The sequence below is a fragment of the Brevundimonas sp. SL161 genome (assembly GCF_049896985.1).
Lineage (GTDB): Bacteria > Pseudomonadota > Alphaproteobacteria > Caulobacterales > Caulobacteraceae > Brevundimonas.
Map to the genome: position 1 here is coordinate 1 of NZ_JAFCVJ010000004.1, position 54568 is coordinate 54568.

Annotated in this window: 55 protein-coding genes and 1 pseudogene (1 of these 56 cut by a window edge); 37 read left to right on the forward strand and 19 right to left on the reverse strand. The window is 67.5% G+C overall.

What is annotated here, in order from left to right; translation table 11 throughout:
- The 4 genes from ACP7AU_RS04740 to ACP7AU_RS04755 all read right to left on the reverse strand — a co-directional run.
- Positions 1–809, reverse strand: an 809-nt coding sequence (locus ACP7AU_RS04740; RefSeq protein WP_426050668.1) for a PQQ-dependent sugar dehydrogenase, incomplete at its 3' end; no start/stop codon positions are given.
- Positions 806–1240 carry a DUF2231 domain-containing protein gene (locus ACP7AU_RS04745; RefSeq protein ID WP_426050669.1) on the reverse strand — a complete coding sequence of 145 codons (435 nt, stop codon included), beginning with the start codon at positions 1238–1240 and terminating at the stop codon, positions 806–808. The genes ACP7AU_RS04740 and ACP7AU_RS04745, both read right to left, overlap by 4 nt.
- A 258-nt stretch (positions 1241–1498) precedes the next feature.
- Positions 1499–2809 carry a DUF2254 domain-containing protein gene (locus ACP7AU_RS04750; RefSeq protein WP_426050670.1) on the reverse strand — a complete coding sequence of 437 codons (1311 nt, stop codon included), beginning with the start codon at positions 2807–2809 and terminating at the stop codon, positions 1499–1501.
- Positions 2806–3351, reverse strand: a complete 546-nt coding sequence (locus ACP7AU_RS04755) for an aspartyl protease family protein (protein ID WP_426050671.1) — start codon at positions 3349–3351, stop codon at positions 2806–2808. The genes ACP7AU_RS04750 and ACP7AU_RS04755 overlap by 4 nt, the downstream gene beginning before the upstream one ends.
- Positions 3352–3568: 217 nt before the next feature.
- Here ACP7AU_RS04755 and ACP7AU_RS04760 point away from each other — a divergent pair, with 217 nt between their 5' ends.
- Positions 3569–5458 (forward strand): BCCT family transporter, encoded by a 1890-nt coding sequence (locus ACP7AU_RS04760; protein WP_426050672.1) that lies wholly within the window; start codon positions 3569–3571, stop codon positions 5456–5458.
- 73 nt (positions 5459–5531) lie between these two features.
- Positions 5532–5912 carry a DUF1622 domain-containing protein gene (locus tag ACP7AU_RS04765; RefSeq protein ID WP_426050673.1) on the forward strand — a complete coding sequence of 127 codons (381 nt, stop codon included), beginning with the start codon at positions 5532–5534 and terminating at the stop codon, positions 5910–5912.
- Positions 5913–5986: 74 nt separating this feature from the next.
- Here the strand turns inward: ACP7AU_RS04765 and ACP7AU_RS04770 are convergent, their stop codons facing one another.
- Genes ACP7AU_RS04770 through ACP7AU_RS04780 form a run of 3 tightly spaced genes read right to left on the reverse strand, consistent with a single transcriptional unit; the run spans position 5987 to position 8254 of the window.
- Positions 5987–7021 (reverse strand): mechanosensitive ion channel family protein, encoded by a 1035-nt coding sequence (locus ACP7AU_RS04770; protein ID WP_426050674.1) that lies wholly within the window; start codon positions 7019–7021, stop codon positions 5987–5989.
- A gap of 37 nt (positions 7022–7058) precedes the next feature.
- Positions 7059–7550: a response regulator gene (locus ACP7AU_RS04775; protein WP_426050675.1), complete on the reverse strand. Its 492-nt coding sequence runs from the start codon at positions 7548–7550 to the stop codon at positions 7059–7061.
- Complete coding sequence (locus ACP7AU_RS04780) at positions 7529–8254, reverse strand: hypothetical protein (protein ID WP_426050676.1); 726 nt, start codon at positions 8252–8254, stop codon at positions 7529–7531. The genes ACP7AU_RS04775 and ACP7AU_RS04780 overlap by 22 nt, the downstream gene beginning before the upstream one ends.
- A gap of 64 nt (positions 8255–8318) precedes the next feature.
- Between ACP7AU_RS04780 and ACP7AU_RS04785 the strand changes: the two genes are divergently transcribed.
- Together ACP7AU_RS04785 and ACP7AU_RS04790 are read left to right on the forward strand one after the other, a co-directional pair.
- Positions 8319–8804 (forward strand): MarR family winged helix-turn-helix transcriptional regulator, encoded by a 486-nt coding sequence (locus ACP7AU_RS04785; RefSeq protein WP_426050677.1) that lies wholly within the window; start codon positions 8319–8321, stop codon positions 8802–8804.
- Between the two features lie 225 nt (positions 8805–9029).
- Entirely contained in the window at positions 9030–9800 is a 771-nt protein-coding gene (locus tag ACP7AU_RS04790; RefSeq protein WP_426050678.1) for an alpha/beta hydrolase family protein, read from the forward strand.
- Between the two features lie 340 nt (positions 9801–10140).
- On the opposite strand, the gene ACP7AU_RS04795 is transcribed toward ACP7AU_RS04790, so the two are convergent.
- Entirely contained in the window at positions 10141–11781 is a 1641-nt protein-coding gene (locus ACP7AU_RS04795; RefSeq protein ID WP_426050679.1) for a M28 family peptidase, read from the reverse strand.
- 151 nt (positions 11782–11932) lie between these two features.
- Here ACP7AU_RS04795 and ACP7AU_RS04800 point away from each other — a divergent pair, with 151 nt between their 5' ends.
- From ACP7AU_RS04800 to ACP7AU_RS04815, 4 genes are read left to right on the forward strand one after another with little or no spacing between them, the layout of a single operon-like run.
- Complete coding sequence (locus tag ACP7AU_RS04800; RefSeq protein WP_426050680.1) at positions 11933–12394, forward strand: DUF4126 domain-containing protein; 462 nt, start codon at positions 11933–11935, stop codon at positions 12392–12394.
- Between the two features lie 12 nt (positions 12395–12406).
- Positions 12407–13780: an FAD-containing oxidoreductase gene (locus ACP7AU_RS04805; protein WP_426050681.1), complete on the forward strand. Its 1374-nt coding sequence runs from the start codon at positions 12407–12409 to the stop codon at positions 13778–13780.
- A complete protein-coding gene (locus tag ACP7AU_RS04810; RefSeq protein ID WP_426039557.1) occupies positions 13777–13929 on the forward strand; it encodes a hypothetical protein in 153 nt (50 codons plus the stop codon). Before ACP7AU_RS04805 ends, ACP7AU_RS04810 begins: the two co-directional genes overlap by 4 nt.
- A 58-nt stretch (positions 13930–13987) precedes the next feature.
- The gene (locus tag ACP7AU_RS04815; protein WP_426050682.1) at positions 13988–15160 is read left to right on the forward strand and encodes an aspartyl/asparaginyl beta-hydroxylase domain-containing protein; all 1173 of its coding nucleotides are present in this window, start codon (positions 13988–13990) and stop codon (positions 15158–15160) included.
- A 4-nt stretch (positions 15161–15164) separates the two neighbouring features.
- On the opposite strand, the gene ACP7AU_RS04820 is transcribed toward ACP7AU_RS04815, so the two are convergent.
- Genes ACP7AU_RS04820 through ACP7AU_RS04830 form a run of 3 tightly spaced genes read right to left on the reverse strand, consistent with a single transcriptional unit; the run spans position 15165 to position 19555 of the window.
- Positions 15165–16709 (reverse strand): class I SAM-dependent methyltransferase, encoded by a 1545-nt coding sequence (locus ACP7AU_RS04820; protein ID WP_426050683.1) that lies wholly within the window; start codon positions 16707–16709, stop codon positions 15165–15167.
- A gap of 46 nt (positions 16710–16755) precedes the next feature.
- Positions 16756–17139: a hypothetical protein gene (locus tag ACP7AU_RS04825; protein ID WP_426050684.1), complete on the reverse strand. Its 384-nt coding sequence runs from the start codon at positions 17137–17139 to the stop codon at positions 16756–16758.
- 31 nt (positions 17140–17170) lie between these two features.
- A complete protein-coding gene (locus ACP7AU_RS04830) occupies positions 17171–19555 on the reverse strand; it encodes a caspase family protein (protein WP_426050685.1) in 2385 nt (794 codons plus the stop codon).
- Between the two features lie 233 nt (positions 19556–19788).
- Between ACP7AU_RS04830 and ACP7AU_RS04835 the strand changes: the two genes are divergently transcribed.
- Both ACP7AU_RS04835 and ACP7AU_RS04840 read left to right on the forward strand, forming a co-directional pair.
- Positions 19789–21933 (forward strand): DEAD/DEAH box helicase, encoded by a 2145-nt coding sequence (locus ACP7AU_RS04835; protein ID WP_426050686.1) that lies wholly within the window; start codon positions 19789–19791, stop codon positions 21931–21933.
- Between the two features lie 110 nt (positions 21934–22043).
- Complete coding sequence (locus ACP7AU_RS04840; protein WP_426050687.1) at positions 22044–23132, forward strand: ABC transporter ATP-binding protein; 1089 nt, start codon at positions 22044–22046, stop codon at positions 23130–23132.
- A gap of 9 nt (positions 23133–23141) precedes the next feature.
- Here the strand turns inward: ACP7AU_RS04840 and cysS are convergent, their stop codons facing one another.
- Positions 23142–24551 (reverse strand): cysteine--tRNA ligase, encoded by a 1410-nt coding sequence (gene cysS / locus ACP7AU_RS04845; protein WP_426050688.1) that lies wholly within the window; start codon positions 24549–24551, stop codon positions 23142–23144.
- 156 nt (positions 24552–24707) lie between these two features.
- Here cysS and folE point away from each other — a divergent pair, with 156 nt between their 5' ends.
- The 15 genes from folE to ACP7AU_RS04920 all read left to right on the forward strand — a co-directional run bounded on the left by folE (position 24708) and on the right by ACP7AU_RS04920 (position 36165).
- Positions 24708–25322 (forward strand): GTP cyclohydrolase I FolE, encoded by a 615-nt coding sequence (gene folE, locus ACP7AU_RS04850; RefSeq protein ID WP_303694410.1) that lies wholly within the window; start codon positions 24708–24710, stop codon positions 25320–25322.
- 274 nt (positions 25323–25596) lie between these two features.
- Positions 25597–26037 (forward strand): biopolymer transporter ExbD, encoded by a 441-nt coding sequence (locus tag ACP7AU_RS04855; protein ID WP_426039590.1) that lies wholly within the window; start codon positions 25597–25599, stop codon positions 26035–26037.
- Positions 26038–26238: 201 nt separating this feature from the next.
- Positions 26239–27072 (forward strand): aldo/keto reductase, encoded by an 834-nt coding sequence (locus tag ACP7AU_RS04860; protein WP_426050689.1) that lies wholly within the window; start codon positions 26239–26241, stop codon positions 27070–27072.
- 39 nt (positions 27073–27111) lie between these two features.
- On the forward strand, positions 27112–27360 hold the full coding sequence (locus ACP7AU_RS04865) for a helix-turn-helix domain-containing protein (RefSeq protein ID WP_426050690.1): 249 nt from the start codon (positions 27112–27114) through the stop codon (positions 27358–27360).
- On the forward strand, positions 27360–28025 hold the full coding sequence (locus ACP7AU_RS04870) for a Pr6Pr family membrane protein (RefSeq protein WP_426050691.1): 666 nt from the start codon (positions 27360–27362) through the stop codon (positions 28023–28025). The genes ACP7AU_RS04865 and ACP7AU_RS04870 overlap by 1 nt, the downstream gene beginning before the upstream one ends.
- 34 nt (positions 28026–28059) lie before the next feature.
- On the forward strand, positions 28060–29589 hold the full coding sequence (locus ACP7AU_RS04875) for a UbiD family decarboxylase (protein ID WP_426050692.1): 1530 nt from the start codon (positions 28060–28062) through the stop codon (positions 29587–29589).
- Positions 29590–29881: 292 nt separating this feature from the next.
- On the forward strand, positions 29882–30217 hold the full coding sequence (locus tag ACP7AU_RS04880; RefSeq protein ID WP_303694401.1) for a hypothetical protein: 336 nt from the start codon (positions 29882–29884) through the stop codon (positions 30215–30217).
- Between the two features lie 68 nt (positions 30218–30285).
- Positions 30286–30906, forward strand: a complete 621-nt coding sequence (locus tag ACP7AU_RS04885) for a hypothetical protein (RefSeq protein WP_426050693.1) — start codon at positions 30286–30288, stop codon at positions 30904–30906.
- A gap of 40 nt (positions 30907–30946) precedes the next feature.
- Entirely contained in the window at positions 30947–32770 is a 1824-nt protein-coding gene (locus ACP7AU_RS04890; protein ID WP_426050694.1) for a M14 family metallopeptidase, read from the forward strand.
- 5 nt (positions 32771–32775) lie between these two features.
- Positions 32776–33189, forward strand: coding sequence for an MAPEG family protein (locus ACP7AU_RS04895; protein WP_426050695.1), 414 nt, complete (start codon positions 32776–32778; stop codon positions 33187–33189).
- Between the two features lie 39 nt (positions 33190–33228).
- The gene (locus ACP7AU_RS04900) at positions 33229–34575 is read left to right on the forward strand and encodes a TldD/PmbA family protein (RefSeq protein WP_426050696.1); all 1347 of its coding nucleotides are present in this window, start codon (positions 33229–33231) and stop codon (positions 34573–34575) included.
- Positions 34572–35366, forward strand: coding sequence for a 3'(2'),5'-bisphosphate nucleotidase CysQ (locus ACP7AU_RS04905; RefSeq protein ID WP_426039573.1), 795 nt, complete (start codon positions 34572–34574; stop codon positions 35364–35366). The genes ACP7AU_RS04900 and ACP7AU_RS04905 overlap by 4 nt, the downstream gene beginning before the upstream one ends.
- 26 nt (positions 35367–35392) lie before the next feature.
- Positions 35393–35632: a DUF4170 domain-containing protein gene (locus tag ACP7AU_RS04910; RefSeq protein WP_426039574.1), complete on the forward strand. Its 240-nt coding sequence runs from the start codon at positions 35393–35395 to the stop codon at positions 35630–35632.
- A gap of 75 nt (positions 35633–35707) precedes the next feature.
- Positions 35708–35956, forward strand: a complete 249-nt coding sequence (locus ACP7AU_RS04915; RefSeq protein ID WP_426050697.1) for a hypothetical protein — start codon at positions 35708–35710, stop codon at positions 35954–35956.
- Positions 35953–36165, forward strand: a complete 213-nt coding sequence (locus ACP7AU_RS04920) for a hypothetical protein (RefSeq protein ID WP_426039576.1) — start codon at positions 35953–35955, stop codon at positions 36163–36165. Before ACP7AU_RS04915 ends, ACP7AU_RS04920 begins: the two co-directional genes overlap by 4 nt.
- Positions 36166–36181: 16 nt before the next feature.
- Here the strand turns inward: ACP7AU_RS04920 and ACP7AU_RS04925 are convergent, their stop codons facing one another.
- Positions 36182–36847: a fused DSP-PTPase phosphatase/NAD kinase-like protein gene (locus ACP7AU_RS04925; protein ID WP_426050792.1), complete on the reverse strand. Its 666-nt coding sequence runs from the start codon at positions 36845–36847 to the stop codon at positions 36182–36184.
- 95 nt (positions 36848–36942) lie between these two features.
- Here ACP7AU_RS04925 and ACP7AU_RS04930 point away from each other — a divergent pair, with 95 nt between their 5' ends.
- The 5 genes and pseudogenes from ACP7AU_RS04930 to lpxK all read left to right on the forward strand — a co-directional run.
- On the forward strand, positions 36943–37512 hold the full coding sequence (locus ACP7AU_RS04930) for a hypothetical protein (protein WP_426050698.1): 570 nt from the start codon (positions 36943–36945) through the stop codon (positions 37510–37512).
- A 39-nt stretch (positions 37513–37551) separates the two neighbouring features.
- Entirely contained in the window at positions 37552–39381 is a 1830-nt protein-coding gene (locus ACP7AU_RS04935; RefSeq protein ID WP_426050699.1) for an ABC transporter ATP-binding protein, read from the forward strand.
- Position 39382: 1 nt separating this feature from the next.
- Positions 39383–40069 carry a lysophospholipid acyltransferase family protein gene (locus ACP7AU_RS04940; RefSeq protein WP_426050700.1) on the forward strand — a complete coding sequence of 229 codons (687 nt, stop codon included), beginning with the start codon at positions 39383–39385 and terminating at the stop codon, positions 40067–40069.
- Positions 40066–41358, forward strand: coding sequence for a 3-deoxy-D-manno-octulosonic acid transferase (locus tag ACP7AU_RS04945; protein ID WP_426050701.1), 1293 nt, complete (start codon positions 40066–40068; stop codon positions 41356–41358). Before ACP7AU_RS04940 ends, ACP7AU_RS04945 begins: the two co-directional genes overlap by 4 nt.
- Positions 41355–42344 (forward strand): annotated as a pseudogene (gene lpxK, locus ACP7AU_RS04950) (tetraacyldisaccharide 4'-kinase); the annotation flags it as partial. The gene ACP7AU_RS04945 and the pseudogene lpxK, both read left to right, overlap by 4 nt.
- A gap of 70 nt (positions 42345–42414) precedes the next feature.
- Here lpxK and ACP7AU_RS04955 read toward each other — a convergent pair.
- Entirely contained in the window at positions 42415–43734 is a 1320-nt protein-coding gene (locus ACP7AU_RS04955; RefSeq protein WP_426050702.1) for an amidohydrolase family protein, read from the reverse strand.
- 127 nt (positions 43735–43861) lie between these two features.
- Between ACP7AU_RS04955 and ACP7AU_RS04960 the strand changes: the two genes are divergently transcribed.
- On the forward strand, positions 43862–44536 hold the full coding sequence (locus ACP7AU_RS04960; RefSeq protein WP_426039582.1) for a murein L,D-transpeptidase catalytic domain-containing protein: 675 nt from the start codon (positions 43862–43864) through the stop codon (positions 44534–44536).
- Positions 44537–44539: 3 nt separating this feature from the next.
- On the opposite strand, the gene purD is transcribed toward ACP7AU_RS04960, so the two are convergent.
- The gene (gene purD / locus ACP7AU_RS04965; RefSeq protein ID WP_426050703.1) at positions 44540–45817 is read right to left on the reverse strand and encodes a phosphoribosylamine--glycine ligase; all 1278 of its coding nucleotides are present in this window, start codon (positions 45815–45817) and stop codon (positions 44540–44542) included.
- 47 nt (positions 45818–45864) lie between these two features.
- Entirely contained in the window at positions 45865–46023 is a 159-nt protein-coding gene (locus ACP7AU_RS04970) for a hypothetical protein (protein WP_426039584.1), read from the reverse strand.
- Between the two features lie 61 nt (positions 46024–46084).
- On the opposite strand from ACP7AU_RS04970, the gene xseA reads away from it, so the two are divergent.
- The 4 genes from xseA (at position 46085) to ACP7AU_RS04990 (ending at position 49550) form a co-directional block, all read left to right on the forward strand.
- A complete protein-coding gene (gene xseA / locus ACP7AU_RS04975) occupies positions 46085–47692 on the forward strand; it encodes an exodeoxyribonuclease VII large subunit (protein ID WP_426039585.1) in 1608 nt (535 codons plus the stop codon).
- A gap of 185 nt (positions 47693–47877) precedes the next feature.
- The gene (locus ACP7AU_RS04980) at positions 47878–48072 is read left to right on the forward strand and encodes a DUF2093 domain-containing protein (protein WP_303694379.1); all 195 of its coding nucleotides are present in this window, start codon (positions 47878–47880) and stop codon (positions 48070–48072) included.
- Positions 48069–48956, forward strand: coding sequence for a M23 family metallopeptidase (locus tag ACP7AU_RS04985; protein WP_426050704.1), 888 nt, complete (start codon positions 48069–48071; stop codon positions 48954–48956). Before ACP7AU_RS04980 ends, ACP7AU_RS04985 begins: the two co-directional genes overlap by 4 nt.
- Before the next feature lie 60 nt (positions 48957–49016).
- The gene (locus ACP7AU_RS04990) at positions 49017–49550 is read left to right on the forward strand and encodes a response regulator (RefSeq protein ID WP_426050705.1); all 534 of its coding nucleotides are present in this window, start codon (positions 49017–49019) and stop codon (positions 49548–49550) included.
- Positions 49551–49845: 295 nt separating this feature from the next.
- On the opposite strand, the gene ACP7AU_RS04995 is transcribed toward ACP7AU_RS04990, so the two are convergent.
- The 3 genes from ACP7AU_RS04995 to ACP7AU_RS05005 form a co-directional block, all read right to left on the reverse strand.
- Positions 49846–50442: a Crp/Fnr family transcriptional regulator gene (locus tag ACP7AU_RS04995; protein WP_426050706.1), complete on the reverse strand. Its 597-nt coding sequence runs from the start codon at positions 50440–50442 to the stop codon at positions 49846–49848.
- A 388-nt stretch (positions 50443–50830) separates the two neighbouring features.
- A complete protein-coding gene (locus tag ACP7AU_RS05000; protein ID WP_426050707.1) occupies positions 50831–51778 on the reverse strand; it encodes a lysophospholipid acyltransferase family protein in 948 nt (315 codons plus the stop codon).
- A complete protein-coding gene (locus ACP7AU_RS05005; RefSeq protein ID WP_426050708.1) occupies positions 51768–52538 on the reverse strand; it encodes an SDR family NAD(P)-dependent oxidoreductase in 771 nt (256 codons plus the stop codon). Before ACP7AU_RS05005 ends, ACP7AU_RS05000 begins: the two co-directional genes overlap by 11 nt.
- Positions 52539–52647: 109 nt before the next feature.
- Between ACP7AU_RS05005 and ACP7AU_RS05010 the strand changes: the two genes are divergently transcribed.
- Positions 52648–53922: an EAL domain-containing protein gene (locus tag ACP7AU_RS05010; RefSeq protein ID WP_426042345.1), complete on the forward strand. Its 1275-nt coding sequence runs from the start codon at positions 52648–52650 to the stop codon at positions 53920–53922.
- A 122-nt stretch (positions 53923–54044) separates the two neighbouring features.
- On the forward strand, positions 54045–54568 hold the 5' portion of the coding sequence (locus ACP7AU_RS05015) for a hypothetical protein (protein ID WP_426050709.1). Its footprint extends 208 nt past the window's final position; the window shows 524 of its 732 coding nt (coding positions 1–524); the start codon lies at positions 54045–54047; its stop codon lies beyond the right edge, outside the window.

Genomic DNA, 54568 nt, shown 5'->3' on the forward strand with positions numbered 1-54568 from the left:
ACCACAGCCCACAGGGCACCGGTGGCTGGCTCGATGGCCAGATCGGTGGGATTGCGGATGCCGCGCGCAACGGTCCGGTGGGCCCCGGTCTGGCGATCGATGGCCCAGACAACTGCGCGGTCTTCCTCGACCGCCATCCCGCGTTCGCCGGCATTGCTGTTCGAACCGATGCCGACATAGAGGGTCTGGCCGTCGGCGCTGGCCGTAAGGGACTTGGTCCAGTGATGATTGATGGCCGACGGGAGCTTGGTCAGCTCTTGCGGCGCGGCGGTAATCCGGGTCTGTCCCTCCTGATACGAAAAGCTAACCAGCGCGTCCTGATTGGCGACGTAGAGGGTCCCGTCTACGAAGGCGAGGCCGTAGGGCGCGTTCAGATTGTCGATAAAGACCGTCCTCAACTCCGCGCGGCCGTCGCCGTCCGCGTCACGCAGCAGCGAGATGCGATTGCCGCTCTCGACATCGGTATTGCCCGTCTTCTTGATGACGCCCGCGATCACGTCCTTGGGACGCAGTGGCGGCGCGTTGCCGCCGCGCCCTTCGGCTACGAGAATGTCGCCGTTCGGCAATATGATCATCTGACGGGGAATCTGCAGGTCGGTGGCCATCGCCGTGATGACGAAGCCGTCGGGAACGGTCGGGACCTGGTCGCCCCAGCCGGTAGGCTGGGAGATCTTCATGGCCGGAATCAGGGTCTCTCGCAGGGGCGGGATGTCCGGATGAGCCCCCGTCTCCTGCAGGTCCGGATCGCTTCGGCTGCAGGCCGACAGGGCCATCAGGAGGGCGGTGGCGCTGACCATGAACCGGGTCATCGGGCAACCTCCCGGCTGAAAACGTGGGTATGGGCGACGATGGCGGCGGCCAGGACGAGGAGGGTGCTGAAGATCGACAGCGTCAGGCCAAGACCACCGACCGAGCTCCAGGCGTCACGGCTGTGTTGAAACGCATTGATCAGACCGACCAGGAACAGCACCGCCAGCAGCCCGACGTAGATCGCGCTGCGCAGTTTCTCACCCGTGCGAAACCTGAGCACCAGGGAGACCAGGGCCCAGGCCAGCACAAGCCCGTTGAACACCAGAGCCGCGGCGATCAGCCAGGCGGAGAAGTTCGTCCACTGCATCTCCTCGGTCCTAAGATAGGTGATGTCGGTCACCAAGGCGCCGGGGAACAGCGCCACCGGGAAGGCGAGCAAGATCGCGTGCAAAGGATTGGGACCCGCGCCTGAAGCCGGTGTGAAACGCATCGATTTCTCCTAGTTCCGCCCGCGGCGCTGCAAACCGAACCCCCGGCTGGGCGAATGGTTCACCGGGTCGGATGTCTGCTCCGGGGTCATGTTGGGGCTCTGTGGTCCGCGGCGCGGGCGGGAGTCCCTTTCACATCGCGACGAGCGGACTTTCGGCACGGCCCAAAAGAGTCAGCAACGGCCGTCGGCGCTACGGTCTTAGAAGAGCCAGAACCCGACATTGTCTGTCCGCCGGAAAGGTGAAATTCAGACCGGCTGCTAAAGTTTGCCTCGCAGCCTTTCTGACGAAAGCGCGGCGATCGCCAGACAGGCGGAGCAGGCCGCCGAGAGCCGCTGTTTGTCCACCTCATTGACGAATCGGGCCTGCCCCTCGGCGTCGGCGATCCGGGCGTGCCGACGCAGTGCGTCCAGCCGCTCCGGAACGGTTTCCACCCCGGCCACCTCGGTCAACACCGTGACCATATGGATCAGGACCGAAGGCGATCCGCCCGCGCTCTCGCGGATCATCTCGAACATGACGTTAGTCAGGTCAGAGTAGGCGAGCGGGGGAAACCGGACACGGACCACGCCATCCCTGTCGCGCGCGCCGTCGTCGAGAGAACGGCGCGACAGACTGGTCAGCGTCGCCCCCAGGCGATTCAGGACGCTGATGGCGGTACGGGGATCGTTGATCCCTGGCGACAGGGCCCTCACCGCTACCTCCACCAGCTGGCCGATCGGAAAGGTCAGGTCCTTCGGGGATCCACCCTGGCGGCTAAGCGCGATGCAGTTGCGGATCGCCTCCTCGGCGCCCTCGACGCATCTGGAAACGCGGGCGATCGGCGTATGCGGGAAGACGAACTCGCCGGGTCTTTTCAGAAAGCGGATGACGCAGTCGTTCTCTTCGGCCCAATCGACGAGCGACTCCGTTTCGATCTGCTGCAGGTAGCCATCATCCGGCATGGAGATCTCTTCGCCCTGCTCCCAGTCGATCGCGTCCGGCCGAGCGGGCGGGTCCTGATCCAAGGTCAATCGCGCCATGCCCTTCAGGACGTCGTCGTGGACCAGGTCGATGACGGTGTCGACGTTGATGCGGCTGGCGACATGATGGATGAAATAGATCAGCAGGGCGATGCATGCGCCGGCTAGTACCAGACCGATGGTCACGCCCAGCGCTGGAACGAAGGCGGAGTCCTCCCCGCCCCGCACCGAACGCAGGACGATCAGGGCATAGCCAAAGGTGCCGAGGAAGACGCCCAAGGTCACCTGATTGCCCCGGTCGCGCATGAAGTTCCGCAGCAGGCGCGGCCCCATCTGGCTGGAGGCCAGGGTCAGGGCTGCGATGGTGATGGAGAACAGGGTGCCCGCCACGCTGATCGTCGAGGAAGCGATCGCGCCGAGCAACGTCCGCGCACCGGTATCCCCGCCGGCATAGATCCACTCATCGGGAAACCAGGACGGCAAGGCTTCCGCCGCCTGAATATCAACGGCCAGGACAGCAAGGCCGCACAGGAACAGAACGATGACGGCCGGCAGGGTCCAGAAGGCGTCGGTCAGTTCCAGAACGATCTTGCGAAGATGCGCCTTCATGTATCGCTCTGGCCTCTCGGATGAATGGACACCTGCCCTGAGGCAGAGCCTAGGCGATCACACCGGCTCACGGCGGGGGCCGAGACCGGACTAGGCGAACCGCGGTCGAACGGAGTGGTTCCCCCTCGCAGGTGCATCAGTTGCCGATGAGAGCCGCCGGAGGGATAATCAGGCCATTGCGGACCGGAAGTTCCCGCGGGCAGGGCGCGACCGGCAAGCAAGCCGCCACCGTCGCCGGACGAGAGCCCGAAGCGCTCGGCCTGTGAGGCTGTGATGACCGACAGGTTTGCGCCGGTGTCCAGCACGAACTGGCCGCTCCGACCGTTGATCGTCGCCTCGATCAGATGGTGCCCCGGATCAACCTCTCGCACCGGAACCGCCGAGAAGCCCAGCAGGCAGAGCGCGTGATCCACCGTCCCTGACTCACCCGGTCGATACTCAGGAGCGGGTCCTGCGCCCGATCCTGCGCCTTGGTCGCAGGCCGCGAGGAGGAGGAGAGCCGCAAGCCCCAGCCCCCTGGAAACGCCGGAGGGCCTGCTCACGGATGTCGCGCCGGCGACGACGAGCGCCTTACGCTCAAGCCGGTATTGCGGACAGTCATCGTGCCTCCTGCCGTCGGTGTGCTTGGGTATGGGGATCGAACCGGTTGGCGCCGCCCCGGTTCCCGAGGCTGCCGATCGAACACGGGCCGACAAGGCCGTTTCACCCCTCGCAACCTTGAGCCAATAGCCACGCTATGCATCCATGCTAAAAGCCAAGATGAACCCACGCGTGTTCTGGGGGGCGAGCCTGATCGTCGGCCTGCTGCTGGCCGTCGCCGTGGCCGCACCGGGCGAGTCCGACCGTCTGTTCCAGGCTGCCCAAGCCTGGGTTATCGGCACCTTCGGCTGGTTCTACATCCTTTCCGTAGCGGGATTCCTGCTGGTCGTTCTGGCTCTGGCGTTTGGGCCGACCGGGGCGTTGAAGCTCGGCCCGGACGACTCGGAGCCCGACTTTCCCTATGTGTCGTGGCTGGCCATGCTGTTCGCCGCCGGGATGGGCATCGGCCTGATGTATTTCGCGGTCGCCGAGCCGATCCAGCACTATGCAACCCCGCCCGAGGCCCCGCCCGGAACCTTCGACGCGGCCCGGGAGGCGATGGTCATCACCTTCACCCACTGGGGCGTGCACGCCTGGGCCATCTACGCCCTGGTTGGGCTGAGCCTGGCCTATTTCGCCCACCGCAAGGGCCTGCCGCTGACGCTGCGATCCGGCCTGGCCCCCTTGCTGGGAAAACGGATCGACGGTCCGATCGGCGACGCGGTCGACATCTTCGCCATCTGCGGCACCCTTTTCGGGATCGCCACCTCGCTGGGGCTGGGGGTTTCGCAGATCAACAGCGGCCTGAGCTATCTGACAGGCCTGCCCAATACGCCATGGATGCAGGTCGGACTGATCGCCCTGGTGATGGCGGCCGCGACCGCCTCGGTGCTAACCGGGCTGGACAAGGGCGTGCGCCGGCTGTCGGAGCTGAACCTCGTCCTCGCGGTGCTGCTGATGCTGTTCGTGCTGGCCGTGGGACCCACGGGGTTCCTGCTGAAGGCGCTGGTGCAGAATTTCGGCCTGTATCTGGACCACTTCTTCGTCCGCACCTTCAATCTCTACGCCTATGAGCCGCGCGGCTGGATGGCGAATTGGACGCTGTTCTACTGGGCCTGGTGGATCGCCTGGTCGCCGTTCGTCGGCATGTTCATCGCCCGGATCTCGCGCGGCCGCACCGTTCGGGAGTTCGTGATCGGCGTGCTGCTGGTGCCCACCGGCTTCACCTTCCTGTGGATGACAATTTTCGGCAACACCGCCATCAGCCTGGACATGGGCGCAGCGGCGGGCGCGATCTCGCAGGCCGTGACAGCGGACCTGTCGACGGCCATCTTCCAGTTCCTCGAAGAACTCCCGGGCACCGCGATCACCTCGACCCTGGTCGTCCTGCTGGTGGCGGTATTCTTCGTCACCTCGGCCGATTCAGGATCCCTGGTGATCGACACCATCGCGTCCGGCGGCGCTGATGACACGCCGCGCTGGCAGCGGGTCTACTGGTGCTCGCTGGAGGGCCTGGCCGCGGCCGTGTTGCTGCTCGCGGGCGGGCTCGGCGCCTTGCAGGCCGCGACCCTGGTGGCGGCCCTGCCCTTCGCGGTCATCATGATCCTGCTGGCCGCCGGACTGATCCGACAGATGAACGCGGACCTGACCGGCCGGGTGGTCGAAACCGAGGGCGCGCCCCTCGCCGCGCAGCTGAAGCGGATCCTGTCGCCGGCGAGCCGCCACGACATCGACCGTCAGATCGACCAGATAGGCGCGCCCGCGCTGGAGACCGTACGGGAAGGCCTGGCGGCGGAAGGACTGACGGCGACTGTCACCCGCGACGCGGGCGGGCTGTCCCTGACTGCCGCCACGGGAGGAGCACCCGCGTTCCATTACCGCTTGTGTCCGCGCGAGCGCCCGCGTCCGGTCGTCACCTCACGGGATGCGCCGGAACGGCGGCGGGCAACGGAATGGCGGCTTTCAGCCCACTCCGACGGCGTCACACGCCCGCGCGACCTGACCGGGTTCACGGCTCAGCAGATTGTCGCCGACGTGCTCGCACATCTGCAGTCCTGGCGGACAGGCTGATGCCGACGGCCCTCGATCTCGCTGCCCCCGGAGTTCTGCGATCGCCCGGAGCCGACCGGGAAGGAGCCGCGCCGTGTTGAACGGCGCTCACGCCTTCATTCAGCCATTCGCTCTCATCCTTGAACTGCTCGGCGCCGGCGTCATCGTCGGTTCCGTCGGGCTTGCGACTCTTCTTTTTGTGATCAGAGGCGCCCGAGATCGGGACTGGCGAGAGGCCTACAAGACCTATCGCGCGAACCTCGGGCGCGGGATTCTGCTCGGACTGGAGTTCCTGGTCGGCGCCGACATCATCAGCACGATCACGGCCCCGCTGACGCTGGAGACCGTCGGCCTCCTCGGTCTCGTCATCCTGATCCGCACCTTCCTGAGTTTCTCGCTCGAGACGGAGATCGAGGGGTGCTGGCCCTGGCGTCGTTCTGAGCGGCGAGACGAGAAGCGGGCGTCGGGACGTTAGCCTGCGCCATGGCAGGCTAACCAGCCGACCGCGATCGATGGGAGGGTTCCGGCCGCGGCCAGCAGACCCCCCATCTAGGGATCGACGCCTTCAATCAGATCAGAAGTGGGTTTCAGCAGGTCCCGGGCTGCGTCGTTGACGGTCGGTCCCGGCACAGGCTCCGGTCGCGACGCTCGGCGCGTGGTCTCGATATTCTTCGAGAGACCCAGAGCTCCCAGAGCATCATCACCCTCGCGACCCAGGATGCTGCGAATCCTCAAATCCGTCTGCGGGAAGGGGATTTCGATGCCCGCGGCGTCCAAAGCGTCCGCGATGGCCCAGGTATAGGCTGCGTGCATGGCGGCGGGCCGCTTGACCGCCTCCTGCGTCGGCCAGACAAGTAGCTCGAAGTTCAGGCTGCTGTCGCCGAACCCGACCAGCCAGACCTGGCTGGTGCGCACATCGGTCTCGGGCAGGGTGAACGGCGAGGCTCTCGCTGCGGCCAGCACGGCATCGCGGACCTCACCGCGATCCGCCCCATAGGCGACGGAGAATGGAATGTGGATCCTGCGGGTATCCCCCTTGAGGGTCCAGTTGGTGACCGGACCTTCGATGAGATGGGAGTTCGGAATGATGACGTTGACGTTGTCGTTCGTGCGAATCCGCGTCGCGCGCGGTCCGATCTCGGCGATGGCGCCGCGCGTTCCGCCTTCCAGTTCCACGTAGTCGCCCACTGAGACCATCCGATCGAAGATCAGGAAGATGCCCGAGACGAACTCCTTGACCACGCCCTGAAGGCCCAGGCCCACGCCGATGCCGATGGCCCCCGCGAAGACCGCGAGCGATGACAGATTGAGGCCCGCCGTGGACAGCCCGACCACGGCGCCGATGATGATCACCCCGTAGCCGGTCAGTTTTTCCAGCAGATAGAGAAGCTGGGCGCTGCGTTGCGCCCGCGACCGGACCCGTCGAATGCCCCGCGTCAGAAGCCACGAAACAACGATGGCTATCGTGAGGATGACGGCGCCGGAGGCCAGTCCGCCTACCGTGATCACGCTGCCGCCGATGTTGACGATCCTGGCGTCGTCCAGACCGCCGATGTCCGGAATCATCTCGGCACCCATGATCATGTAGCGGCTCCTGTCCGCTCCGGTTCCGCGCCGTCCATCATTCCGGTGACGCAGCCGGGGTTGCCGAAGGGCCAGCCAACGTCTGGATCGCCTCCCGGAGGGCCTTCGCACCGAAAGGCTTGAGCATCACGGCATCGGCCAGGCCGCCGAGGGCCGAGAGCGCCGTGACATCCCCCGACATGAGGATCGTCGGCACGCCCCACCGGGCCTTGAGGGAGCGCGCGAGATCGATGCCATTCGCGTCGCTCGACAGATTGATGTCGACGAGAGCGACATCGACGTCATGCAGCGCTGCGGAAACTTCAGCGGCGTCCGCGCTTTCGAATGGGCCCACCAAGCAATGGCCCGCCTCGGAGAGGATGGACATGATTCCGGCCGCCACATCCGGATCGTCCTCGACCACCATGATGGTTTGCATGTCCCCTGCATAAGCGGTCTCCGACGCCTGCTGCGGCACGAGCATCGTCCGCAGATCCAACCAGACGTCCGCTGGCTCCCGGTTGGTTGTCAGATCGAAGATCCGCGCCAAGGCCGCGAGTTCGGCCTTTTTGTCAGCGAAGAGATGGTGTGTCGGGTCGCGCAGGCCGTTCCGTCCGCATCGATCACGCGGATCGTCGCCGGCGGGAACTTCTTCACGCCCTTTAGGATGGTGTGCGGCGGCGGCACCACGGCATGGAACGTCATATAATGGTGCAGGCCGACTGGATCGATGGTCTTGTCCACGTCACCCGCCGCCAACAGGGCCGGCAGGGTCGAGGCGAAACGCAAGCGCTTGCCCTGCTCGGCCAGATACAGCGGCTTGATGCCGAACCGGTCGCGCGCGATCACGGTGCGGCCCGTGTCCCGCTCATGCAGGACGAAGGCGAACATGCCCTTGAAACGCTCGACGCAGGCCTCGCCCCAGGCCTTCCAGGCCTTGATGATCACCTCGGTGTCGCCGTCCGAGAAGAAGCGGAACCCCATGCCCTGCAGCTCTGCACGCAGTTCGGGATAGTTATAGATGCAGCCGTTGAACGCCAGGGTCACGCCCAGGTCGGCGTCCACCATCGGCTGCTGCGCCTTCTCGGACAGGTCGATGATCATCAGGCGCCGGTGCCCCAGCCCAACCGGGCCGCGCATCACGATGCCGGATCCGTCCGGTCCCCGAGGCGAGAGCGCATCGGTCATGCGTTGGACGGCGCCCGCGTCAGCCGGTCGCCCGTCGAAATTGATCTCGCCGCTCAGACCGCACATGGGTCCTCCTTGAAATGTGGAAGCAGCGTGTACAAATGGTTAGCGTACGAAAGAGTTCAACCCGATGACCGATATTTCTCCCGAACCGATGCCGGATCCGACCGCGTCCCTGGTGCGATCAGTCCGAAGGATCGCGCAGGCGATCGATGTGCGATCCCGCGAGATCGCGCGGCTGACAGGCCTGACCCTGCCCCAGCTGGTGGTGCTTCAATCGATCCGCGCCCAAGGTGAAGTCAGTACCAGTGCGATCTCTCGTGACGTCTCGATGTCACCGCCGACGGTGGTCGCAGTGCTGGATCGTTTGGAAGCGCACGGCATGGTCATCCGCTATCGTTCAACCACGGATCGCCGGATCGTACATGCCCGGTTGACGGATCAGGGACGCGAAGCCCTGACCACCGCGCCAGGCCTGCTACGCAGCGAAGCACTGCACCGCTGGTCAACATTGCCGCTGGACCAGAAGCAGGCTCTCGCGGACGCTATGGAGTTGCTGTCGGCGCTAATGACGGCCGACGCGCCCAACAGCAATCTGTCGACTGCTCAGGCATGAGCGAGCGGTAGCAAGGGCTCTGGTCGCCTGAGGACACCTCGATCGTTGGACTGACATCGCCGGGGTTGCTTGAGGCCCGCGCGCTTTTTCGCCTCACACGGGCCGCTCATGCCCGTCTGCAATCGCGTCACCGCCGTGATCATCCGCACCAGTCTAAAGCGCCTCACGGCCTGGGGGACAAGGGCGAACGCTTCCACCTAGTCCAACCCTGGTATAGCTCAGCCCATGGCTTCCACCGACTTCAACTTCATCAACGCAGCCGGCCGCAAGTTGTCCGGCGTTTTAGAGAGCGGCCAAGATCAGGTGCGCGCTTGGGCGGTGTTTGCCCACTGTTTCACCTGCGACAAGACCTCGCTGGCGGCGACGCATCTTAGCCGTGCGCTGGCCGAGCGGGGCATCGGGACACTCCGCTTTGACCTTACCGGCCTCGGCGAGAGCGAGGGCGCGTTCGGCAAGGGGCTTTCCGGCGACATCCAGGACGTGGTCTGCGCCGCGCAGGCCATGGCCAGAATGGACATGGCGCCTCAGTTGCTGGTCGGCCATAGTTTCGGCGGGGCCGCGGTGCTGGCCGCGGCGGGCGAACTGGAAATGATAAAGGCTGTAGCCGTTATCGGTGCGCCGTTTGATGCTGAACATTTGCTGACGCACATTGGCCCGACGCTTGAGGCCGCCCCGGAAGGAGATACGGTCCTGGTCGAGATCGGCGGGCGGACCTTTGAACTCGGCGCAGACTTCGTGCGCGATATCTGCGGCCAGAACCAGAAGGCCAGAATTGAAGACCTGGGCCGAGCCCTGTTGGTGCTTCACTCACCGACTGATGATGTCGTCTCGATCGACAATGCGGCGGGTATCTTTCTCACCGCGCGTCACCCAAAAAGTTTTGTCTCGCTGGACCGCGCCAACCATTTGCTGACCGACAAGGCCGATTCTCACTATGCGGCGTCGGTGATCGCCGTCTGGGCCGATCGCTATCTTGACCTGCCCCAGATTCGTTGAGGCGCCTGCGACACCGACGTCGCCAATCAGCGTGTCGCGAGCCTAACGGGTCCACTTGCATCGAGCCCTGCGTTGCAGTTTTCGTGGTGTCTGCTGAAAGGGGCCCCGCTTCCCAGATACTTCCCAGAAACGGCACGAAACGTCGAACAAAGCGGGAAAATCGCCGACGCCAAACTCCGTGATTACAACGATTTAGCGCAGAACGCTCTTCGTTCACACCGAGGGGGTCGCAGGTTCAATCCCTGCAGCATCCACCATTTTTCTGGCGAGCAGCCGCGACACCAACTCTGCCCCGGGGTTTCGGTTCGAGGCGAGAGCCCCCCTCCTCCACCCGTTTCTCTCATTCCTCTCGTGACGCCGCGCTGGCCTGACGCACGGCCTCGAACTCGTTGCCGGGCGTCCAGGCGGGCCAGTCCGAGCCCTCGGCCAGATCACGGCCGACCCGGTAAAGCAGTTGTACGTCCCGGGCCGCCCCCTCCATGGACCAGTCGGCGGCCCATTCGTCGGTCGGCTGATGATAGCGGTCGCGGACATAGGCGCGGCTGGCGTCCGAGGCGCCGGTGAAGCCGGCGGCGGCGAACAGGGCCGGGACGCCCATCTTCGCCAGCGGGAAATGGTCCGAGCGATAGAAGGCGCCGACCTGGGGGGCCGGATCGGGGATCAGGGACCGCCCCTCCTCCGACGCCAGATCGGCGAGCCGGTTCTGGGCGTCGGTCTTGCCGAAGCCGATGACCACGATCTCGGACGACGCCGGGCCGGGCAGCAAACTGTCCATATTGATGTTGACCACCGTGGTCTCCAGCGGAACCAGCGGATGCGCCGCATAGTAGTAGGCGCCCAGCAGCCCGGCCTCCTCCGCCGCCCAGGAGACAAACAGGACCGAGCGGTCGGTGCGCGGCGCCTCGGCATAGAGACGCGCCAGTTCCAGCACCGCCGCCACCCCCGTCGCGTTATCCACGGCGCCGTTATAGATGTCGTCGCCGGCCGCATTGGCGACCGCGCGGCCGTAGGCGTCCCAGTGGGCCCCGTACATGACGGTCTCGTCCGGACGGCTGGTCCCCGGCAGGCGGGCGGCGACGTTGCGGGTCGTCAGGCGGCTGAAGGTCTGGCCGAAATCGAGCGACATCGTCACCCCGTCCAGCGCCACGGGCCGGAAGTCCGACGACTGGGCCGCGGTCTTCAGGGTCGCATAGTCGAGGCCCGCCGCCGTCATCAACCGCGCCGCCTGTGCCTGCTGGATCCAGCCCTGGGCCTGAACCCGCTCGCGCTCCGGATCGGCGCGGACGATGTCCAGGCCGGGGGCGGTGGAGGAGTTCTGCAAAGTGTTCCACGGATAGCCGGCGCCCGCCGTCTCATGGATCACGAAGACCGCCGCCGCGCCGCGTCGGGCCGCCTCCTCGAATTTGTAGACCCAGCGGCCGTACCAGGTCATGCCCTGGCCGTCGAAACGGTTCGCCGTGGGGCTGTCAGGCGCGACCTCGAAGTCCGGGTCGTTGACCAGCATCAGCACGACCTTGCCGCGGACATCGAAACCCTTGAAGTCATCCCAGCCGCGCTCCGGCGCATCGACGCCGTAGCCGACGAAGACCACCGGCGCTTCGGTGATGGTGATGTGGTCTTGGGGCCGGTGGCTGTTGGCGATGATGTCGGTCCCGCGCTGGAGCGTGATCGTCTCGCCGCCGGCCCTGGCCGTGATCACCGCCGGTCCGTCCTGGACGAAGCGGTTGATCGGCACGGTCTGGAACCAGGTCCCGTCGTCGCCGGCGGGTTCGAGGCCCAGGGCCCGGAACTGTCCCGCGATCCAGGTGACCGACTTCTCCTCGCCCGGCGTGGTCGGGGCGCGCCCTTCGAATTCATCCCCGGCGAGCACGGCGACGGCCGCGTTCAGCCGCTCCGGATCGACCCGGCCTTCCTGGGCGACGGCGGCCGAGGCGGAAACGACACAGGCGGCGAGGACTGCGAGGCGGAGGCGTGCGGACATGGGGCGCTCATTCAACAACTGGACCTTGACCCTGATCCTCCGGGTCGCCGCTGTCGAGCGATACGGCGACCGAACAACATTCAGCATGAGCCTCGCGCTGGCGCGCCGATGAGGGCAAGGTCCAGACCCAAGCTCGATCGGGAAGGCGACCATGACGCTGTATCTTCTTGCTCTCGCCATCGGCGTCGTCGCCGGTCTACGCGCCATGACCGCGCCCGCCGCCATCGCCTGGGCCGCCTGGCTGGGCATCGTGCCGCTGGTCGGGACCCCACTGGCTTTCCTTGGTCATATCGCGGCGCCGATCATCCTGACTCTCGCGGCGATCGCGGAGTTGATCACCGACCAGTTGCCGAAGACGCCGAGCCGCAAGCTCCCGGTCCAGTTCATCGCCCGCATCCTGATGGGCGGCCTGGGCGGGGCCGCCATCGGCATCGCGGGGGGATCGCTGGTCGGGGGTCTGGTCGCGGGCGTCCTCGGCGCCGTGACCGGGACCTATGGCGGGGCCGAGGCCCGGGCTCGGCTGGCCACGGCGTTCGACCGCGATCTGCCCGCCGCCCTGATCGAGGACGTCGTCGCGGTCAGCGGGGCTGTGCTGATCATCGCTCTGATCTGATACAGGGTCCTGATGAAAACCTATGACGCCATCATTGTCGGGGCGGGTCAGGCCGGGCCGCCATTGGCTGAACGGCTGGTCGCGGCAGGCCAGACCGTCTGTCTGGTCGAGCGCGGGCGGTTCGGCGGCACCTGTGTCAACACCGGCTGCATGCCGACCAAGACCCTGGTCGCCAGCGCCCACGCCGCCCACATCGCCCGCCGCGCCGGAGATTTCGGCGTCATCGCCGGCCCGGTCTCGATCGACTTCGCCAGGGTGATGGCGCGGAAGGACAAGGTCGTCGATACGGCCAGCAGCGGCGTCCGCGGCTGGCTGGACGGGATGAAGGGATGCACCGTCCTGGAAGGCCACGCCCGCTTCCTGTCGCCGACGGAGATGCAGGTCGGCGAGTCGCGGATCTCCGCCCCCAGGATCTTCCTCAACCTCGGCGGACGGGCGGTCATTCCCGACATGCCGGGCGTGCACGACGTGCCGGTCCTGACCAACACGACGATCCTGCAACTGACCGCGCTGCCGGAGCATCTGGTCATCGTCGGCGGCAGCTATATCGGGCTGGAGTTCGCCCAGATGTTCCGGCGCTTCGGCTCCGAGGTGACCGTTGTCGAGAAGGGCGACCGGATCATCCAGCGTGAGGATACGGACATCTCTGAGGCCATCCAGGCGGCGCTGGAGGCCGAGGGCGTCCGCTTCCGGCTGAAGGCTGACTGCATCACCTTCGCCATGCGCGGCGACCAAATCGCCGTCGGCGTCGACTGCACCGACAACGAGCCGAAGGTGCTGGGAACCCACGTCCTGCTGGCCGTCGGTCGGCGGCCCAACACCGACGATCTGGATCTCGACAAGGCCGGGATCGCTGTCGATGCCCGGGGCACCATCACCGTCGATGACCAGCTGCGAACGACCGTTGACGGCATCTGGGCTCTGGGCGACTGCAACGGGCGCGGAGCCTTCACCCACACCGCCTACAACGATTTCGAGATCGTGGCCGACAACCTTCTGGCCGGCGCGGACCGGAAGGTGACCGACCGGATCGACACCTACGCCCTCTATGTCGATCCGCCTCTGGGTCGGGTCGGGCTGACAGAGGCTCAGGCGCTGGCCGCCGGTCACCGTATCGAGGTCGGGGTCCGTCCCATGACCCGGGTCGGCCGCGCCGTCGAGAAGGACGAGACCCGGGGGCTGATGAAGATCGTCATCGATGCGGACACCCAGGCCATCCTGGGCGGCGCCATCCTCGGCCCCGGCGGTGACGAGGCGATCCATGCCGTCGTCAACGCCATGGCATCAGGGGCCAGAGCGTCCACCCTGCAGCACACGGTGCATATTCACCCGACCGTGTCGGAACTGATCCCCACGATCGTCGGCGAAAGGAAACCCGTGTCATGAGCGACCGCGGCGGATACCTGACGACGGTCAACACCGTGACGCCGGGCACCGGGGGCTGCGAGGACTGCCCGAAGACCGGATCGTTGGGGCGCATCTCTGTGCACGACGCCTCGTCAACCTGTCCGACCGGACGCCGCAGCCGGGTCTGATCCCGCGCTACGGCTGACGGTGATTGAGGCGAAGGCGGACGCGCGCTAGGAACGCGCCATGCAGTGGCTTCCCTCCGACCGTCCCATTCTCGAAGCCGCGATGGCGGCGTTCCGCGCCGGCGACTGGCGCTCCGCCAGGGCGCGGCTGGAAGAGGCCACGGCCACGGGTCGGGCAGACGCCGGCGCCCATGCACTGCTCGCCACCGCCCTCTGGAATCTGGACGAGACGGATGCGGCGCTGGACGCGGCGAACCGCGCTTTACAGCTTGATCCGCGCCAGCTGCGAGCCCTGCTGGTCAAGGCCGAGGCTCTGGCGGCCAAGGGCGAGCGCAGAGAGGCCAATGCGCATTTCGGGCTAGTCGAGGCGGCGGCCGCCGGCCATCCCTCCCTGGCTCCGGACCTCGTCGCTGGCGTGGCCCGAACGAGGGCGCGACGGGAACAGTTGAAGACCGATCTAGAGGGCTTCGTGCGCTCCGAACTGGCCGACGCCGGCTATCGCGAGGGCAGGGCGCCGGAGCGGTTCACCCATGCCCTGGAGGTCCTGACCGGCCGCCGCAAGCTGTACGTCCAGCAACCACGCTTTCTCTATTACCCGGGTCTCCCGGACGTGGAGTTCTATCCACGCGAGGCGACGCCCTGGATGGACGCGGTCGAGGACGCCACGGATGCCGTCGCCGCGGAAGTCATGAACGTCATCGACGAGGACAAGGCCTTTGAGCCCTACGTCCAGTCCAAGGATGACATGATAATTCGTGCGCCGTCGAAACTGACCGACAACATGGACTGGAATTCCTACTACCTGTGGAAGGATGGCCGGGAGACGGAGAACGTGGCCCGCTTCCGCAACACGATGGCGGTGATGAACGCAGCCCCGCTGTGCCACGTGAACGGCCGCTCGCCGCTGATCAACTTTTCGCAGCTGAAATCCGGCGCGCACATCACGCCTCACACCGGCGTGGTGAATACCCGGCTGCTGTGCCACCTGCCGCTGGTCGTGCCGCCGAACTGTGTGTTCCGCGTCGGCAACCAGACCCGCACCTGGGAAAAAGGCAAGGCCTGGATGTTCAACGACTCGATCGAACACGAGGCCTGGAACCGCAGCGATAGCACGCGGATCGTCTTGATCTTCGACGTCTGGCGCCCCGAGCTGGACGAGGAAGAACGGCGGCTCATCTCGACCCTGCTTCAGTCGATGGACGCCTATGCGCCGCCGACGGGGTCGTGGGACTGATCGGCTACAGGATCGCCAGGGCCCGATAGAGGGGCACGGTCTGGTCGAGGAAGCGGCGCGCCATGTGGCCGATCGCCGCCAGATTATCCTCGGGGGTAACCGCCTCGTGGCCATTGCGCACGGCGCGTTCGTTGGTGGTCTCGAACACCTGCCAGACCGAGTGGGCGATCTCGCCTGTCGTGCGGGCCCCGGCGAGCCAGGCGCGCAGGAACAGCTGGGCCGACCGGGGCGTCAGGATGCCGCCGCCGGTCACGGGCGAGGCCATATGTTTCAGGTGCGGTCCGGTCACCGCGCGGTCAAGGACGAGGCGATTGCAGGCGTCGCATCGCGCGCGGACTTCAGGCGTGAAGGCCTGCGCCGGCCTGAGCACGCCCATGCCCACAAGGTTGATCAGGGCGGCAATGACGTCGCTGCGCCGAAGGGTCGAGACGCCGGACGCGGCCATCAACTCGGTAGTCGTCTTCGGGCGGAAGTCGTCGTTCGCCAAGGCGACGGCCAGGGGGCCGTAGGTCGTTTCAGACAGAACGACCTCGCCCTGGGCGCCGGTCAGCTGGAAGTCGATCTCGTCGAGGCCGCAGATGAGAACGAAGGCCTGGGCGTCGAGGCGCGCCGCCTTTTCGGAGGGCGACAGCGTGCGTGTCGCTTTCGCGAAGACATCGGGGCGGAACTGCTGGTTGACCAGGAAGTCGCGGACGGACTCGCGCAGGACTGTATCCTTCTGCCGGTCCAGCAGGGCGAGGCCGGCGGGCGGGAGATGGATGGCGTTGACCCGGTCCAGAAGGCGCGCGGAGGTGACGAAGCCGAGGTGCGCCTCCGCCAGGGCCTGGGCCACCTCCGAGAAATACGGGACGTGCCAGTCGGCGTTGAGATATTCGTGGCCGATGTACTGCGCGCCGACCTTGCGCAGGGACGCGGCATGGCTGGCGGCGGGGCGGTTGTCGGCGAAGAAGCGGCCGTCGGCGGCCGCGACATCCTCCATGAACTCCAGCGCCGCTTCGATCCGGCCTTCGGCGTCGCCGCCCGGTCGCGCGGCATGGCCCAGTTTCAGCAGGTGGCGCACCGGCGACCGCGACGCCCAGCCCGGCTGGCAGTTGTAGCTCAAGTAGACGACGCCTCGGGGCTTCAGCCGGTCCCGGATCAGGTCGACAATGACCCGCCGGCTGGTATCCGAAACCCAGCTCCAGACTCCGTGCAGGGTTATGATGTCGAACAGCGGCAGGTCGTCCCGGGCCGCGAACGCCTCGAAGCTCCGGGCGTCCAGATGCAGGGTGCCGTTGAACGAAGCCGCCAGCTCCCGTGCAGTCGCGACATGGGCCGGATTGATATCGACGCCCCAATAGTCGCCGAGGTTGGCGGCGGCGTGAACCGCCAGCGACACCCCCTGCCCCATGCCCAGTTCCAGGTAGGTCGGCGCCTCTGGAACGGCGACATCGACCCCCGCAATCAGGCCACAGAACCGCAGATGGGCCGGCCCCAGCTCGTGGTAGTAGCCGGCAGTGTATTCCAGCTCCGCGTAGTGGCCCTGGTTGTCACCTGGTGTCGCGCTCATGCGCCCCTCATGCACCAGACGAGCCCCGCGAGGCGAGGTCCATCTATCAGGAGGCGGCGGGCTTGTTCGCCGGGCACCAGGCCGAGGTGACCTCGATCTTGCCGGGTGAGGCGTCGTCCTCGACAGCGAAGGAGCTGGCGAAATACTGGGGCACCTCGTCCTGGGTCATAGACATCAGCGCCAGGCCTTCCCAGTCGTTCATCGCGGCGCGGACGGCGGTGACGTCGCCGGGGGGCGTCTGGGCCTCCAGCGCCCCCTGCTTCAGAGCCAGATAAGCCATGCAGGCGACCGCCTGATCGGCGCCGGTCGCGCCGCTGACCACCTCAGCGACCGGGGTTGCGGGCACGGCCGGGGCCTTGGGCTCCTCCTGCTGGCAGGCGCCGAGGGCGAGAACGGCGGCGGCCACGGCGGCGGCGCGAAGGATGGTCATCGGCTTTACTCCTGTTGAAATCGGGACAGGCTCAGTGCGAACCAGAGTTATAGCCGCTGGAGGCCAGGCGCAGGACGACGTCGTCCACCTGCACCCCGCCCCGGTCGATGACCAGATTCTGGTAGTTGCGCTGGCCTTCCATGGTCTCGGCCTCGACGTTATCGACCTCGGCGACGAACTGGCGGCGCAGATAGGTGGCCAGTTCGCCCGCCGTCACGGCGCCATCGCCGTCTCCGTCGCCCGCCCCGGCCAGACCGGCGCGCAGGAAGTGGGACAGATAGCCGCCGGCCTCGAACTTGTCGGCCACCGCGCTGGTCAGGTCTTCCTCGGACGAGAACAGGCCCATGACGCCCGGGCGGTCGACCACGTTGCGGGCGAAGCCGCCGGAGAAGCAGCTGTCGAGCACCAGCAGTGACAGGCGGGTGTTCAGCCCGTCGAACAGCTGGGCCATCTCCTGGTCGGTGATCTCGCCGTCGCGCAGGACGATGGACTCGGTGCGGCCGTCCGGCTCCACCGAGCTGGCCTGGGTGTCTTCCTGGCTGCCGTGGCCGGAGAAGAAGAACAGGAACATGTCGTCGGGTCCGGCCTGACGCGAGACCTGCTGGAAGGCGCGACGCACGCCGCCGACGGTGGCCTCAGCATTGGTCAGCACGACGCTGGAGGGGTTCAACACCCCGCCCCGCTGCAGCGTCTCGGCCAGCTTCTCGGCGTCTTCATCCGTGTACGGAAGATCGTTGGCGACGTCGCCGTAGTCAGAGATGCCGACCATGATGGCGAAGACGCGCGGGCCGCCCTGGACCGAAGCCTGGCGCGGCGATCCCTGGCTCGGGACGACCGCGAACCGGTACGATCCGGTCTCGCCGGCGGCGTAGGAGGTGACCATCACCTGATACTCGCCGTCTTCCTGGATGACTGTGTCCAGACGGCTGTTGGTGCCGTCCTCGCCGTCATCGTTGTCCAGCTGTTCGCCCGAGGGCGTGGTCAGGATGATGTAGGCGTCAAATGCCGAAGAGGTGAGTTCCGCCGCTATCCGCTGGCCGCGTCGGCCAGTGAACGTGAATGTGTCGACGTATTCGCCGCTGTCCAGCTGCTCGTCGCCCGATTGAAGCGCGCCCCCGACAGTGTCGCCGATCGAGATCGAACCGCCCTCCACGTCCTGACGCTGGCCGCGATCCTCGACGTAGGAGTCCTGACGCGGACGCCCTTGCAACGCACGGCCGTCGGCCGGAAGGGCCGCCAGACGATACGAACCCTGTTCGCCGGCTTCGTAACTGGTCGCCGTGATCTGGTAGTCACCATCCTGCGGCAGGGTCACGAACAGGCGGCTGTCGCGGCTGCCGTCGGCGTCCGGATCGTCGTCGTTGAACTCCGACAGGCCCGGTCCCTCGATGGCGATGTACGGGTCGAACACCGGGGACGACAGGCGCAGGTCCAGCTGCTGACCACGGCGGCCGCGCAGGGTGTAGGTGTTGATGTATTCGCCGCTGTTCAGCTGGCGATCGCCCTGCCCGAGGTTCCCGTTGATCGTCTGGCCCAGCTGGATCACGCCGTCCGCCTGACGCGACGGCGGTTGGTAGGTCGGCTGGGGCTGACGGCCGCCCCCGGCAAAGGGCGCGCGTCCGCCCTGTTCGGCCAGGATCTGGTAGCGACCCGTCTCATTGGCGCCGAAGCTGGTCGCCGAAATCTCCACCGTACCATCGGCGACGGCAGTGAAGGTCAGGCGGCTGTTGCGGCCGCCGCGCTGGCCCGGATCGTCGTCATTGTCCTCGCTGAGGCCCCCTGGTCCGCGCACCATCACATAGGCGTCGAAATCGCCGGCATCGAGACTGACCGTGTAGGTCTCGCCGCGCCGGACCTGCAGTTCCCAGTCGTCTGCGAACTCACCGGCTTCCAGCCTGCGGTCACCCTGGGCCAGGGCGCCAGATGCGCCACGGCCAGGTTGCAGCATGCCGCCGCCCGCGTTCTGGGGGCCTCGACCGCCGCCGGCCGCCTGGGCGCGCGCACCAGCGCCAGCTCCGCTCATTGACAGGGTATAGCGGCCGCTTTCGCCCGGCTCATAGCTCGTGGCCGTGATGCGATAGGTCCCGTCGGCGGGCAGGCGCACGTCGAGGCCCGCATTGGTGCCGTCGTCGCCCGAGTCGTCGTTGTCTTCCTCGAAGTCACCCGGGCCTCGGACCAGCAGATAGGCGTCGAAATCATCGGAGCGCATGACCACCGACAGCGGCTGACCCGCCCGGCCCTGAACCTCGTAGACATCGACGAACTCGCCGGTGTCCAGTTGGTCGTCGCCGCGTGACAGGTCGCCCTGGACCGATCCGCCCGGCTGAAGCCGTTGCTGGGCGATCGCCGGCCCCGTCAGCAGCGGTGCGGCCGCCAGCGACAGTGAAAGCGCCGTAGAAAACAGGACGTTGCGCATGACGATTCTAACCCCCGAAAGACCGGCGGACATTGGCCCCTGTCGACCCCAGTGTCACTGGCTCGCGGAACGAGGGTCAGATTCCGACACGATCTCGCCGCATCACCCTCATTCGGCCTTGATCGGGGACCAAAGGCCCTGCCCCGCGAAATCTCGCCCCTGCTTGATTTCTCGCTCTCTATGAACGCCCCGCGCCGCTCGCCAATTCGGGCCCGGCGCCCTACGGAACTGCCATGCCCTTCCCTGCCAGCCATCCCGCGCTAGACCGCGCTCTGTCCGAACGCGGCTATGCCGAGCCGACCCCGGTGCAATCCGCCGTGCTGGAGGCGTCACAGGCCGAGGACGGGACCGGACGCGATCTGCTGGTCTCGGCCCAGACCGGCTCGGGCAAGACCGTGGCCTTCGGCCTGGCCCTGGCCCCGACCCTGCTCGGCGACGCCGAGAAGTTCACCGACTTCGGCAATCCGCTGGCCCTCGTCATCGCCCCGACCCGCGAACTGGCCCAGCAGGTCTCCAACGAGCTGCAGTGGCTGTACGCCCAGACCGGGGCGCGCATCGTCTCCTGCGTCGGCGGCATGGACCCCAAGGTCGAGCGGCGGGCGCTGGAGCGCGGCGCTCATATCGTCGTCGGCACGCCCGGCCGTTTGCGCGACCACCTGGAACGCGGCGCCCTCGACCTGTCGGAAGCCCGCGCCGTCGTGCTCGATGAAGCCGACGAGATGCTGGACATGGGCTTCCAGGAAGACCTGACCTTCATTCTCGACGCCGCCCCGCCCGAGCGTCGTACACTGCTGTTCTCGGCGACCCTGGCCCGCGACATCGTCCAGCTGGCCAAGACCTATCAGCGCGACGCCGTGCGCATCGACACGGTCGCCGGCAACAAGTCGCACGCCGACATCGAATACAAGGCCATCCGCGTCGCCCCGAATGAGATCGAACTCGGCGTCGTCAATGTGCTGCGCTATTTCGAGGCTCCGGGCGCCCTGGTGTTCGCCAACACGCGCGAGCGGGTGAAGCATCTGACCTCGTCGCTGCGCGAACGCGGCTTCTCCGTCGTCGGCCTGTCGGGCGAACTGACCCAGAGCCAGCGCTCCGAAGCCCTGCAGGCCTTGCGTGACGGCCACGCCCGCGTCTGCGTCGCCACCGACGTCGCCGCGCGCGGTCTGGACCTGCCCGACCTGGGCCTGGTCATCCACGCCGAGATCCCGGTCAACAAGGCCGGCCTGCTGCACCGTTCGGGCCGGACAGGCCGCGCGGGCAAGAAGGGCGTTTCCGTCCTGCTGGTCTCCTATACGCGCCGTCGCAAGGTTGAGCTGATGCTGCAGTCGGCCTCGATCGTCGCCGAATGGTCGGGGCCTCCGAGCGCCGAGATGATTATGGAGAAGGATCGCGAGCGACTGCTGGCCGATCCCGCCCTGACCGCGCCGGTCGAGGACGAGGAGGCCCTGGAGCTGGGCCGTCTGCTGCTCGAGCGCACCACGCCCGAACAGGTCGCCGCCTCCCTGATCCGCCTCTATCGCCAGAAGCTGCCGGCCCCGGAAGAGGTCTATGACGACGAGCGCATGAAGCGCGCCCAGGTCAGCGGCGTGAATGATCGCGGCCAGGCCGACGGCCCCTTGCGCGACTTCGCCCGCGGCGGCGACATGGTCTGGTTCCGCATCAACATCGGTCGCGACAAGAACGCCGATCCGAAATGGCTGTTGCCGACCCTGTGCCGCCTCGGCCACGTGACCAAGGGCGACATCGGCTCGATCAAGATCTTCGACCGCGAGACCAAGTTCGAGATCACGACGGCGGCCGAGGCCAAGTTCCGCGCCGCCATCGCGGCCGGTACCGAGGACGGCGTGACCGTCAACGACGCCGTGGCCACGGGGCCGAAGGAGCGTCCCGCCAGCCGCTGGGACAAGAAGCCCGCCGGCGATGGTGGTGATCGTCCGGAGCGGAAGCCGTGGGCCAACAAGACCGAGGGCGGCGATCGCGCGCCGCGTGCGGACAAGCCGGCGTGGAAACCCCGCGAGGATGGTGACAAGCCCGCCTGGCAGCCGCGCGAGGACAAGCCGGCCGGCGAGAAGAAGCCCTGGGTCAAGCGCGAGACGGTTCCGGCCGCCGCCGCCGACGGTGAACGGCCCAAATGGGTCAAGCGCACATCGGATGCACCGACGCCCGAGGGCAAGAAGCCGTGGGTGAAGAAGCCCCAAGCCGACCGTCCGAAGACCGCGTGGGCGCCCGCTTCCGACGCCGCTCCGGCCGCGCCCGGGGACAAGCCCTGGAAGGGCAAGCCCAAGGGCGGCGACCGTCCCTGGGCCGCCAAGGACGCGCACGGCAAGCCGGCCGGCGAGAAGAAGCCCTTCAAGGGCAAGAAGAAGCCGAACGGCTGATCTGTTTCCTTCTCCCGCAAGGGGAGAAGGATCGTGACCGAAACTCCTTCTCCGCCCCCGCGTAACCGCTTACAGTCCCGGCAAGAGACGACCCCGGGACAGGAGACACGATGGCCGACGTCGCACTCAGCGGCATTCGCAAGAGCTTCGGCGCGACAGAGGTTCTGAAGGGTGTCGACCTGACCATCGCCGACGGCGAGTTCGTGGTCTTCGTGGGTCCGTCCGGCTGTGGCAAGTCGACCCTGCTGCGCGTCATCGCCGGTCTGGAAGAGGCCGACGCGGGCGAGGTCTCGATCAGCGGGCGGGGGGTCAACGCCCTGTCGCCGTCCGACCGGGGCATCGCCATGGTGTTCCAGTCCTACGCCCTTTATCCGCACATGAGCGTGCGCCAGAACATGGCCTTCGGGCTCAGCCTGGCGAAGACAGACAAGGCCGAGATCGAGCGCCGGGTCATGGCCGCGGCCGAAACCCTGAACATCGTCGATCTGCTCGATCGCAAGCCCAAGGCCCTGTCCGGCGGCCAGCGTCAGCGCGTCGCCATCGGCCGCGCAATCGTGCGCGAGCCCCAGGTCTTCCTGTTCGACGAGCCGCTGTCGAACCTCGACGCCGCGTTGCGCGTGCGCATGCGCTACGAGTTCGCCTCGCTGCACGAGCGGCTGAAGACGACCATGATCTACGTCACCCACGACCAGGTCGAGGCCATGACCCTGGCCGACCGGATCGTGGTCCTGAACGGCGGGATGATCGAACAGGTCGGGGCGCCGATGGCGCTCTACGAACACCCCCGCACCCGCTTTGTCGCCGAGTTTATCGGCAGCCCGAAGATGAACCTGATCCCGGCCGAGGTGGTCGAAGCGTCGGCGGCAGGCGCGACCGTGCGGACAGCGGCGGGCGAGACGGTGCACGTCGCCGTTGACGCGGGCCCGGCCAGCACGGGTCAGTCGGTCATGCTGGGCGTGCGACCCGAGCATCTGACGCTGTCAGGCCCCGGCGATGCGATCCGGGGGAAGGCCGCCTTCGTGGAGACCCTGGGCAATGCGACCTATGCCTATGTCTCGCAAGCAGGAGCGAGCGAGACCCTGACGGTGCAACTGTCCGGCGACATACGTCCCAAGGTCGGCGAGGCCCTGACCCTGCATATCGACCCCGCGCGCGCGCACCTGTTCGACACGACGGGAGCAGCGTTCAGGCGGCTCTGAGAGCGGCGCCTACTCCTTCAGCCGCCAGGTCGCACCGGTCGGACCGTCCATCACCACGACGTTCAGCGCCGTCAACCGGTCGCGGATGCGGTCCGCCTCGGGCCAGTTCTTTTCGGCGCGCGCGGTGACCCGTTCGGCCAGAAGCCCCTCGACCTCGGCCTTCAGCGACTCGTCGGCGCCGCCTTCGAACCACTGGTCCGGGCTGGACAGGAGCACGCCCATGATCCGGCCGCAGGCGGCCAGTTCGGCCTTGGCGATTCCCACTGCGTGGTGATCTCCGGCCGTCATCGCCCGCTCGATCTCGCTGGACAGGGCGAACATCGTCGCCATGGCCCCCGGCGTGTTGAGGTCGTCGGAGATGGCCTCAAGGAACTCCGGCGACGGCATGTCGCCCAGCGGCGCGATCGCCTCGGCGCGACGCAGGGCCCCGTACAGCCGGTCCAGGTTCTTGCGCGACTGATCCAGCAGCGACTGGTTCCAGTCCAGCGGCTGACGATAGTGGGCCGACAGAAGCGCCCAGCGCACCACCTCGCCCGGGATCGCCTGCACCAGGTTGTGCAGCAACAGGACGTTGCCGACCGATTTGGACATCTTCTCCGCATCGACGGTCAGGAAGCCGTTGTGCATCCAGTAGCGGCTGTACTCCTCGTGCGAGGCCTCGCCGTGCGCATGGCCGTGGGCGCACACGCCCTGGGCGATCTCGTTCTCATGGTGGGGGAAGACCAGGTCGATGCCGCCGCCGTGGATGTCGATCGGCAGGCCCAGGGTCTTCTCGATCATGGCCGAACATTCGATGTGCCAGCCTGGACGGCCCTCACCCCACGGGCTCGGCCACGAGGGCTCGTCGGCCTTGGCCGGCTTCCACAGCACGAAGTCGTGCGGGTTCTTCTTGTAGGGCGAGACCTCGACCCGGGCGCCGGCGATCATGTCGTCCAGGTTCCGCCCCGACAGCGCGCCGTAGGCCGGATAGGAGGACACGTCGAACAGCACATGGCCCTCGGCGACATAGCCGCAGCCTGCGTCCACGATCTCGCCGATCTGTTCGATGATCGCGTCCATGTGGTCGGTAACGTGGGGCGCGATGTCCGGCGCCGACACGTTGAGCAGGGCCATATCGGCCAGATAGGCGGCCTCGTAGCGGGCCGTGACCTCGCCGATCGGCACGCCCTCTTTGGCGGCCTTCTGGTTGATCTTGTCGTCCACGTCGGTGACGTTGCGAGCGTAGATCACGCTCTCGCCCCCGTATTCACGCCGCAGCAGCCGGACGAGGACGTCGAACACCACGGGCGGGCGGGCGTTGCCGATGTGGGCGTAGTCGTAAACCGTCGGGCCGCAGACGTAGAGCGTCACCCGTTCCGGGTCCCGGGGGACGAAGGCACGCTTCTCGCGGCGCAGGGTGTCGTGCAGGTACAGTGTCATTTGATCGCGGTGCAGTCGGTTTTCTTGCGGGACGGGCCCTGCGTCCCATATAGCCGTGTCGACGCGGCGAATAGCCGACGTCATCGAAAAGGGAGAGCGACGCGCGTCAAACCGGAACCTTCGTTCCGGCGCTACTGGTCGCTTAGAAAACACTTCATGGACGCCAACGCCTCCAGACCGACTCTCGTCGGCAACGATCATCTGTCCCGCCCGACCCGCGAGGAGGCCCTGGCCGCCGTGCGCACCCTGATCGCATGGTCGGGTGACAATCCGGATCGGGAAGGCCTGCTGGACACGCCCAAAAGGGTCGTCGACGCCTATGGCGAATGGTTCGAGGGCTATGCGGCCGATCCGGCCAAGGAACTGAGCCGCACGTTCGAGGACGTGCAGGGCTATGACGACATGGTGCTGCTGCGCGAGATCGAGGTCGAGAGCCACTGCGAGCACCACATGGCCCCCTTCCTGGGCAAGGCCTATGTCGCCTATCTGCCGACCGAAAAGGTCGTGGGCATCTCAAAGATCGCCCGCGTGGTAGAAATCTTCTCCAAGCGTCTGCAGACGCAGGAGACCCTGACCCAGGAGATCGCCAAGGCGCTTGAGGACAACCTCAATCCCGCTGGCGTCGCCGTCCTGATCGACGCCGAGCACCAGTGCATGACGACCCGCGGCGTGCATCACCGCCATGTCTCGACCATCACCACCCGCTTCACCGGGGCCTTCAAGTCGGACCCGGCCTTGATCGAACGCTTCCTGAAGCTGGCCAAGGGCTAGAACGCCCCCCCCTCGGGGAGGGGACCGCGAAGGGGTGGAGGGGGCCGGCCGCAAACACCGAATTCGCGGTGAGCTCCCCCGTCTCTTCACTGGCCTTCGATCCACATCCCCCGATGGGGGAAGATTGTTGCGCGCGACACGCGAAAACCGCCTCCAGGGAACCGACTTCCTTCCGAGACCGCTTTACAAGCCTCGCGGCAGACGCCAAGAAACCGTCCGAACCGTAACGCGCCGCTCGCGCCCCGCTGGCCGAGCCTCCATGGAGAAACAACGCATGGGCTCCAAGCTCGCAGGTCCCGCCGGACAAGGTGGCAAGACCATCGCCCAGAACGCGGACATCAACGTCACGCCGTTCGTCGACATCATGCTGGTGCTGCTGATCATCTTCATGGTCGCCGCACCTCTCGCCACCGTCTCCATCCGCCTCGACCTGCCGCCGGCGACGCCGCCGACCGGCGAAGAGCCCAAGGAACCGGTCTACATCACGATCCAGGACACGGGCTCGATCTTCATCGCCGAGCAGCAGACCACGATCGATACCCTGGCGGTGGACGTCTGCGCCGCCCTGGGCGGCGGCTCGCCTGCCTGCCAGGAGGAGCGCGTGTTCGTCCGCGCCGAGCCGGAAGTCCGCTACAACGCCTTCATGGAAGTCATGAATGACCTGCAGAAGAACGGCTTCTACAAGGTCGGCCTGCTGAACGAAGACATCGAATAGGCCTCACGCCTTTTCAAAACGATCAGGGCCGCGTCTCGCGAGGGACGCGGCCTTTTTCATCTGCGCCACCCGCGGCTGGGCTCGGAGCCATGACACCCGAAGACCGTGTCGAAGACCGACTTTCACATCGCCTGAAGGGTGGCGTCCCGATCGATACCCCCCATATCCGGCCTCCCCGATACCTGGCCGGAGCCTTCCCCGATGTCCGAACAACTCTCCCTGACCATCGACGGCCTGAGCCTTCCCCAGATCGGCTTCGGCACCTGGCAACTCGAGCCCGCCGACGCCCGCCGCATGGTGGCGGAAGCCCTGCGCATCGGTTACCGCCACATCGACACGGCCTGGATCTACAAGAACGAGGCGGCAGTCGGCGACGGCATCCGCGATTCGGGGGTCGCGCGCGAAGATATCTGGTTGACCACCAAGATCTGGGTCGCCCACTTCGAGCACGACGCCCTGCTTCGTCAGGCCGAGGAATCGGCGGCGAGCCTCGGCTTCACCCCCGACCTTCTGCTGCTGCACTGGCCCAAGACCACCCCGACCTTCACCGAGACCCTCGGCGCGCTGAACGCAGCGAAGGACGCTGGTCTGACCCGGTCGATCGGCCTGTCGAACTTCCCCTCTGGCCAGTTCCGCGAGGCGCAGCGCCTGTCGCCCGCCCGGCTGATCACCAACCAGGTCGAATACCATCCCTATCTGTCGCTGAAGACCCTGCGAGCCACCGCTGAGGACCTCGGCTCCTCGATCACCGCCTGGTCACCGCTCGCCCAAGGCAAGATTGCGGACGATGCCGTGATCGGCGAGATCGCTCGCGCCCACGGCAAGTCCAACGGCCAGGTCACCTTGCGCTGGCTGGTGCAGCAGGGCGTCATCGCCATCCCGCGCACGCAGAAGCCCGAACGCGCCGCCGAGAATTTCGACATTTGGGATTTCGAGCTCGCCGACGAGGAGATGGCCCGCATCCACGCCCTCGCCCGCCCCGACGGCCGCCTCGGCGACTGGCTCGACAAGGACTTCAAATGGGACAAGGATTGACCCCAGACGCGCCAGCATAGGCGCGCGTGGAGGCGACCCATGGGCTCTGTTCTCGGTTTCCCCGGCATCGATCCGGGTGACGCAGCAATCGGGGCCCGCCTGAAACGCTGGCGCGAACAGCGCGGCGTAGATGTCGATGCCGTCGCCGAGGCCCTGAAGATCACCCCCGAGCAAGAGCGCCGCGCCGAGGCCGGTCGCGCCCATCTGACCTCGCTCCAGATTGCCGCCGCCACCAACCGCCTGCGCTTGCCGATGTGGGCCCTGGTCTCCGACAGCCCGGCCTACTGATGCTCCAGGGGATGCACGGCGCGGCGCGTGGCTGGCGCATCCTGTTCGCCATTGTCGGCTGGGTCGGGCTCCTCGCCCAGTACGCGCTGTCACTGGAAGCGGGGACGCGGTCTGTCTTCGGCTCGACGGTTGTCTTCTTCAGCTATTTCACGGTGCTGACCAATGTGCTGGTCGCCCTGGCCCTGACCGCTCCGGCCCTGTTCCCAGACAGTCGCATCGGCCGCTGGACGGCCAGCGAAGGGGTCCGCGCCGCCGTGGCCATGTATATTGCCGTCGTCGGCCTGATCTATCACACCCTTCTGGACGCGACCTGGAACCCTCAGGGGCTGCTGGTCTACGTCAACCAGGTCCTGCACACCGTCATGCCGATCGCCTTCGTGCTCGACTGGCTGCTGTTCGTGCCCAAGGGGCGGCTGCGCTGGATCGACCCGGTGAAGTGGCTCGCCTACCCTCTGCTCTACGGCCTCTGGACGGTGATCCACGGCCAGTTGATCGGCTGGTATCCCTACTGGTTCATCGATATCGGCGCGCTCGGCTGGGAACGGGCGGGCGTGAACTTGGCCGCCTTGCTGGCCTTCTTCCTGGTTCTCGGCCTGATCGTCGCGGCGATGGACCGCGGCCTGAGCGCCCTTGGCAAGGGTGACAGTTCCGTCACGCCGTCCTAGGCAGGCGCCCTGACCGCCCAGCCGAAAGCGACCGATGGCCTACAAATCCCTGCGCGACTTCATGGCCCAGTTGGAGGCCTCCGGCGAGCTGGTCCGCGTGTCCGAGCCAGTCTCGACCGTGCTGGAGATGACCGAGATCCAGACCCGGCTGCTCCGCAACGGCGGTCCCGCCGTCCTGTTCGAAAAGCCGGTCATGCCCGACGGCTCGATCAGCCCGATCCCGGCCCTGGCCAATCTGTTCGGCACGGTGAAGCGCGTGGCCATGGGGGTGACGCTCGACAAGAAATCCCGGACCACCGCCGCCGAACTGCGTGAGGTCGGTGAACTGCTGGCCTTCCTCAAGAACCCGACCCCGCCGCGCTGTCTGTCTGACGCCATGGAGATGCTGCCGCTGGCCCAGTCGGTGCTGGCCATGCGGCCCAAGGTGGTCAAGTCCGCACCCGTCCAGGACATCGTCCTCAAGGGCGACCAGATCGACCTCGGCAAGCTGCCGATCCAGACCTGCTGGCCCGGCGAGCCTGCCCCCCTGATCACCTGGGGTCTGGTGGTCACCAGGGGCCCGTCGGACGACCGCGAGGACGATTTCAACCTGGGCATCTACCGCATGCAGGTATTGGGCAAGGACCGCGCCATCATGCGCTGGCTGGCCCACCGCGGCGGGGCGCAACACTATGCCCGCCACAAAAAGGCCCGACCGACCGAGCCCCTGCCCTGCGCCGTTGTTCTGGGGGCCGACCCCGGCACCATCCTGGCCGCCGTCACCCCGGTGCCCGACACCCTAAGCGAATACCAGTTCGCCGGCCTGATGCGTGGGGCCAAGGCCGAGCTGGTCGCCTGTAAGACCGTGCCCCTGATGGTCCCGGCGCAGGCCGAGATCGTGCTGGAGGGCCATGTGCTGCTGAACGAGCACGCCCCCGAGGGCCCTTACGGAGACCACACCGGCTACTACAACTCGGTCGAGACCTTCCCGGTGTTCCAGGTCAGCGCCATCACCATGCGCCGCGACCCCATCTATCTGACCACCTTCACCGGCCGCCCGCCGGACGAACCCTCGGTGCTGGGGGAGGCGCTCAACGAGGTCTTCATCCCCCTGCTGCGGGCCCAGTTCCCGGAGATCACCGACTTCTGGTTGCCGCCAGAAGGGTGCAGCTATCGCATCGCCGTGGTGTCGATGAAGAAGGCCTACCCCGGCCATGCCAAGCGGGTGATGCTGGGCGTCTGGAGCTATCTCAGACAGTTCATGTACACAAAGTGGGTCATCGTCGTGGACGACGACATCGACGCCCGCGACTGGAAACAGGTCATGTGGGCCCTGGCCACCAAGATGGACCCGGCCCGCGACATCACCCTGATCGAGAACACCCCGATCGACTATCTGGACTTCGCCAGCCCCGAGAGCGGCCTGGGCTCCAAGATCGGCCTCGACGCCACCGACAAATGGCCGCCGGAAACGAAGCGGGAATGGGGCGAGGAAATCCGCATGGATTACGCCGTCGTCGAGCGGGTGTCGGACATGTGGGACCGGCTCGGCTTGCCGGGTGACGGGACGCCGATCTGGAAATAGGCAGCTCAGTCGTCTCAGGGGCCGCAATCGCTCAGCCGTCAGCCTCAGCCGGACCGAAGCGCCGCCTTTCGGGACCGGGCCCAGCGCCTCCAGCGTCCCGTTCACAGTGCGCTTTCAGCCCCCTTCGCGGACCGGGTTCGTCGGGCCTGTGATCACCGGCCTGTTCCGCTGACCGTGGCGTCGCTGCGTCACACAGGCTGCGGCTCACCCCAAATGTGTCTGCATTGCGTTTTTCGCATGACAGCGCCGCAATGCTGTGGATAGCGTCGCGACTTCTCTCCCGGAGCGCCCCATGAAGTTCGCCGCCGTCGCACTCGCCATCGCCTTTGCTGCACCGATTGCCGTCTCCATCCCCGCGACCGCCGAGGCCCAGGTTCTGGCCGGCCGCGGCGGTGACACCCGCCGTCTTCGCGAGGCCCCCCGCCCCGCCCTCACCGCGCGCGAGGAGGACCGGTTGTTCGAGGCCGAGGAAGCCGTCTTCTCGTTGCAATCGCAGATCGAGACGCTGGAAGCCCTGGCCGCGCCGACCCCGGAACAGATCTCCAGCATGGAAGACCTGCGCGAGCGGCTCGAGGACGAACAGGGGATCGTCGACCGCCTCACGCGCAAGCGCGACCGTCGCGGCTGATCGTCGGGTGGGGGTGACCGCCCCCGTCGCCTTCGCTAGCGTCCCTCCTGCAAAAGTCGGGGGACTCGGTGAGCGCGTTTGAATTCTTCTTCAGCTTCTATGGCCTGCTGCTCGGCCTGTCGGTAGCCGAACTGGTCGGCGGTTTCTCGCGCGTGCTGCATGAGCGTCAGCGCGTACGCTTCGGCTGGCTGACGCCGCTGCTGGCCCTGTTCGTGGCCATGGACGTGGCGACCTTCTGGAGCCAGGCCTGGACCATCTTTCGGGGCGCGCCCTTCAACCTGGCCCTGCTGTTCGTCGGCCTCGTCGTGGCCGCCACCTTCTACGTCGCCGCCAGCGTGACCTTCCCGCGCGTGACGGCCGAAGGGGTCGAGGAGCGGATCGATCTGGACAGCCATTTCTGGGCGCATCGGCGCCTGATCTTTACCTGCATCCTTGCGGCCAACCTGATCGTCGTGACCATCTTCATCTGCCTCATGCTGGCGGATGCGGGCTTCGCCTCCCTGTCCTCGCCGCGATTGTGGATCGGCTTCGCCGTCTTCAGCCTGGGCTCGGCGACGGCGGCCTTCGCACCCTGGCGTCGCGTCGCCGTCGGCGCCCTGATCGTCCTGGTCGCCTACAGCATGTTCAATGTGGCGCGGTCAGGCGTAACCCTGATCGCGGCCGGGGGATGGTCGCTGCCGACCGGATGACGGCTTGCCAGAAACGACCTCGGAGCAGATGAAACGATCCATGCGCACCGTCCTCATCCTGACCGCCCTCGCGGTCCTCGCGTCGAGTCCCGCCATGTCCCAGTCACGACCCAATACCGCCCCATGGGACCTGCCCTTCCTGCCGCCGGCGCTGGAGTGGGACGGCGCCAGCCGGGCGCTGATCGCCGAGGCCTCCAACCCCTGGATCACCGATTTCGAACGCGATCCGGCGCACGACTTCAGCCCCAACTGCGCCGCCACCCGCGCCTGGTTCGACCGGCTGGACGCGGCGTCCGACCTGATTCGCATCGAACAGTTCGGCGTCTCGCCGGAGGGCCGCCCGATCTACGCCGTGATCGCCTCCCGAGACGGCCCCACGCTCGATCCGTCGAAGCCCGTCCTGCTGGCCCAGGCCGGCATCCATCCCGGAGAGATCGACGGCAAGGACGCGGGCATGATGCTGCTGCGCGACATCGCCTTCGGGTCAAAGGGCGACCTGCTGGACCGCGCCAACCTGGTCCTGATCCCCATCCTGTCGGTCGATGGGCACGAGCGCGCCTCACCCTACAGCCGCCCGAACCAGCGTGGCCCCCGCATCCAGGGCTGGCGCAACACGGGCACCAACCAGAACCTCAACCGCGACTTCCTGAAGCTGGACCAGCCGGAGATGCAGGCCCTGCGGCGCTTCATCAACGGCCTGAAACCCGACCTCTACCTCGATATCCACGTCACCGACGGGATGGATTACCAGTACGACGTGACCTACGGCTTCAACGGCGAGTTTGACGCCTTCAGTCGCTCGCCCTCCAGCGCCCGCTGGCTCGACACCGTGTTCAAGCCTGCCATGAACGCCGCGCTCGAGGACCAGGGCCATGTCCCCGGCCCGCTGGTCTTCGGCATCGACGACCAGAACCCGCGCGCCGGCCTGAACGACGGAGGGCTGGGCGAACGGTTTTCGAACGGCTGGGGCGACGCGGCCCACGTCCCGACCATCCTGATCGAGAACCACAGCCTGAAGCCTTACGAGCAGCGTGTCCTGGGGACCTACGTCTTCCTCGAGGCCAGCCTGCGCCTCATCGCCGACAACGTCACGCCCCTGCGGGCCGCCATCGCCGCCGACCGCGCGCTGCGTCCCGCCGAGGTCCTGGCGAACTTCGAGTCCGACCCGGTTCCGCACCAGACCCGCGCGTTCAAGGGCGTAATCTACGAAACCTGGGACAGCCCGGCCTCCGGTCGCCAGGAGGTTCGCTGGCTGGGCCGCCCGGACCCCGAGTTGTGGCAACTGCCGTACTACGGCTCACGCCCCGGCATCCGCCTGCATCGCCCGACAGCCTACTGGGTCCCCGCATATCGCTCCGACCTGATCGAGCGGCTGCGTATCCACGGCCTGACCATGGAGACGCTCGCCGCGCCTCGCACCGTATCGGTCGAGATGCTGCACCTCGACAACCCGATCCTCGCGCCGCGACCCAACGAAGGCCATATCCAGGCGACTGTCACCGAGGTCACGCCCGAGCGTCGCGACTGGACCTTCGCCCCCGGCTCCATCCGGGTGCCGACGGACCAGCCGCTGGGCGACATCGCCGTCCTGCTGCTGGAGCCCCAGTCGGGCGAGAGCTTCTTCGCCTGGGGCCTCTTCCCGGAGATTCTCAGTCGCGTTGAATATATCGAGGGCTACGCCATCGCGCCCCTGGCCGAGGCCATGATGGCGGCCGATCCGGCGCTGAAGGCCGAGTTCGAGGCCAAGGTCGCCGCCGAGCCCGCCTTCGCCGCCAATGGCGACGCCAGATTGGCGTGGTTCTACGAGCGAACCCCGTTCTATGATGACCGCTACCGACTCTATCCGGTCGGACGGGAGGACTAGAAGCCATGGCCGACATGACCACCGCACAAGCCGCCGCTCTCTGGAGCGGCCTGATGATCCTTCTGATGATCGTCCTGGCCATCCGGGTGATCATGACACGCCAGAAGCACGGAATCGGACTGGGTGACGGCGGTCAGCCGGAGCTGACTGTGGCGGGGCGCACCTTCGGCAACTGCGCGGTATATGTCCCCGTCGGCGTGGGCGCGTTGGCCCTGCTGACCCTGCTGGGCATGCCCGCCTACGCGGTCCATGCCGTCGGCGGCGTGCTGTTCCTCGGACGGCTGCTGCATTCCTTCGGTCTGGCGACGGACAAGGTGACCCTGGCCCGCAAGGCCGGCATGGGCCTGACCTTCCTGTCCCTGATCACGGCCGCCGGAATGCTGATCGTCCACGCCTTCATTCGCGGCCAGCCCTTCTAGGCCCGTTGCGGGGGCGGTCCGGGTTCGCCATATCGGACCATGCCTGACAGCCTTTCCGCTACCGACCTCCTGCAAGACATCGTCGCCGCCGCCCTTCGGGCCGGAGCCGATGCCGCCGAGGCCGCCACCGCCGAACGCGCCTCCCTCTCCGTTGGCGTCCGCAACGGCGCCCTTGAGGATGTGGAGCGAGAGGAGAGCCGCGACCTGGGCCTGCGGGTCTTCATCGGCCGGCGTCAGGCGACCGTCTCCGCCTCGGACCTCAGCGCCGCGACGCGCGCCCGCCTGATCGAGCGCGCCGTCGCCATGGCCCGACTGGCCCCGGAAGACCCCTGGGCCGCCCTTGTCCCCGTCGCCGGACTGGCCCGAGGCCCCTTCCCGGACCTGCAGCTGGCGGATCCGTCAGAGCGCACCGCCGCCGAACTTGAGCAGGTCGCCCGTGAAGCCGAGGCCGTCGCCCTCGCCGTCCCCGGCGTCTCCAGGTCCGAAGGCGGCCACGCCAGCACGGCCTCCAGCCGCTGGCGCCTGGTCACCTCCGAAGGTTTCGACGGCGCCTATGCCGCGACCGGTTTCTCGCTCGGCGTAGGTGTCATCGCCGGGAAGGACGGAGCCATGGAGCGCGGCGGCGAGACCCGTTCCACCCGCTGGCTCGCCGACCTGCCCGGCCCCGACGGCATCGGCGCCGAGGCCGGCCGCCGTGCGGTCGAGAAGATCGGCCCGCGCAAGATCGCCTCGACCACCGCACCGGTGATCTTCGAGCGCCGCGTCGCCGCCCAGGTGTTGTCACCCCTGCTGGGCGCCATCTCCGGCCCCTCGATCGCGCGCGGCCAGTCCTTCCTGAAGGACCGGATGGGCGAACAGGTTCTGCCCAGGGGCCTCAGCCTGATCGACGACCCGTTCCGCATCCGGGGCATGGCCTCCACCCCGTTCGACGACGAAGGCTCGCCGGTCGAGCGCCGCAACCTGGTCGACGACGGCGTCCTGACCACCTGGCTGCTGAACTCATCGGCAGCCGCCCAGCTGGGCCTGAAGACCACCGGTCACGCCTCAAGAGGCCTCGTCGGCCCGGCGGGCGTGCAGACCCACAACCTGCACCTCAGCCCCGGCGACGTCGACCTGCACGGTCTGATGGGCCAGGCGGGGGCCGGTCTGGTCGTGACCAGCATGTTCGGCCCGTCGCTGAACGCGAATACCGGCGACTGGTCCGCCGGGGTGTCCGGCTACTGGTTCGAAAACGGCGAGCGGGCGTATCCGGTCAGCGAGATCACCGTCGCCGGCAACCTCGCCGATCTGTGGATGCGCCTCGTGCCCGGATCGGACCTGGAGTTCCGCGGCGGATTCAACAGCCCGTCGCTGCTCATCGACGGCGTCGCCATCGCCGGCAAATGATCGATCTCGCCGCCGATCTCGCCTTGATCCTCGACGCCGCCCGCGCCGCCGGCGCCCTTGCCGAGGCCGAACGCGATCGCGGCCTGAAGATCACCCACAAGGATGGCGGCTCCCCGGTCACCAACGCCGACCTCGCCGTCGATGACATGCTGAAGGCGACCCTGCTGGCCGCCCGCCCCGACTACGGCTGGCTGTCGGAAGAGACCGTCGATACGGCCGAGCGCCTGTCGCGCCGCCGCCTGTTCGTCGTCGATCCCATCGACGGCACCGTCGCCTTCATGAAGAACCAGCCCTGGTGGTGCGTGCCGATCGCCGTGGTCGAGGACGGCCGGCCCGTCGCCGCCGTCATCCATGTCCCCGCAACCGGCGAGACCTACGAGGCGACACTGGCCGGCGGCTCACGCCTCAACGGCCGCCCCATCTCGGCCTCCGACGTCGATGCCCTGGACGACGCCGCCGTCCTCGCCGACGCCCGACTGATGGAAGGGCCACACTGGCCTGAGCCGTGGCCGCCGATGCGCTACGAGAAGCGGAACGCCCTGGCCTACCGCATGGCTCTGGTCGCCTCCGGGGCCTTTGACGCGGCCATCGCCCTTACGCCCAAATGGGACTGGGACGTCTGCGCCGGGGCCCTTATCGCCGCCGAGGCCGGGGCGAGGGTCTCTGATCACCACGGCCAACCGTGGCTGTTCAACCGCCCGGACCCGCGCCAGGCCAGCCTCGTCTGCTCCGCGCCGGCCCTGCACCCGTTGATCCTGCGGCGCACAACGCCTATCCCGCTGGCGACCTGATCCCCGCTCCTCCCGGACACGCCCCCATGACCGCCAACGCCGCCGACCCCCAACTGCTTCACCTCGTGATCGGCGGAGAGCTGCGCCACCTGGACGCCCCGGTCTTCCGCGACCTGTCCAAGGTCGAGTTCGTCGGCGCCTTTCCGAACTATGCCGAGGCCAAGGCCGCCTGGAAGGCCCGGGCCCAGGCCACCGTCGACAACGCCCACATGCGCTTCTTCATCCTTCATGCGCACCGCATGATCGACCCGCGCGGCGAGGCCTGATCGTCGCACCGGGAACCGCAGCCGGGACGCGAGCGCTCTTACCGGGTAGGTTGGCATCAACTGAGGAGCGCTCACATGATCCCGACCCTGATCGTTCTGACCCTGCTGGCGCTGGGCGTAGGTATCGTCGCCTTCGCCACTCGTCGTCCGGCGACCCGAGAGAACATCGTCATCGACCAGGACACCGCCTGGAACTATCCCGTCACCCCCGCCAACGCCGTCCCTGTGGAGGCTGATCCCTTCGCCAATGCCCCGGCGCCGACGCCGCCCGTGACCGTCGAACCGGCCCCGGCCGACGCCATTCCTGCGGAGCGCCCATCGTGAACCTGTTCGGCACGACCCTCGACGGAGCCCAGATCGCCGCTCTTGTCGGCCTTCTGGCCACCTTGGGCCTATGGCTGATCGTGCTCGGTCGTGAGCGCGGCTACGCCCGCTGGTTCCGCCAGTGGGAGACCGACCGCAAGGCCCGGCTCGACGCGGAAAACGGCGTCACGCCCGAACAGAAGCGCAAGCCGACCGGCCCCTGGGGCTAGGGCTGGGAGGCCGGGGCTACTCCCGCCTCAGCAGCTTCTCGGTCAGCAACGTGCCCCACCAGTTGGCGCGGAACGCCCTGCGCATCGCCGCGGGGTCATAGGCGTCGGACTCGACCCACTCCATAAAGCCCACGCCCGTCGGTTCGACCTCGTTCACATAGGCCTCGAGGAAGTGGTCCAGCACGCCGGTCAACCCCTCGCGGCTGTGCAGGTATTTCTTCGACAGCTCGCTCATCGCCTTAGAGATCGGCTCGCCGAGATGGAAGTGGCGATAAAAGACCGCCATCAGCCCGGCCCGGTCCGCCCCGGACTTGCAGTGGATCAGCACCGGGTATTCGATGCTCCGGAACAGGTCCCGCGCGCGGCGGACCCGCTCCTTGCCCGGCGGATCGCGCGAATCGAGCGGCGCATTAATCAGCGTAAGGCCCAGCCGCTCGCACGCCGCCTTTTCCAGCCAGTAGTAGCCCTCGTCCCGCTCGCCGCGCAGGTTGATGACGGTCCTGATCCCCCGCTTCGCCCAGCCCTCCAGCTGCCTCGGCGAGGGCTGGTTGGTGCGGACCAGATCGGGCCCCAGCCAGTGGGCGTTCGAAAACGCCAGACGCAGGAAGGCGTGGTCGTTCCAGAAGAAGTCCCGCTCCGCCGCCTTGCGACCGGCCTCCGTGCTCACATCAAATCGGTCCATCGCGTCAGACATAGTGGGGGCGACAGCGCGCGTCATCCCGTGCATCTTTCTGCCGTAGCATCGCCGACCTGGCGTCGCGCCTGATCGGTGAGCCCATGAGCCTGTCCCGCCTTCTCCCGACCCCGCTGGTCGCGCTCGCCCTGATGGCCTGCGGCGCCGAGCCGGCTGCCGAGCCTGCGCCCGCTCCCACCGCGACGGCCGCCGATGCGACTGCGCCTCTGGCCTCAGCGGCGGCGGCCGTCGCGGCCTCGCCGGTCACGGACCCGGCGGTGGACCGGGCGGTTCAGGCGGCTGAAGGCGACGGCGAAACGCTGACCTATGTCGCGCGCGGCATCGGCGACGGGGACGACCGCATCACCCTCGTCTATCTGTTCCCCAGCCACTGCGGCAACGCGGGCTGCACCCTGCTGGTCTATGGTGGGGAAGGCGACAGCCTGGTTCCGCTCGGCCGCACGACCGTCGTGGAGACACCGATCCGGGTCCTGTCGACCTCCAGCAACGGCCGCCCGGACCTGGGCGTGATGACCGGCGAGGGCGAGGCCCTGCTGGCCTTCGACGGCCAGACCTATCCCGCCAACCCGACCGTGGCTCCCGCCCGGATCGTCACCGACGCTCAGGGCACGGCGATGATCACCGACGCCGACCTGCCGCCGCCCGCCGACTGATCCCTTGACTTGTGAGGCAGGTCGTCCGACCTCGGGCGGATGACTTCGCCCGCTCCGACCGTTCCGCAGGAGGACGCCGCCTCGCGTCCCCTGATCGGCCGCATCTGGCGCGACTACCTGTCCCGCCGCAAAGCCGTGCTGGTCCTGTCGATGATCTGCGCCGCGATCGCGGGCCTCAGCGCCGCCACGGTGCTGCAACTGCTCCAGCCCGCCATCGACGGCATGTTCCTGGGCAATTCGGTGAAGGTGGCGGGTCTGTTTGTCGTGCTGCCGCAGCATGCGCTGGTCGCCATCCCGGCCATCATCGTCGGCATCGGCCTGATCTGGACGGCGGCCTCGCTCGGCCAGGCCGCACTCGTCAATCGCCTGGGGCACGGCATCGTCGGCGACATCCAGGTGCGGCTGTTCGGCTCCATGATCCGCGCCGACCTTGCCCGCCTGCGCAGCCAGCATTCTGGAGCCTTCGTTTCCAGCGTCCTGTTCGACGCCAACCTGGTGCGGGAGGCTTTCACCAGCGGCGTGGTCAACTACACCCAGCACGGCCTGACCCTGATCGCGGTGCTGCTCTTCATGGCCTGGTCGGACTGGCGCCTGACAGCCATCGTCCTGCTCGGCGCGCCGCTGATCGCCTATGTCATCCAGCGTTTCGGCAAGCGGATGCGCAAGGCTACGACCGGCGCCATGGTCGAGACCGAGAACCTCTCCACCGCCCTGATGGAGAACCTGGACGGCGTCCGCCTGATCAAGATTGAGAACCGCGAAGCGGCCGAGCAAGCGCGCGTCGCCGAGGTCGTCGGCCGCCGCCAGCGCCACGTCATCAAGTCCGCCGATTCCAGAACCTTCGCTGGCCCCTTCTCCAACCTCGTCGCCATGCTCGTGGTCGCTGCCGTCATGGCCTATGCCGGCTGGCAGGCGCGCAACGGCCAGATGACGGTCGGCGCCTTCGCGGCCTATGTCGGCCTGCTGATGTCCGCCGGCCAGTCGCTGCGTCAGGTGACCAATCTGCAGACCGTGATGGCCGAGGGTATGACCGCCGCCCGCCGTCTGTTCGGCTCGCTCGACATCGACCCGGAGATCCGCGAGGCCGCTTCGCCCAAGGCCCTGCCGCCCGGCCCCGCGACGATCGCCTTCGACGAGGTGTCGTTCAGCTACGGCGCCGCCTCGCCCACGATCACGGAGGTCTCCCTGACCGTCGCGCCGGGAGAGACCGTCGCCCTGGTCGGTCCGTCCGGCGGCGGCAAGTCGACCCTGCTCAGCCTGCTGCCGCGCTTCTATGACGTGACCTCGGGCAATGTGACGATCAACGGCGCCGACCTGCGCGAGCTCAGCCTGCCGGACCTGCGTGCCCGGATCGCCCTGGTGACCCAGGAACCCTTCCTGTTCGACGACACGATCGCCGCCAACATCGCCTATGCGCGCCCCCAAGCCACGCCCGACCAGATCGCCGAGGCCGCCAGGTCTGCCGCTGCCCACGACTTCATCACCGCGCTGCCCGACGGCTACCAGACCCGCGCCGGCGAAGGCGGCATGCGGCTGTCGGGCGGCCAGCGTCAGCGTATCGCCATCGCCCGCGCCTTCCTCAAGGACGCGCCCATCCTGTTGCTCGACGAAGCCACCTCGGCCCTCGACACCGAGAGCGAAGCCCTTGTCCAGGCTGCGCTGGAACGGCTCATGGCCGGGAGATCAACATTGATGATCGCTCACAGACTGTCCACGGTCCGGCATGCGACGCGCATCGTGGTGCTGGAGGCCGGTCGTATCGTCGAGAGCGGCACCCACGCGAGCCTCGTCAGGAAGGGCGGACTCTACAGCCGGCTGGCGAAACAGCAGTCGCTCGACGGGCCCCCTGCCGTCGCCACGGTCGCGTGACGTGAGGCCGCTCCGCAATCCTCTGATCCAGACCATCCTGTCGTTCGCGCTCGCCGGGTGGATGAAGCTCTGCTTCGCCACGATCCGCTGGACCTGGGAGGGCCGCGAGCATGCCGAACAGGTCTGGGCCAACGGCGGCGGCGTCATCTGCGTCTTCTGGCATTCGCGCATTGGTCTCAGTCCGGCGTGCTGGCCGCTCGACCTGGCTCAACCCGCCAAGGCCCTGATTTCACTCAGCCCTGACGGACAGTTCATCGCCAAGGCCGTGGCCTTGCAGGGCTTCCCGGCGGTGCGCGGCTCCTCCGCCAACAAGGACAAGACTGACGCGGCCAAGGGCGGCTTCCGTGCCCTCCGCGACGGCCTGAAACAGCTCAAGGTCGGCGCTCTGGCCATCACCCCCGACGGCCCGCGCGGCCCGGCCCGGGTCATGGCCGAGGGCCTGCCCCTGATGGCGCGGATGTCCGGCGCCCCGGCCCTGTTCATCGGCATGAGCTGCCTTCCGGCCATCCGCCTGAACAGCTGGGATCGCGCCATCCTGCCCCTGCCCTTCGGTCGCGGCGCCATCGTCTATGACATCGCCCGTTACCCCGAGGGCGCCGAACTCTCTGACGTCACCGGGCCCTGGGCGGAAAGGCTGACCGCCGTAGAGGCCCGCGCCGACGCCATCACCGGGCTTGAACGGCTGTGACCCTGCCTCTGCTCGCCTACCGCCTGCTGACCCGGATGCTGGAACCCCTGGCCCCGCGCCTGCTCGACGCCCGCGTCAAACAGGGCAAGGAAGACGCCGTCCGCGTCGATGAACGCCTCGGCGTTGCTGGCGTCGCCCGCCCCGACGGCGACCTGGTCTGGCTGCACGGCGTCAGCGTCGGCGAGACCCTGTCGCTGTTGCCCGTGGTCGAGCGGATCGTGAAGGCCCGGCCCGACCTGACCGTCCTCGTCACCTCCGGCACGGTGACCTCGGCGGAGTTGCTGGCCCGCCGCCTGCCTCCCGGCGTGATCCACCAGTTCGCGCCCGTGGACGTCCCCGGCGGGGTCGCCGCCTTCCTAGACCACTGGCGGCCCTCAGTTGGCGTCTTCGTCGAGTCCGAGCTCTGGCCCAACCTGATCCTCGCCGCCCGCGACCGGAAGATTTCGCTGGCCCTCGTCAGCGCCCGCATCACCGAAAAGACCGCCGCCGGCTGGGCCCGTTTCCCGAAGTCGGCTCACGAGCTCCTGTCGGCCTTCTCCCTCGTCATGCCCCAGGACGATGTTTCCGCCGCCCGGTTGCACAGCCTGGGCGCCCGCGTCGACGGCCAGGTGAATCTGAAGCTTTCTGGCGCCGCCCTGCCCCACGACGCCTCGGCCTTCACCGCCCTCAGCGCCGCTATCGGCGACCGCCCCGTGGTCGTCGCCGCCTCGACCCACGAGGGCGAGGAGATCGCTATCGTCCGCGCCCTCGACCATCTCGCCGAGCGCCTGTGCCTGATCCTCGTCCCCCGCCACCCCGAGCGCGGACCCGAGATCGCCACCACCCTGACCCGCGACGGCTACCGCTTCGCCCTGCGATCGCGTGGCGCCCAGCCGAACGCCGAGACGGACATCTATGTCGCCGACACCCTGGGCGAGCTGGGCCTGTTCCTGCGCCTCGCCGATGTCGTGGTCATGGGCGGTTCATTCGGCTCCTTTCTCGGGCGCGAGCCCTGGGGCGGGCACAATCCGCTGGAGCCCGCGCGTCTGGCCAGGCCCGCCGTCGCCGGTCCCGACGCCTCCAACTGGCAGGCCGTCACCGCCGATCTCGTCGCCGCCGGAGGCCTGGAACTCGTCGCCACGCCCGGCGACCTGCCCGGCGTCGTCACGCCCTTGCTGAACGATTCCGCCGCCGCCCGAGCCATGGGTGAGCGCGCGCGCCGCGCCGCCGCCGATGTCGGCGCCGGTCTCGACCGCCTGTGGGACGCGCTGCAGCCACTTCTGCCTCCGTCGTCCCGGCCGCGCCGATGAAGCTGTCCACGCCTCGCTGGTGGTATCAGCGCGACGGCCGCCACGGCCGCGTCGCCCGCACCCTGCTGAAGCCCGTTTCGTGGGTATGCGCCGCAGCCACCGCCCGCCGCATCGCCCGCGCCACGTCCGTCGATGTTGGCGTCCCCGTCATCTCGATCGGCAACCTCACCGTCGGCGGCTCCGGCAAGACCCCGGTCGCCCGCGAAGTCCTGCGTCTGGTTCGTCGGCAGGGCGTCGATGCGCATGCCCTGTCGCGCGGCTATGGCGGCAAGCTGGCCGGCCCGCTCCGGGTCGATCCCGCGACCCACACCGCCGCCGACGTCGGCGACGAGCCCCTGATGCTGTCCGGCGACGCCCCCGCCTGGATCTCCGCCGACCGCGTCACCGGCGCCCGCGCGGCGGTCGAGGCCGGCGCCCGGGCCCTCGTCCTCGACGATGCTCACCAGAACCCGACCCTGAAGAAGACCCTCAGCCTGATCGTCGTCGACGGCGAGACGCGCGAGGACGAGTGGCCCTTCGGCGATGGCTCGGTCTTCCCCTCAGGTCCGATGCGGGAACCGCTGGCCGCCGGTCTCGCCCGCGCCGACGCGGTCGTCGTCCTGCTGCCCGGCGACGGCCCGCCCGCCGATCCTGAACTGCTGGCCGTGTTCGGAACCCTGCCGACCTTCATCGCCCGGCTGGAGCCCGGCCGCGCGCCGCCACCCGGCCCCCAGTTCGGGTTTGCGGGCATCGCCAAGCCGTGGAAGGTCGAACGCGCTTTGATCGCCGCCGGGTGCGAGCTCGTCGACTTCGCGCCGTTCCCGGACCATGCGGAATACCGACCGGAAGATCTCGCCTTCCTCGCCGACCGCGCCGCCATCTTTGACGCCGGTCTGGTCACGACCGAAAAAGACTGGGTCCGCCTGCCTCCCGACTGGCGGACCCGTGTGGTCTCGTGGCCTGTCGCCGCCCGGTTCGAGGACGAGGCGGCGTTCTCGGGGTTCCTGAGCGAACATTCCTCCCCCTCCGTCACGGCGCGAAGTGGCGCCGCGCCACCCTCCCCCTTCGGGGAAGGATTTATTCGGCGCGGTAGACCACGCCGCCCTTCATCACGAAGGCCATATGCTCCAGCGTCGTGACGTCGGTCAGGGGATCACCCTCGACCGCCACGATGTCCGCCGGACGGCCCGGCGCGATCAGGCCGGCCTGGTCGGCGATCCTCAGATGCTCGGCCGCCACCACCGTCGCCGCCTGGATGGCTTCCAGCGGTGTCATCCCCGCCTGCACCAGAAGCGCGAACTCCTGCGCATTGTCTCCATGCGCCGAAACCCCCGTGTCGGTGCCGAATGCGATCCGCACGCCGCCCTCGTGCGCGCGCCGGGCCATGTCCAGCATCTTCGGACCTGCCTCCAGCGCTTTCGCCGTCTGGGCCGGGGTGAAGAAGTTGGTTGGACTCGCCGCCACCCGCGCCACGAAGTCTCCGGCCAGCAGGGTCGGCACCAGATAAACGCCCTCGCGCCGGAACAGGCGGATAGACTCGTCGTCCAGATAGGTGCCGTGCTCGATCGAATCGCCGCCGGCCCGCAGGAAGGCGTTGATGCCGTCGACGCCGTGGGCGTGCGCCGTCACCTGACGGCCCATCCGGTGCGCCACCTCGACGATGGCGGCCAGCTCGGGGTCGGTGAACTGCTGGGCCAGGCCCGCCGCAGTGTTGGACAGAACCCCGCCGGTGGCGGTGATCTTGATGATGTCGGCGCCCGACCGCACCTGGGTCCGCACGGCCCTCATGCAGTCCTCCGGTCCTGAACAGACGCTCTCGGACGACAGCAGGTGCATGATGTCGTCGCGATAGCCGTTGATGTCGCCGTGGCCGCCGTGGATCGACACCGACGATCCGGAGGCGATAACTCGCGGTCCCGGCACGTCACCGCGCCGGATTCCTTCCCTCAACGCGAAGACCGCGTCATTGTCGCCGCCCAGATCCGCCACAGTGGTGAACCCGGCCATCAGGGTCTTCCGCGCGAAGCCGGCGCCGATCATGGCGCTGTCGGCCGCGTCGCGCGTCACCGCGTCCAGCCGCCCGGTCGGGCTCTGCTGAGAGGTCAGGTGAACATGGCTGTCGATCAGGCCCGGCAGGACGAAGGAATCACGCAGATCGACGACGTTCGGACCCTCGCCGACGAAGCCGTCGCGGATCTCCGTGATCTGGTTGCCTACGATCACGAGAGTTTTATCGCGCAGCACAACACCGCTCTCGGGGTCCGCCAGAAGCCGCCCTGCCTGAACGAACGTCGTTTCCCCGTTCGCGGGAAAAGCCTGTGAGGCGGGGCTCTGCTGCGCCTGCGAAGGCCCTGCGAGCGCGAAAACGGCGGCGACCGCCAGTGCGACGAACTTCATAAACCTCTCCCTGATACTGTGCGCCACCATACGCGTCGGTGGCTTTCGGCCAAGGCTCCGGTTGAACCCGGCGGCGTATTTGTGAAACAAGCCATGACTTCGGCATAACCGCTACGAAGGGCGTCGCATGCGGCTATCGAGACGGGGATTGATTCTGGGTGGTTCGGCGGTGCTCGCCGGCTGCGCCACCGCACCCGTCGCTCAGATGCCGATCGTCCTCGCCGCCGCCCCTCCGCTGCCGCCCCTCCCGCCTATTCCGCAAATCACCCCGCCGCCGCTGGATCCCGGTCGTCTGGTCCGCCCCGAGTTGATGAGCCGGGCCATGGCCGCCCTGGACGTGCACAGCCACCGGATCACCCTGCGCGACCGCATGTATCTGGTCGATTTCCAGAAATTTTCCGGCGACGCTCGCATGTTCGAGGTCGATCTGATCGGCGGCCGCGTCACCGCCTTCCGCACCTGCCACGGCCGCGGCTCGGACCCGGAGCACTCCGGCTTCGCCCGGACCTTCTCCAACACCCCGGAAAGCTACATGTCCTCGGTCGGCGCCTACGCCACCGCCGGCGCGGGTTGGGGCGCCCAGCAAGGCCCAAACGTCCTGCTCGACGGGCTTGAGTATTCGAACAACATGGCCCGCGACCGCGCCATCATCGTTCACGGCGCCGACTATGCGGATCCGGAATTCCTGGCCCGCGAAGGCAAGCTGGGCCGCAGCTACGGCTGCTTCTCCACCGCCCACACCGACCTGCCGATGCTCCGCGAGCGCATGGGCGAGGGCCGCCTGCTGTTCGCCTACGCCTAGAGGCTACTCGCGCTCCAGAGCGCGCCAGCCGATGTCAGTCCTGCAGAACCCGCCCGGCCAGTCGATCGTGCGCACCGCAGCATAGGCCCGCTCGCGGGCCTCGGCGATGTCGTCGCCCTCGGCGCAGACGCTCAGGACGCGCCCGCCGGACGCGACCAGGGTGCCGGCCTCGCGCCGCAGGGTGCCCGCGTGGAAGACCTGCACGTGCGGGCCGAAGTCCTGCTCGGCGCCCCGGATGATCGAGCCTTCCAGAGGACTGTCGGGGTAACCCTTGGCCGCCATGACCACGCAGATCACCGTCTGCGGCTTGAACTCCGGCTGCGGCAGGCGCGACACGTCCCCGCGCGCGCAGGCCAGCAGATAGGGGACGATGTCCCCCGCCATCCGCATCATCAGGACCTGGCATTCCGGGTCGCCGAAGCGGGCGTTGAACTCAACAACCTTGGGACCTTCATCGGTCGACATCAGCCCGACGTAGAGCACGCCCTTATAGGGCGCGCCCTCGGCAGACATGGCCTTCAGCGTCGGCTGTACGATCCGGCGGTCGGCGGTCATCACCATCGCCTCGTCGAACACCGGCGCCGGCGAATAGGCGCCCATGCCGCCCGTGTTGGGCCCCAGATCCCCGTCGAAGGCCCGCTTGTGATCCTGGGCCCCGCCGAACAGGACGGCGCGTTTGCCGTCGCACAGGGCGAACAGGGATCCCTCCTCGCCCTCCATGAACTCCTCGATCACGACGCGCGAACCGGCCGGGCCGAATCGCCCGCCCAGCATCCGCTCGATCTCGGCCTCGGCATCGCGGCGATCGGGGCTGATCGCCACCCCCTTGCCCGCCGCCAGGCCGTCCGCCTTGATGACATAGGGGGGTTTGAACACCGACAACGCAGCCTTGGCGTCCTTGACCCGGTCATAGACGCCGTAGTGCGCCGTCGGGATCTCGTGCCGCTCCAGGAAGGCCTTGGAGAAGGCCTTGGACGTCTCCAGCTGCGCCGCCTTGGCGCTGGGTCCGAAGCAGGGGATGCCGGCGGCGTTCAGCAGGTCCGCAAGACCGGCCGCGAGGGCGACTTCCGGCCCGACGACCACAAGGCCGACCTTCAGCTCACGCGCCAGCCGGGCCAGGCCCTCGGCATCGTCGGCGCGGATGTCCGGCACGCATTCGGCGACCTTGCCGATGCCGGGATTTCCGGGCGCGCAAAACAGGCGGTCGACCAGCGGCGATTGCCGCATTTTCCAGGCCAGGGCGTGCTCGCGCCCTCCCGATCCGACCAGCAGAATATCCATCCGCGCGGAATGGCCGCGCGGGCCCCTCTGGTCAAGGCCGCAGACTGTCAGAGCAGGGCGGAAACCACATAGACCACGGCGGCGAGCATGAAGATTAACACCAGGATCACCCAGACGCCGACCGCCGAGTCGCCGCTGCGGCGCGAAAGCTCGCGCTCGTTCGGGTTCTCCTCGTCCCGAGGGGGAATGCGATCCTGATCGTTCATCCCTCGATATAGGCCGAACGCAGCGGTTTCCGCACCCCCTCGGCGACGCTACAGTCGCCTCATGACCGACGACTACGTCTTCGCAGGCCCCGCCGACGCCGAGCCGGCCGCCGCCCAAAGCCAGGGCGTGGGCGACAACAATCCGCCCCTGTCGATTTCCGAGCTGTCCTTCGCCCTGAAGCGCACGCTGGAGGACCGGTTCGGCCACGTCCGGCTGCGAGGCGAAGTGTCCAAGGTCAATCGCCACGCCTCCGGCCACATCTATCTGACGCTGAAGGACGACAAGTCGGCCATCGACGGCGTGGTCTGGAAAGGCTCTGCGCGCGGCCTCGGCGTCCAGCCTGAGACGGGCCTCGAGGTCATCGTCACCGGCAAGATCACCTCCTACCCGGCGCGGTCCTCATACCAGATCGTCATCGAATCGATGGAGGCGGCCGGCGCCGGCGCCCTCCTGGCCCAACTCGAACGCCTGAAGGTCAAACTGTCGGGCGAGGGCCTGTTCGATCCGGCCCGCAAGAAGCCCATCCCCCTCTATCCTCGCACGATCGGCGTTATCACCAGCCCGACCGGCGCCGTCATTCGAGACATCCTGCACCGGATCGCCGAGCGCTGGCCCTGCCGGGTCATCGTGTGGCCAGTCGTGGTCCAGGGCGACGCCGCCTGTGGCCAGGTCGGGAACGCCATTCGCGGCTTCGACGCCATGACCAGGGACGGCCTCATCTCCCGCCCCGATCTGCTGATCGTGGCGCGCGGCGGCGGCTCGGTCGAGGATCTGTGGTGCTTCAACGACGAAGGCCTGGCGCGCATCGTGGCGGCGGCGACCATCCCGATCATCTCGGCCGTGGGGCACGAGACGGACACCACCCTCATCGACTTCGTCTCGGATCGTCGCGCCCCGACCCCGACAGGCGCCGCCGAACTGGCCACGCCGGTGCTGGCCGACCTGCGCGCCTTCGTCACCGATCTGGAGCGCCGTCTGGATCGTTCCGGCGCCCGGCTGCTGGAGGACCGCCGAATTCGCCTGCGCTCCGTGGCGCGCGGCCTGCCCGCCCGGCCGGAGGAGCTCGTGGCCCTGGCCCAGCAGCGGCTCGACCACGCCTCCAGCCGTCTCGCCTCGGGCCTCGGCCGCAACACCGAACTGCATCACCGCCGCCTTGTCGCGATCGGCAGCCGTTTCGCGCCGGCCATTCTGAAACGCGCGATCGAGCAACGGGAGGCACGGCTTGAGGGGCAAGGCGCTCGTCTGATTTCAGGGCTACGCGCCAACACCTCCGACCATGAACGTCGCCTGCTGCTTGTCTCGGGTCGATTGAACCCAGAGGCGATCGTCAACCGGCAGAAGCGTCGCGAGCTTGGTACGCAGAACCTGGCGTCACGCCTTGAGCGCGTCCGACCGCAGGCAATCGAGCGCGCCGAGACCCGCCTCGCCGCCCTCGCCCGCGCCCTGGCCAGCCTCGACCCCAAGCGCCCCAAACCCGGCTTTGCGCGCGTCGACGACGAGACCGGCGCGATGGTCTCGTCCGCCGCCGCCCTGTCACCGGGGCAGGCCGTGACGCTGGTCTTCCCCGATGGCTCCAAGGGGGCGCATATCGAGGGCGACGGCGCGGTGAGGGCGAAGCTGGTTCCGAAGGCGAAAGCGGCCCCGGCGAGCCAGGGCGACCTCTTCTGACGACAGTCTCCTCCCGGTTCGCTCCCTGGCGAATCAGGCGGTGGATGCGAGCTCTTTGCGAGCAGACGGACGGCTTCTGGATGTCGCCAAGCCCCTCCGCGGCCTCCGCTTGGCTACGGATCCACCGGCCCTTCGCTACGCGACGGGGAGGAGACGACGGACGGATCTCCCGCTATCCTGTCGCCATGACCTCCGTCCCCTCCCCCGCGACCCTCCACTACGGCGACGGCGAGTTCGCCGTGCTCAAGCCCGGCCCCTTCGTCCTGTGCGCCGTCTCCGGACGGCCGATCCCGCTCGAGATCCTGCGCTACTGGTCCGTCGAGCATCAGGAACCCTATTTCAGTCCGGCCGAAGCCCTGTCCCGGATGGTCGATCAGTGACGCCTTCGCGGCGCGGCCTGATCCTGGGCGCCGGCGCCGCCACCCTCTCCGGCCCAGCCTTCGCGGATCCGTCCGATGGTCTCGCCCTGAACGGCCGTTTCGTCCAGGGCGGGTTCGCCATGGGGCGGGCAGAGCCGCGGGCCATGGTCTTCATTGACGGAGAAGCCCTGACCACCGCTTCCGCGGCTGGCCTATTCATCGTCGGCTTCGACCGGGACGCCCCGCCGTCGGCCCAGTTGGAGGTGCGCGGCCAAGGCCGCGTCGCCCGCCGCACCCTGCCCATCGCGCCCGGGACCTTCCCCTCAACCCGCATCAACGGCCTGCCCCCGTCGACGGTCGAGCCGACGGACCCGATGCTGCTCGCCCGGATCCAGGAAGAGATCGTGCTGAAGACCGAGGGCTTCGCCAGCCGCGCTGACGCCGACGACTTCCGTTCCGGCTTCACCTGGCCGCTCGACAGTTATCGGGTGACCAGCCTGTGGGGTTCCCAGCGCGTTCTGAACGGCACGCCCGCCCGGCCTCACTACGGCATAGACCTGGCCGCACCCGCCGGTTCTCCGATCCGGGCGCCGGCGAACGGCGTCGTCACCTTCGCCCGCGCCGGCATGCATTTCGAAGGCGGCCTGACCCTGATCGACCACGGTCAGGGCCTGATCACCGCCTACCTGCACCAGTCGCGCATCGACGTCCTGCCGAACCAGCGAATCACCCGGAGCGACGTCATCGGACGGGTCGGAATGATGGGCCGCGCCACTGGGCCACATCTGTGCTGGCGCATGAAATGGCGTGATCGGAACTGCGATCCGTCTCTGATGATCGGCGAATCGGCTCCGGAAACCGCTTACAGTGACGGCCAGGCTTTCGTTCCGCGTGGACCTGGCTGATCTTTGCCCGTAGAATCGACCATCAGACCGCCGTGGGGGCGGCCTCGGCCCGATCACCAAATGTCCGCCCTTCAGTCCCTCAACATCCTGCTGGTCGACGACAACCAGCACATGCGAGCCATCACGTCCGCCATTCTGCAGTCCGCCGGGATCCGCAACATCCGCGAGGTGTCCGACGGCGCCATGGCGCTCGAAGCCCTGCGCGATTACCCGGTCGATCTGGCGATCGTCGACTTTCATATGTTCCCGCTGGACGGGGTGGAGTTCACCCGCCTGGTCCGCAACAGCCCCGACAGCGCCAACCCCTATCTGCCGATCATCATGATGACCGGCCATTCGGAAAAACACCGCGTCTATGAGGCACGCGACGCCGGGGTCACCGAGTTCGTGGTCAAGCCGATCACCGCCAAGGCCGTGTTCGACCGCATCCAGGCCGTCATCATGCGTCCGCGCCCCTATGTGAAGACCGACGACTACTTTGGCCCGGACCGTCGGCGGACCTCGAGTGTCGCAAGCTACAAGGGTCCCCGCCGTCGTTCGACTGACGTTGCGGACGACGCCTCCACGAACAGCGACGGTTCCGGCAAGGCCTGACGCCTCGGTTCGAGGCGCTGTCGCGTTTCAGCTCTGCGATCTTGTAGTCCCGCGACAGATCCGGGGGCAGGAATAGTCCCGTGCCAGCCGCAGCCGCATCTGCGCCAGATCCCTGGCCTCGCGGTCGTCCACCGCATCGACGTCTTTGACGATCGGCGGTATTTCGGGACCATCGTGGAGCCATAAGAGGCAGCGGAGCATGGGCATGCTCTCAGCAAGAAAGCCGCTCATATCTCAGCGATTGCAAAGGCCCGGCCGACAATCATTCATGCGGCTGTCACACTTGCAGAGCGCTTCATCCGTCGACGCGTGAAATCCCGTCGGCGGTCCCCCGGGTCTCGCCGTAGCATTCACAGGCCGAGGCCTCGAGAATCTGCCGGTTCAGCACCGTCACCCGGCCTCGTGTAAAGGTGATCGCACCGCGGCGCATCAGGTTCTGCGCCGCCTCGTTCACCGTCGTGCGTTGCGAACCCAGCATGTTGGCCAGGAACTCCTGCGTCATGTGCAACACCGCGTCATCGGCCCTGTCATGGGCCCTCAGCAGCCATTTGGAGAAGCGCCGCTCTAACGTATGGATGGCGTTGCAGGCGGTGGATTGCTCCAGTTCCCTTTGCAAGGCGGCGTCATAGGTGGCCATGACGACCCGCAGGCTGTGACTTCTCGTGGCCAGTTCACGCATTCGCCGCGCCTCGACCTTGCGAGACTTTCCGGCCATCTGGGCGACATAGCGAACCGCAGTCTTGGCTGGGATTTGCCAGGCCGTGGAGCCGATGATGCCTTCCCGGCCGACCATATAGGCCTCGACGCTGCGCCCGTCGTGCATCAGGGCGACGGCGGACACGATGCCTTCGTCGACGAAATAGATAGTGTCGACAACATCTGACGGCTCCATGAAAACATGGCCCAATCGAAAGTCGAAATCAGTAGCAACGGAGGTGACTTGGTCGCGATCGTCGACGCTCAAGCCACCGATCAGGATATTCCCACGCGAACTCATAGCCATGTCGGCTGCTAGGCTTATTGCTCCATAGCCGTCTGTCGAAAATTGACACAAGCGGGAGCGTGTTACGCTGTCTAGTCTCTTTGCGTCTTGGCCGATAGTCAAAACGTCAAATAAACCGACGTGGCGGGATGCGCAAACAACTCGCCAATATTCATTAGCATCGCGAAATCGTACTGCCGGAAGTAGTTCATCCGTCTGACCGTCGCTCTTGAATTAAGCTTGGCCGTGCCGCCGGAAAGCTATTCGGTCGAACCCGCACCAAGACGTGAGCGCGCTGTTACTCGGCGTCTTCCAACTCCCGGTAGACCCGGTCCGGCCACCGCTTGTGGACCCAGAACCAATCCACCGGATGCTCTCGCACCCGCGCCTCGACGAAGCGCGTGACCGCCTGTACCCCTCGCGTGATATCGCCCGTCCGGTCGCCGGTCCTGGCCAGTTCGATCGGCGCGTGCGCCGTGACCCGGAATCGCACGCCCGGCAGCCGGACCACCGACATCGGCTGCAGCACCGTGCCGAACCGCAGCGCCAGACGGCTCGGCCCCGGCGCCGCGTTCACCGGCTGGCCGAAGAAGGTTACTTCCGGCCCTTCGGAAAATTTCTGGTCGTTCATCAGGGCGACGCTCTCGCCGCGCGCCATCCCGGCCAGCAGCTCACGCGCCCCGCCCCCGCCCTTGGGGGCGAACAGCTTCACCCCGTACCGCGCCCGCGCCGCGATGATCTGGGCGTCGACATAGGGGTTGTTGGCCGCCCGATAGGTCACCTGCACCGGCACGCCCGAGGCCACCAGAACCGCGGCCATCGTCTCGATATTCGCCAAGTGGCCGGACACGAAGACCACCGGCTTGCCCGAGGCCCGGATCGCCTCGAGCCGCTCGGCCCCGACGATGTCGATCCGCCCCGACGCCGGGGTCAGCCGGTCCATCACCGCCGTCTCGGCGAAGGTGCGACCCGTCTGTTCCCACTGTTCCAGGGCCAGCCGTCGCCGTTCATCGTCGCTCATCTCGGGGAAGGCGATCCGCAGGTTCCGCAACACCGTCTTCTGCGTCCCCGTGACGGGGCCGAGCGTCCGCAGCACCCAGCCGCCGAAGTTCGAGGCAGGCTCCAGCCCGATCAGCCGCATCAGGCCGATGAAGCCCGCGAACAGCGTCGCCTCCAGCCGCCAGATCAGATCCTGACGAAGACCCGGCCCCCCGGCGCCCCGGCCCTTGCCGGCCTCACCAGGCAATCGTCAGCCCGCCGTCCACCACCAGGGTCTGGCCATTCACGTATGAGCCGGCCTTCGAGCACAGATAGACGGCCGTGCCCGCGATCTCGTCCGGCTGGCCGATGCGCTTCATCGGGTTCGGTTCGACCGTCACCTTCAGGACCTCCTCGTTTTCCCACAGGTAGCGGGCGAAGTCGGTCTGGATCAGGCCCGGCGCAATACAGTTGACCCGCACGTTCGACGGCCCCCACTCGACGGCCAGGTTCCGCGCCAGCTGCATGTCCGCCGCCTTCGACACATTGTAGGCGCCGATCAGGGAGTTGCCGCGCAGGCCGCCGATGGACGAGATGATCACGATCGCCCCGTCCTTACGCTCCAGCATCTGCGGGGCGACCATCTGGGTCAGCCAGTGGTTGGCCAGCACATTGTTGTGGAAGATCTTCTCGAACTGCTCGTCGGCGATCCCTGCCATCGGCCCGGCATAGGGGTTGGACGCCGCGTTGCAGACCAGGATGTCGATCTGGCCCCAGGCGGCGTTGGTCTCGTCGACCAGCCGCTGCAGGTCTTCCTTGGAGGCGATATTGGCCGGGATCGCTATCGCACGGCCCTCCCCGTACCTGCCGTTGATCTCCTTCACGACCTCCTCGCAGGGGCCGGCCTTGCGCGACGAGATGACCACCCTGGCCCCGTGCTCGGCCATCCGCTCGGCGATGGCCTTGCCGATTCCCTTGGACGAGCCGGTGATGACGGCGACCTTGCCGGTCAGATCGAACAGTTCCATGCGTATCCCCTGTTTCGGCGTGGTTTCTTTGGCCCACACCCTAGCTGTTTCGTCCTGATACCCCGATACTCGGGCGATTCCATCCGGGAAGTCGGACTTCACCGTTCCCATGCGCGCACTGACCAACGGCTTCCTGTTCTTCGGCTACGTCTTTCTGGCGATGACGGTCGGCGCCTTCCTGTGGCGCGCCGGCCTCGGCATCGGCCCGGGCGTGGCTGCGACGCTCGGCGTGCTGGGCGTCCTGACGGCGATCCACGCCATCTTCACCGGCATCGGCGAACGCAAGGCCCTGCGCACCGAGATCGGCCAGGTCCGCGAGGCCCACCGTTTGCTCGCCGACGCGCTGGAGCAGACCCAGACCGCGCTTGGCGACCTGGCCACCGCTATCGAGGCTGGCGCCCTGTCGCGCACCGATGAACTCACCGGCGAAGTCCGCATGCTGGAAGACCTGATCCAGCAAATGAGCGTCTCCATCGACCAGCGCCTGTCGGTCACCCCCATGGTCGCTCCCGACAGTGTCGAGGCCCGCCGTCACTACCAGTCGAACCTGCTGCTCAAGACCGTCCACGACGCCCTCTCGGAAAACCGCGTCGACCTCTATCTCCAGCCCGTCGTCACCCTGCCCCAGCGCCGCACGGTCTTCTACGAGAGCTTCACCCGCCTGCGCGACTCGACGGACCGGGTCATGATGCCGGCCGAATACCTGTCGATCGCCGAGGGCGAGGGTCTGGTCCCCGCCATCGACAACCTGCTGCTGTTCCGCTGCGCCCAGATCGTGCGACGCCTGGCCCGTCAGGACCGCAAGGTCGGCGTCTTCTGCAACGTCGCCCTGTCCTCACTCGGCGACGAGACCTTCTTCCCGCAGTTCCTGGAGTTCCTCAGCGAGAACCGCGACCTGAACCAGGCCCTGATCTTCGAACTGGGTCAGGCGACCTTCGACGCCCGCGGCGCGGTCGAGGCCCGCAACATGGCCAAGCTGGCCGACCTCGGCTTCCGCTTCTCGATCGACAAGGTTCAGACCCTCGACCTCGATTTCAACGACCTTCAGCGGTCCGACGTCCGCTTCGTCAAGGTGGCCGCCGACCTGCTGATCGAACAGCTTCTGGATCTGGACGGCGGTTCGCCGATCCCGTCCCTGCGCGACATCCAGGCCGCCGACTTCGCCCAGCTGACCCGCCGGTACGGCATCGAGGTCATTGCCGAGAAGTGCGAGTCGGAACGCCAGATCGTGGACATCCTCGAGCTCGACATCTCCATGGGTCAGGGCCACCTGTTCGGCGAACCTCGCGCCATCAAGGAAGCCGTCCTCGCCGAGACCGACCCGCCCGCCGACTTCGTGCGATCGACGCTGATCAGCGCAGAGAAGCGTCGGCGGTACGCCTGACCTTGGTCCGGTAAGGGGACGTTTCGTCGCACCTGGATAGCCATGGCAAGCGCCGCCGCGAACGTGCAGTGTGCGAGCCGAAACGGGGGTCGAACGCCGATCTCCCGACTCCCGGATGCACGATGACACCGATCAGAAACCTGGCCCTCATTCCTGCCGTGCTGGCGATGCTCGGCGCATGCTCAGCCCCCGAGCCCACACCCCCTGTTGAAGAGGCGACTGTCGCCGTCCCCAGCACCGTTCGGGTGCGCGGCACGGTCCGGTCCCTGGCTGGCGATACGATGACGGTTCAGACCTATGACGGCCGGACGGTCTCCGTACCCGTCGCAGCGGACACCCGGTTTGTCTGGGTCGCATCGTCCAGCCTCTCGACCCTCCAGGACGGCGATTTCGTGGGCACCGCAACAACGGGTCCGAAGACGGCCCTTCGAGCGGTCGAACTGGTGATCTTCCCCGAATCGATGCGCGGCGCCGGCGAGGGCCACTATGCCTGGGACACGCCGGGCGTTGTCGCGGCAAAGGGTGGCACCCCCGCCGCGTCGAGCGCCATGACCAACGGCACGGTCGCAAGCCAGAGCGCCATGACCAACGGTACCGTCGAAAGCCAGAGCATGATGACCAACGGGACGGTCTCCAGCAGCGAGTC

What these genes read in the sequence shown, in the direction of transcription:
- ACP7AU_RS04745 (WP_426050669.1), bottom strand. Translation starts at nt 1,240, where the DNA reads ATGCGTTTCACACCGGCTTCAGGCGCGGGTCCCAATCCTTTGCACGCG.
- ACP7AU_RS04750 (WP_426050670.1), bottom strand. Translation starts at nt 2,809, where the DNA reads ATGAAGGCGCATCTTCGCAAGATCGTTCTGGAACTGACCGACGCCTTC.
- ACP7AU_RS04760 (WP_426050672.1), top strand. Translation starts at nt 3,569, where the DNA reads ATGAACCCACGCGTGTTCTGGGGGGCGAGCCTGATCGTCGGCCTGCTG.
- ACP7AU_RS04770 (WP_426050674.1), bottom strand. Translation starts at nt 7,021, where the DNA reads ATGATCATGGGTGCCGAGATGATTCCGGACATCGGCGGTCTGGACGAC.
- ACP7AU_RS04780 (WP_426050676.1), bottom strand. Translation starts at nt 8,254, where the DNA reads ATGTGCGGTCTGAGCGGCGAGATCAATTTCGACGGGCGACCGGCTGAC.
- ACP7AU_RS04785 (WP_426050677.1), top strand. Translation starts at nt 8,319, where the DNA reads ATGACCGATATTTCTCCCGAACCGATGCCGGATCCGACCGCGTCCCTG.
- ACP7AU_RS04790 (WP_426050678.1), top strand. Translation starts at nt 9,030, where the DNA reads ATGGCTTCCACCGACTTCAACTTCATCAACGCAGCCGGCCGCAAGTTG.
- ACP7AU_RS04795 (WP_426050679.1), bottom strand. Translation starts at nt 11,781, where the DNA reads ATGTCCGCACGCCTCCGCCTCGCAGTCCTCGCCGCCTGTGTCGTTTCC.
- ACP7AU_RS04800 (WP_426050680.1), top strand. Translation starts at nt 11,933, where the DNA reads ATGACGCTGTATCTTCTTGCTCTCGCCATCGGCGTCGTCGCCGGTCTA.
- ACP7AU_RS04805 (WP_426050681.1), top strand. Translation starts at nt 12,407, where the DNA reads ATGAAAACCTATGACGCCATCATTGTCGGGGCGGGTCAGGCCGGGCCG.
- ACP7AU_RS04810 (WP_426039557.1), top strand. Translation starts at nt 13,777, where the DNA reads ATGAGCGACCGCGGCGGATACCTGACGACGGTCAACACCGTGACGCCG.
- ACP7AU_RS04815 (WP_426050682.1), top strand. Translation starts at nt 13,988, where the DNA reads ATGCAGTGGCTTCCCTCCGACCGTCCCATTCTCGAAGCCGCGATGGCG.
- ACP7AU_RS04820 (WP_426050683.1), bottom strand. Translation starts at nt 16,709, where the DNA reads ATGAGCGCGACACCAGGTGACAACCAGGGCCACTACGCGGAGCTGGAA.
- ACP7AU_RS04825 (WP_426050684.1), bottom strand. Translation starts at nt 17,139, where the DNA reads ATGACCATCCTTCGCGCCGCCGCCGTGGCCGCCGCCGTTCTCGCCCTC.
- ACP7AU_RS04830 (WP_426050685.1), bottom strand. Translation starts at nt 19,555, where the DNA reads ATGCGCAACGTCCTGTTTTCTACGGCGCTTTCACTGTCGCTGGCGGCC.
- ACP7AU_RS04835 (WP_426050686.1), top strand. Translation starts at nt 19,789, where the DNA reads ATGCCCTTCCCTGCCAGCCATCCCGCGCTAGACCGCGCTCTGTCCGAA.
- ACP7AU_RS04840 (WP_426050687.1), top strand. Translation starts at nt 22,044, where the DNA reads ATGGCCGACGTCGCACTCAGCGGCATTCGCAAGAGCTTCGGCGCGACA.
- cysS (WP_426050688.1), bottom strand. Translation starts at nt 24,551, where the DNA reads ATGACACTGTACCTGCACGACACCCTGCGCCGCGAGAAGCGTGCCTTC.
- folE (WP_303694410.1), top strand. Translation starts at nt 24,708, where the DNA reads ATGGACGCCAACGCCTCCAGACCGACTCTCGTCGGCAACGATCATCTG.
- ACP7AU_RS04855 (WP_426039590.1), top strand. Translation starts at nt 25,597, where the DNA reads ATGGGCTCCAAGCTCGCAGGTCCCGCCGGACAAGGTGGCAAGACCATC.
- ACP7AU_RS04860 (WP_426050689.1), top strand. Translation starts at nt 26,239, where the DNA reads ATGTCCGAACAACTCTCCCTGACCATCGACGGCCTGAGCCTTCCCCAG.
- ACP7AU_RS04865 (WP_426050690.1), top strand. Translation starts at nt 27,112, where the DNA reads ATGGGCTCTGTTCTCGGTTTCCCCGGCATCGATCCGGGTGACGCAGCA.
- ACP7AU_RS04870 (WP_426050691.1), top strand. Translation starts at nt 27,360, where the DNA reads ATGCTCCAGGGGATGCACGGCGCGGCGCGTGGCTGGCGCATCCTGTTC.
- ACP7AU_RS04875 (WP_426050692.1), top strand. Translation starts at nt 28,060, where the DNA reads ATGGCCTACAAATCCCTGCGCGACTTCATGGCCCAGTTGGAGGCCTCC.
- ACP7AU_RS04880 (WP_303694401.1), top strand. Translation starts at nt 29,882, where the DNA reads ATGAAGTTCGCCGCCGTCGCACTCGCCATCGCCTTTGCTGCACCGATT.
- ACP7AU_RS04890 (WP_426050694.1), top strand. Translation starts at nt 30,947, where the DNA reads ATGCGCACCGTCCTCATCCTGACCGCCCTCGCGGTCCTCGCGTCGAGT.
- ACP7AU_RS04895 (WP_426050695.1), top strand. Translation starts at nt 32,776, where the DNA reads ATGGCCGACATGACCACCGCACAAGCCGCCGCTCTCTGGAGCGGCCTG.
- ACP7AU_RS04900 (WP_426050696.1), top strand. Translation starts at nt 33,229, where the DNA reads ATGCCTGACAGCCTTTCCGCTACCGACCTCCTGCAAGACATCGTCGCC.
- ACP7AU_RS04905 (WP_426039573.1), top strand. Translation starts at nt 34,572, where the DNA reads ATGATCGATCTCGCCGCCGATCTCGCCTTGATCCTCGACGCCGCCCGC.
- ACP7AU_RS04910 (WP_426039574.1), top strand. Translation starts at nt 35,393, where the DNA reads ATGACCGCCAACGCCGCCGACCCCCAACTGCTTCACCTCGTGATCGGC.
- ACP7AU_RS04915 (WP_426050697.1), top strand. Translation starts at nt 35,708, where the DNA reads ATGATCCCGACCCTGATCGTTCTGACCCTGCTGGCGCTGGGCGTAGGT.
- ACP7AU_RS04925 (WP_426050792.1), bottom strand. Translation starts at nt 36,847, where the DNA reads ATGGACCGATTTGATGTGAGCACGGAGGCCGGTCGCAAGGCGGCGGAG.
- ACP7AU_RS04930 (WP_426050698.1), top strand. Translation starts at nt 36,943, where the DNA reads ATGAGCCTGTCCCGCCTTCTCCCGACCCCGCTGGTCGCGCTCGCCCTG.
- ACP7AU_RS04935 (WP_426050699.1), top strand. Translation starts at nt 37,552, where the DNA reads ATGACTTCGCCCGCTCCGACCGTTCCGCAGGAGGACGCCGCCTCGCGT.
- ACP7AU_RS04955 (WP_426050702.1), bottom strand. Translation starts at nt 43,734, where the DNA reads ATGAAGTTCGTCGCACTGGCGGTCGCCGCCGTTTTCGCGCTCGCAGGG.
- ACP7AU_RS04960 (WP_426039582.1), top strand. Translation starts at nt 43,862, where the DNA reads ATGCGGCTATCGAGACGGGGATTGATTCTGGGTGGTTCGGCGGTGCTC.
- purD (WP_426050703.1), bottom strand. Translation starts at nt 45,817, where the DNA reads ATGGATATTCTGCTGGTCGGATCGGGAGGGCGCGAGCACGCCCTGGCC.
- ACP7AU_RS04970 (WP_426039584.1), bottom strand. Translation starts at nt 46,023, where the DNA reads ATGAACGATCAGGATCGCATTCCCCCTCGGGACGAGGAGAACCCGAAC.
- xseA (WP_426039585.1), top strand. Translation starts at nt 46,085, where the DNA reads ATGACCGACGACTACGTCTTCGCAGGCCCCGCCGACGCCGAGCCGGCC.
- ACP7AU_RS04980 (WP_303694379.1), top strand. Translation starts at nt 47,878, where the DNA reads ATGACCTCCGTCCCCTCCCCCGCGACCCTCCACTACGGCGACGGCGAG.
- ACP7AU_RS04990 (WP_426050705.1), top strand. Translation starts at nt 49,017, where the DNA reads ATGTCCGCCCTTCAGTCCCTCAACATCCTGCTGGTCGACGACAACCAG.
- ACP7AU_RS04995 (WP_426050706.1), bottom strand. Translation starts at nt 50,442, where the DNA reads ATGGAGCCGTCAGATGTTGTCGACACTATCTATTTCGTCGACGAAGGC.
- ACP7AU_RS05005 (WP_426050708.1), bottom strand. Translation starts at nt 52,538, where the DNA reads ATGGAACTGTTCGATCTGACCGGCAAGGTCGCCGTCATCACCGGCTCG.
- ACP7AU_RS05010 (WP_426042345.1), top strand. Translation starts at nt 52,648, where the DNA reads ATGCGCGCACTGACCAACGGCTTCCTGTTCTTCGGCTACGTCTTTCTG.